Origin of the sequence: Deinococcus detaillensis (assembly GCF_007280555.1) — a bacterium.
Taxonomy (GTDB): Bacteria; Deinococcota; Deinococci; order Deinococcales; family Deinococcaceae; genus Deinococcus; species Deinococcus detaillensis.
This window is the reverse complement of record NZ_VKDB01000021.1, coordinates 1-57,671: the sequence shown is the minus strand read 5'-3', so window position 1 is coordinate 57,671 and position 57,671 is coordinate 1. Positions and strand designations below refer to the sequence as shown.

Genomic DNA, 57,671 nt, shown 5'->3' with positions numbered 1-57,671 from the left:
CACCGTCCAGACGAAGCTGAAGAGGCTGCACGTCAACATATTCGGATGGTTATTGCTCACCTTGAACAAGCTGATGTAGTTCTGTAAAGACGCCACTACATATGTATAGAGGAGAACGTAATGCCTGAGCACGGTTGGTTAGCGAACAAGGTCGCTGTGGTAACTGGAGCGGCCAATGGAATGGGGCGGGCGACGGCGCTGCTGTTTGCACGGGAAGGAGCCTGCGTCGTGATCGGAGATATTGACGAATCCGGTGGCCAAGCGGTAGCTGAGCAGATCAGGGACAGTGGGGGAGAGGCAACTTTCGTGCGCTGTGACGTAGCCCAAGAATCAGAGGTGGCTGAGCTGATGGCCACAGCGGAACGCCAGTACGGCGGCCTGAACACCCTCTTTAACAACGCCGGGATTGAGCAGCCCCTGACGCCTAGCCATGAAGTCACCGAAGCCATGTTTGAGCGGATCATCAACGTGAACTTGAAAGGCACCTTTTTCGGTTGCAAGTACGCGCTCCCGCTACTACGTCAAGCTGCTGGCGGCACTATCGTCAACAATTCCAGCGTGAGCGCCTTTGCCAATGTAGGCGGCAACCTGTCTTATGGGGCCAGCAAGGGAGCGATCATGTCGCTGACCCGTATCTTGGCAGTTGAATACGCCCGAGAAAACATTCGGGTCAATGCTATCTGTCCAGGGGTGATCGATACGCCCATGAACCAGCGCAACCTTGACCACGCTGAGAATCAGGAGGCAGTGGAAGCGCGTTGGCTGGCGTCCACACCCCTGGGCCGGATGGGTACGCCGGAAGAAATTGCTCATACAGTCTTGTATCTGGCCTCAGATATGAGTTCATTTACCACAGGTATTGGTCTGTTGATTGACGGTGGACGGGTCGCGACTTGAGTAGTTCGTCGGACACGCAATTGCGTTCCAGTGCCAAGTTGACCGGTAAGGTCTGCCTGGTTACAGGCGCGGCACGGGGAATTGGCCGGGCCGTGGCGCAGCGTTTTGCCGAAGAAGGCGCAGTGGTCTACGGCGTCGATCAGCACATTCAGGAACTTGAAGTGCAGATGCAAGCCCTCTCGGCGCGGGGACTGAGCGCCTTGGCTTGCCCGGCTGACCTTACGCGGCCAGAAGAAGTCAAGCAAGTGATTGACCAGATAACCGCTCAGAGCAGCGGCCTGGACGTGCTGGCGAATGTCGCGGGCATCATCGCCCTCAAGACGCTGGAAGAAACCACGCTAGAAGAGTGGGACCGCATTTTAGCCGTCAACCTACGTGCGCCGTTCCTGACCTGCCAAGCGGCGGCTTCCACCATGAAGCGGGCTGGAAGGGGATCCATCATCAACGTGTCAAGCCGCGCAGGTGTGATGGGTTTTGCTGATGAGGTGGCATACTGCGCCAGCAAATGGGGTCTTGAAGGCCTGTCCAGAGCCATTGCCGATGACTTTGGGCCGCACGGCGTCGCCGTCAACACGCTGACGCCCGGCACACCGACTCACACCGCGATGAGCGAACAGACCTACAGCGCAGAGACCCGGAAAGTCTGGCGTGATCCTAGCGTTATTACATCGGCCTTCGTGTACCTGGCTTTGCAAACCTCCTCAGGCCTTCACAACCACTACGTTAACGCCTGGGAGCTGTCCGAATGTCTTCGTTCGGAAGGCTGGGAAGTGTGAAGAACAGATCCACAAGCAAAAAAATATTGGGTGACACACGCATGATCGAGCATCCGGCCAAGTCTCAAACTTTTTAGAGCTGCAAAGAACGGCTCTGCCTGCCTTTAGCGCTTCCTTCAAGGAGTTGGTATGACCTCACAACCGTCTGTTTTACAAGCTGTCTTTGACCATATTGATGCTCATGCTGACGAGGCGGTAAAGACCCTCAGAACGCTTCTCCGACAGCCCTCAGTCAGCGCTCAGAACATTGGCCTTGAGACTTGTGCCCGCACATTGCAGGACTTGATGCGGGCCGCTGGTGTGGAAGACGCCCAGCCACTTCCCACTGACGGCGGCCCCGAGGTGATTTTAGGCACGGAAGCGGGAGCTTCGCCGGATGTCAAGACGCTGCTGTGCTACGGCCACTACGATGTGCAGCCGCCAGAGCCGCTGGAACTCTGGCACTCTGATCCGTGGGGAGCCGAGGTGCGTGACGGCGTGATCTACGCCCGTGGAGCCACCGACAACAAAAGTGGTTGTCTGGCCTTTGTCGAGGCGGCCAAAGCCTACCGGGCTGTCGCTGGAGCCACACCAGTACGGCTGAAGTATTTGTTTGAGGGCGAAGAGGAAATCGGCAGCCCGCATCTTGAGGATTTCGTCTGGAAGCACCGGGACCGGTTGCAATGTGACGCCTCGATTGGTTTGGACGGGGGCGTGAACCGTACGTCACTGCGCCCGGAGGTGCATCTGGGCATCAAAGCCATCTTGTATATCGAGCTGCGCTGCAAAACCCTCTCGCAAGACACCTGGTCTGGCCGCGCTCAGATGCTGCGATCCGCGCCTTGGCGACTCATCGAGTGTCTGACCAGCATCGCCGATCCGGCCACGGGCGTCATTAAGGTGAATGACTGGTACGACGGCTTGGTCTTGCCCGATGAGTGGGACGAGGAGTTTTTGCGCGATGAGCTGCAACACTTCGACCGCCAGGAATTCATGCGCCAGATGGGAGCCGAGAACCTTTCAACTGATGACGACTTCGAACTTCTCAAGCGGGCACATTACGGAGCCAGCGCCAATATCTGCGGTCTGACCTCCGGTTACGCGGGCGAAGGCTCGAAGACCATCGTTCCGGCACAGGCGACGGTCAAAATGGATTTCCGCTGCCCACCAGGGCTGGAACCAGCTGAGCAGTTTAGAAAGTTGCAAGCCCACCTTGAGCAGCACGGCTTTGACGACATTGAGCTGCTTCTGATTAACGCCCGTAAAAATCCATACAAAGTGTCGAGCCGTGAGGATATCGCACAGGCAACTTTCCGAGCTGCTCAGCGGGTCTTCGGCACAGCTCCCGTCGTTCACGGCGTGAGCATTCAGGGCCTAATTATGCTGGCTATTCCTCATCCTGCTGTGCTCTCCGGCTTCGGCGCGGCAGAAAATAACCTGCACGGCCCTAACGAAAATATGCCGATCGCCCGTTACATCCAGGGTATCAAATACGCGGCAGCCATTTACCACGAATACGCCTTGGCGACCACTCCAGGATACTCGACATGACGCTGTATATCCTGCGCCGCATTGTCCAAGTCATTCCGACCTTTTTCGGAGCTACTCTGCTGGCCTTCGTCATCATCCAACTCACTCCTGGCAATTTCACCGATCGTTTCGCGCTTGATCCTAACGCTGACGCTCAGCAACTCGAGCGGTTACGTGAGAATTTTGGACTCAATCAGCCGGTGGCCATTCAGTTCTTCAAATGGATTTGGGGCATTATCAGTCACGGGTATTTGGGCGAGTCGTTCACTTACCGTGCGCCGGTGACGACCATTATCTTGCCGTTGATTGTCAACAGCTTCAGTTTGGCGCTGATTTCATTGGTGCTGACTTACCTGTTGGCCATTCCAATCGGAATTTATCAAGCGGTTCGCCAACACAGTTTCGGTGACCAAGCGCTCTCGTTCTTATCGGTTGCAGGGCTGGCTATCCCTAATTTCTTTTTTATTTTGCTGCTTATTGTGGTGGTTTTGTTTTTTCAAAGTGACCTCCGGCAAGTGGCCGCGGGCGACGCTTGGTACAAACCACTGCTGAGCTTCTTCACCTACGACCTCAAGAATGGCTTGGCCCTTCCAGTAGGTGGGATGCGAACTAGTGAGATTTACGACGGCTTGGCATGGTGGCAGCAAATCGGCGACCGACTGTGGCATTTGGTGCTGCCGACCATCGTAATTACTACTGGTGGTCTGTCGAGTCTAGTGCGTGTGGTGCGCGGGCAGGTACTCGACTTTTTGCAGGCCGATTTCATTCGCACGGCCCGTGCAAAGGGCCTCGTCGAACGCACCGTCATCTATAAGCACTTGCTGCGAAATGCCATCAGTCCGGTGATCTCCGGCATTGGTACTGTACTCCCTGAGTTAGTGACTGGCGCGGGCCTGGTGGAGTTTGTGTACCGCTGGCCGGGAATCACGCCCGGCTTCGTGGCCGCCATTCAACAAAAAGACCTGTATGTGGTGATGGGTCTCTTGGTGTTGTCGGCCATCTTCCTTATGATCGGCAATCTCATTTCCGACGTGCTGCTGGCGCTGATCGATCCGCGCATCAGGTATTCATGACCAGTCCCAAACCGGGCTTGCCTGTAGGCCCATTTGCAGACGCGCCCGCTCCACAGACGCAGACTCAAACCCTGTCGAGCGGCCAACTTATTCGGCGTCAGTTTCGGAAAAACCGCTTGGCGGTCATCAGCATCTGGCTGCTCTTGACCTTGTATCTTCTGGCAGCTTTGGCTGACTTTGTCTCTCCTTACGGCGAGGCGGAAGCTTTCTTTCGCGGCCAGATTGACCGGTCATTTGCACCGCCTACCCAAATCCACTGGCGTGATCCGGGCAGTGGCAAGCTGACTCAACCTTTTGTCTACAACGTGTCGAGCGAACTCAACCTCGATACGCTTGAATTCGACTATAAAGAAGACACCTCACGCGCTTACCCAGTCGAGTTTCTGACTCGGGGCACGCCGTATACCCCTTTTCCCCTCAACGTTATCCCCGTCACTTGGCGCAATTCGCTGCACTTCAATCCACAGGTCAACTTTCATCTGTTCGGCGTTCAGAAGCCCGCCACCATCTTTTTGTGGGGCGCTGACCGATTGGGAAGAGACATCTTCGGACGCATCTTGTTTGGGGCGCGTGTGACCTTGACCATCGGTATCTTCGCTGCGCTGATCTCGTTGGTACTCGGCTTACTGCTTGGTGCAGTCGCGGGTTATTACGGCGGACTGATTGATGATCTGATTATGCGTACCGTTGAGATTCTGGCGACCATTCCGGCCTTGTTTTTGTTGCTGGCCCTCCGGTCACTCTTTCCGCTCGACGCCAAAAGTAGTGTGGTGTTTTTCGTGGTGATCGTGATTCTAGGTTTTATTCGCTGGGGCGGGGTGGCCCGGGCAGTGCGCGGGCAGGTACTGTCGCTGCGCGAAGAGGATTTCGTGATGGCCGCTCGCAGTTTGGGGGCCAGCGACTGGCGCATCATCTTGCGTCACGTGCTTCCCAGCACTGCCAGTTTCACCATCGTGTCGCTCAGCTTGCTTATTCCTGGCTTCATCCTGACTGAATCCGGGCTCTCGTTTCTGGGGCTTGGTATTTCGGATCCCAACTCCAGTTGGGGCCTGATGCTAGCTGTCGCGCAAGAAGGCGGTTTACAGACATTTACCTCTCGTCCCTGGATGCTTCTCCCTGGCCTCTTCATTTTCGTGACGGTGCTGGCTTTCAACTTTATCGGCGACGGGCTTCGCGACGCTTTCGACCCGAAATCGAGGTCGAGATGAGATAAGCATGTGCTCACTCACCGGCCTCGACTGAACGGCGAACAAATCCTTGAGGAGGAGAAATGAAGAACACGAAATGGATGGTAATGGTTTTGGCGATGTCTGCCGCTGCAGCTTCTCTGGCTGACGCTCAATCGTTGGTTCGCTCAGCCCGCTTCGGCGGCGGCGGCACTGCACCGATAGGAGGCACCTTTACTTACGGTCTGGTGGGACTGCCGCCGACGTTCAATCCGTTCACAGTTCAGTCTTTGACTGACGCGTATATCCAGTATCTGTGGTTTCCTCAATTGGTGCAGTTCAATTCGGCTTCTGGGCAGTACGAGTGTTACGCCTGCGCTAACTTTCAGCAAAAGGGCCTGGAACTCACCTTCAATCTCAGGAAGGGTATGACTTGGTCAGATGGAAAGCCGATCACGGCAGATGACGTTTTGTTCAGCGCTCAGCTTCATGCTGATGTACAGGTCAATTCCCGTCAGCGCACCAATTTTCAGCAGTCTGGAAAACCGATCAAGTGGAGCAAAGTAGACGGCGACACGGTAAAACTCACCCTCAATGCCAAAGACGCGGCAGTGCTTGAGCTGGCGAGCTGGCCAATTGTTCCCAGACATATCTGGCAGCCGATCTTCGAGAAGGGCGGCGCAGCAGCTGTCAATGCCGCTTACGGCGTTAATACTGACCCCAAAAGCATGGTCATGGCTGGCCCCTTTTTGCTTGATGCCTACCGGCCCGGTGAAGAAATTGTCCTGCGTAAAAATCCCAACTACTGGGTGGTGGACGAAAAAGGCAACAAGCTGCCCTACCTCGACCGCGTTATCGGCAAAAACTACGCCGATACCGAAGCCTGGCTGGCTGGGTACATCGCTGGGCAATTAGACTTTTTTCAGCCGCTCACGATTGATGATGTGCAGGGCGCTCGGCAGGCCATTAGCAGCAACCGTCTGGATGCCAACCTTAAGATCAACATTACCCAGACGGCGATCACTTCTACTATTCTCTGCAACTTCCAAAACGTTGATCCGTTCAAAGCCCAGTTGTGCCGGAATCTGAAATTCCGCAAAGCGCTGTCTTATCTGATTGACCGCGATACCATCATCAAAGTTGGACTGGGCGGTCTGGGCAAACCACTTTACGGCCCTATTTCCAGCGGCAACACCCGGTGGTATACCGACAGCGTCTATGTAGAGGGCAAAACCAAGTTCAGCTACGATCCAGCTAAAGCTGTGCAGTTGCTACGCGAACTGGGATTCACCAAGAAAAATGCCCAAGGCCTGCTAGTCGATGGTAAAGGCCGAACCATCAAAATGAACGCTCTAGTCGTCTCGACTGAAGCGCTCCAGAAGCTGGCCGCACCCATCATCATTGACGACATGAAAAAAGTTGGGATTGACGCTTCATTTACAGTGGCTGATAACGGCAGCGTGATCAATCCGGCTCTACGCAATTTCAACGCTGACGGTACCCGAAACTTCGACTTGTCGTTCACTGATTTCGGCGGCGTCTCCGATCCTCCTACACGCCGCAACCTGTACAACCTCAACGGCGTCGCTCACATCTGGAACCTCAACCGCACTGGGCAAAGCCAGCCCGCCAAAACTGAGTCGTTTGAACTCCTCCTCGATAAATTGGTTAGCAGTGGACTTTCAGCCGGTGATCTGGCGAGCCGCAAGGCTATCTATGACCAGTTTCAAACGGTGGCGGCCAGCAACCTACCGCTGGTTTACCTGTATACCCGGGGCCTGCACGTGTCCTATAAAAAGCGCGTGGTCAATACCCAGGATCAACTGACTGATCCAGTCGGCGCTTTTCAAAGTTCGGCCAATGGTGCGGTCGGTGAGGGCATCAATTTCCTCGACACGATAGGCGTGAGAAAATAGTGCGGCTGGACCTGATTGAGCCTTGGGAGCGACTGTGACGCGCCAGGCCAAGTCGTACCGTTTCGCTGACCGTGTGGTACACAAAGACGAATCGATCCGAACCCGCTTGCTGGGGATTGCCGCTGGACTTTCCGGCGTGATCGCGCTGGGCCGGGGCGACCCCGATCTGCCAACGCCGCCGCATATTGTGGCCGCAGGCCAAGCCGCTCTCGCCAACGGAGCGACTCATTACACTGCGCCTCAGGGCCTTCCAGAACTGCGGGCCGCCATCTGTCACAAACTTCAGCGCGACAATGAGCTGAGTTACCGTGACGACGAAATCATCGTGACCAGCGGCGCTCAGGAAGGCATCTATATCGCGATGCTGGCCCTGATCAATCCCGGTGAGGAAGTGCTGGTCACTTCGCCGGGTTACACCTCTTACGATCAAGCCATCGAACTTGCAGGCGGTATTCCCGTGCCGGTGCCAATTTATCAGCGGGATAACTTTGCCCTCACCGCTGAAGCCGTTCGGGCCAGGATCACCCCCAAGACTCGCATTCTCTGTTTGATGAATCCGTCCAATCCGACTGGTTCAGTCACGCCGCGCAGCGAGGTTGAAAAGCTGGCTCAGCTTGCCATTGAGCACGATCTGATCGTCATTTCCGACGAGATTTACGAGCAACTGGTTTTCGGTGGCCACCGCGTGACTTCCGTGGCGTCTTTGCCGGGCATACGTGAGCGCACCATAACGGTCAACGGCTTCTCGAAGACTTACGCCATGACCGGTTGGCGGGTCGGGTATCTGGCCGCGCCCCGCGCCTTGATCATTCCCATGACCGAGATTCACCACGGCCTGACCATCTGTGCGCCCGCCGTCAGTCAACATGCGGCGCTGGCCGCGCTGACCGGGCCGCAAGACTGCGTAGAGGAATACCGGCAGATTTTTGCCGAGCGGCGTCAGTACTTCCGGGGTGTCCTCGATGAGTTCGGCTTCAGTTACGGTGAGCCGCAGGGCGCATTTTATCTTTACACCAATATTTCGTCTTCCGGAATGGGCGCGGAGGAGTTTTGTGTCCACCTTCTCAAAGAAGCTCAGGTGATGATCTTTCCAGGCTCGCTCTTCGGCGATCACAACGACGATTTCGTTCGGATTTCTCTGCTTCAGCCGATGGATAAATTGCGCGAAGTGGCGCAACGGATGGCCAGCGCCCTGAACTGAGAACAAGAGCCGCGCCGGAGCAATACCAAATTCTGGCTCCGATGATCCTTCGCCTCTGTACATAGCTGCGGTTCCCGGCCTTAACCGGCGGGAGCCTCAGTTCCTCACACCCAGGAGATGGTAACCACCATGACTTCAGATGATCCGCAGGTGATGTCCATCAAGCATATGGCCTTCGCTGTTCGCGACGCCCAGCAAGCCCTTGACTCGTATGTCCGCTTTCTTGGCGTGGTTCCCACTGGCGTTCAGGAATATCCCAAATCGCGCAACCGGGTCGCTCTCTTTGAGCTGGGCGGCGTGGAATACCAACTGTGCCAGAGCATGGATCAGGGAGGCAGGTTCGACACTTGGATCAACGAGCGTGGTCACGAGGGTCTGCACCATATCTGTTATGAGGTTCGGGACTTGGATCAAGTGCTGGCTCACGCTCTGGCTGGCGGCGCGTCTCTCCGGATTTGCCAAGCTTGCGGCGTGTACGGCAAGCACCCGCATCCGGAAGGCTTCATCGCTTTTTTAGACAACGATACGGGCGGCATCGAGCTTGAGTTCATGCAGGTCTACACCTCGCAAGAACTTCAAACTTACCAGCAAGTTCAAGGAATCTGAAACCGCAAGGAGGCCAGTATGAGTGCACTCAAGGTTGGTACAGCATCAGCGCAGCCCGGTACAGTCGCGACCGGCACTATCGAAGTCTCCCGCTTAGCTGGGGGAAGTGCGCTAGAAATTCCGGTCATTGTGATCAACGGCCAGAAGGACGGCCCGTGCCTATGGATCGACGGAGCTATCCATGGCGATGAACCCGAAGGGCCGCTGATGTGTCACATTCTGCGCCGGGAAGTCGATCCGGCGCAGCTCAGCGGCTCTTTGGTGCTGGTGCCAGTGATCAACGTCCCTGCCTTCGAGGCTGCTGCCCGTGGCAACCCACTGGACACGTTCAGCTACGACATGAACCGCATTTACCCGGGCAAACCGGACGGCTACCTCTCCGAGCGGGTCACCTATGCTCACAGCCAGTGGATGACCCAGGTGGCGGATTACGAACTCTCGATTCACTCAGGAGGCGCACACTCTTACCTCTCGGAAACTATCTTTGCCACCGAGGACACAGCGTCGCAGGAACTGGCCAAAGCGATGGGAGAGGGCTGGAGCTTGGTGCTCAAATCCTTTTTGCCCAAAGGCAATCCGATGGCTTCGATGCTGGAGGCGGGCAAGACGGGCATCACCGTTGAACTGGGCGGGCGCAGCGCCACTTCGCCGCAAGCGTTTCAGCGGGTCGGGCGGGTTCTGGCCGACGCTGCCATCAACGTGATGCGGCATTATCAGATGCTGCCGGGCGAAGCGAGCTACGCGAGCCCCCGCTGGACCGGTGTTCAACAGGCGCTGCTGGCACCATCGAGCGGTCTTTTTGTGGCGGAGCCGGAAGCCGATTTTCAAAAACCTATGCAGAAAGGCGACAAGATTGCCACCATTTACGACCTTTACGGCGAGGTTCAAGACGTCTTGTATGCGCCGGTTGACGGCATGATTTTCGGGCTACGCGCCCTGCCGAATGTCACGGTCGGGGAGTGGTGCTGCTTTTACGCGGAAATTCAGGGAACGTTGAGTTGAGATCAGCATGACTGAGCTGACTGAACTTCTCAAAACCCTCATCAGTATCCCCTCGACCAATCCAACTGGCGATAGCCGGAGCATAGCCCAATTTGTCGCGCAGTGGCTTCAGGAGATCGGTGGGGCAGTTCAGGTGCTGGCTCCAAGTGAGAAGCCTGAAGCGCAAAGCGTGGTGGCGCGGGTGGGCGAGGGATCTCCTGTGATCATGCTGCACGCCCATACCGATACCGTGCCAGTCACACGGACGGAGGCCGCCGCCTGGACAAGCGATCCGTTCGTGGGCGTGGAACGCAACGGCAACATGTACGGCAAGGGCAGTGTGGACGACAAAGGCACACTGGCGGCCATGATGATTACTTTCAAAAAACTCTGTGCTCACCGGCCCAATGGCACGCTCATTCTGGTGGCGGCTTCTGAGGAAAAAGTCGGTGGGCAACTCGGTACCCGCTGGCTGGTACAGACGGGTCATCTCCCGCTCTGCGACCTGATTGTCGTTGGGGCACAGACCTTTAACCGAGTCGCTACCGTTCATAAGGGCGTGATGCGGGCCACAGTCACCACCCGTGGGCGCAGCGCTCACGCCACCAATCCAGACCGGGGGATCAATGCCATCAACGCCATGGCGCGGGTAATTCTGACGCTGGAAGACTATCACCGGCAGTTGGCACAACATTCACACCCTATGACCGGCAACCCGACTTGCAACATCGGGGTAATCACGGGGGGGAGCACAGCCAACGCCGTCGCCGACCAATGCACCATCGAACTCGACCGCCGAATGGTGCCGGGAGAAGAGCCGCTGCAGGTGCAGCGCGAATTGGAGCAGTTGGTTCTGAGTGCCCAAATCGCTCCCTCAACGGCTGAGATCGGTGGATTTCTTTACTCTAGCTGGTTTGAAGCTGAAATTCAGACTGAATTGGGTCAAGCGTTCTTAGAGTACGCCAGTCACTACACCAACACGCCAGTGCAGCCTGTCGGCTACTGGCCGGGCAGCGACGCCAAGCACCTGACCGAACTGGCAAGGGGCGACATGGTTATTTTCGGCGCGGGGAGTTACGAAGCGGCTCACGCCGCAGACGAGTACGTCAGCATCGCTGAGCTGACCACCTGTGAGGCAGTGCTGTCAGGCTTTCTCTCGCGGACGCTGCTGGCAGGGGGACTGCATGTTTGATGTGCTGATTCGCGGAGCGACGGTCATGACGCCCGCCGGGGAAGCGCAGCTTGACGTTGCACTTACCAAGGACAAAATCGTAGCCCTGCTTGCGCCCCACAGCGAGGCTCAGGCTGCCGAAATCATTGACGCTGGGGGCCAGCATCTACTGCCGGGGGCGATTGACATTCACTTTCACGTTCGCGCTCCAGCTTACCCTGAACGGGGCACTTGGGAAAGCGAAACCCGCGCTGCTGCTGCCGGAGGCGTGACCACTGTTTTTGAAATGCCAATCTCTAAGCCATGCTGCGCGACGCCGGAGATTTTCGTGTCCCGCCGTGAGCAGGGGCGGCGCGAGGCAGTCGTTAATTTCGCGCTCTACGGCGCTCCTGGCCTTCTCGACGCTGAGCTGGTACACGGCATGGCACGGGAAGGCGCAATTGCCTACAAGATCTTTACCACCGAAGCGGTCCCAGGCCGTGAGGACGAATTCGAGGGGCTGTGTGTACCGGGCGAGGCCGAGCAACTGCGCGTTTTGGAGTTGGTACGCCAAACGGGACTGGTCACGGTTGTCCACGCGGAAAGCCAGCCACTCATGGATCATTTCACGGCGCAGGTCAAAGCCACCGGCAGAAACGACGCGCTCACTCACGGTGAATCTCGCCCGCCGGTGGTTGAGGCGTTAGCGATTGCCAAGATAGCGACCCTGAATGATCTGGTCGGCACCAAACTGCATATCGCTCACCTCACCTCAGCGCACGCCCTGCGAACTTTGCAACGTTGGCAAGGTTCGCAGGACATCACTGGAGAAACCTGCCCACAGTATCTGAGTTTCACTGAGGATGCCCTGAGCCGTTTCGGGAGTTACGCTAAAATCAATCCGCCGCTTCGAAAAGAGGCTGATATCGAAGCGCTGTGGGATGGGCTGCGGAACGGCTCTATTCTGAGCGTGACTACTGATCACTCTCCTTTCACAGTTGCTGAAAAAGAGCGTGCTAGGAACAATATCTGGGCCGCTCCGCCCGGGGCACCCGGCGTCGAGTTTCTGGTGCCAATGCTGCTTGACGCAGCGGCACAAGGCAAACTGAGTCTCGGGCAGGCAGTGGACTTGATGAGTAGCAACGGTGCACGCCGCTTCGGGCTGGCGAACCGAAAAGGGGTCATCCAAGTGGGAGCAGACGCCGATCTAATTCTGGTTGATCTCAAGGCAATGACTGTGGTCGATCGTCAAACTGAGCGGAGTCAGGCCCGCGACACCGACTATTTTCTGGACGGGCAGCGATTTCAGGGCAAAGTCGAGCGCACCATCGTCAATGGCAAGACGGTCTACGCTGCTGGTCAAATCACCGGACAAGCGGGCGACGGACAGTTCGTACGCCCATGACTCATCCTCCGCCCATTTTCTTGACTGGTGCAGGGGGCTTTGTAGGCCGGGCCTTGATTCAGCACTGGCGCGAGGCGGGCGTGCCGGTCATCGGCGCTGATCTGAGTGGTGCGGACGAAGTGATTGATGTTCTGAACGCTGAGCAGCTTTGTCGGCGTGTCGCTGAGATTCAGCCCCGCGCTGTCGTCCATGCCGCCGCTCTCACCAGTGGTAGCGATCTCCGGCTGCTGGAAGTGAATCTTGGCGGCACCCTGAACGCTCTCAACGCGGCGCTGCAAGCCGAGGTCAAGCATTTTGTGCTGCTGAGTTCTACGGGCGTGTATTCGCCGCAAGTTGGGCCGATTTCCGAGACTGGACAGACCACTTCAGCGAACGCTTACTCACTGTCTAAAGTCTTGGCCGAACGGGCGGCGGCAATGGTCGGCGGCGAGATGTCCATCTGGAGTCTGCGCCTTGGCCCCGTCTACGGAGCGGGCGAAGAGGTGTCCGGTAGTCGGCAGCGCACCTCTCTCATCCACCAGATCGCAGCGGCTATTCGGGAACAGCGCAGTGTCAACCTTTCCCAGGGCCGTGACTCTGCAGAAAACTGGCTGCATACCCGTGACCTGGTTCGCTTGCTCAACGTCATTCTGGCTCAATCCGAGTCCGTTGGAGCGCACCTCTATAACGTGGCTGGGCCGCCCGTCTCTCAGCAAGCTCTCTTGGAAGCTTTTGAGCAGCTCTGTCCGGAGCAGCCCGTACAGAAATGGCTGACTTGGAACCCCACACCGTTGCCCCGGCACGGCGAGGTCGACTGCTGCAAAGTGGCGCAGGAGCTGGATTTCAGGCCCACCATACCGCTCCTTGAGGGACTTTTTGACGCCTTGGCAGCTCCGTGAGAGCCAACTTTTTAGGGGGAACACACCATGAACAAACTCAAGATTGTGCTGGTCGGTATGGGCACCCGTGGTCGGCACTGGGCGCGGGTCATCACCGAGCATCCGCAGGCCGAATTGTTAGCGGCCACTGATCCGAGCGCTCAGGCCGTAACCACTTTCAAGGAACAGCTCCCCCAACTCGACGTGCCAGTGCTGTCATTTGAGGATGCTCTGGCCCTTAAACCGGACGTGGTGGTGCTGTCCACACCGCCGGATATTCACCTTGAGCAGATTTCGGCGTGCGCCGAGCGCCGAATCTCTGTGCTGTGTGAAAAGCCGCTGGCTTTAGATGCTCAAACTGCTCGCGCCTGCGTTGATGTGGCGCAGGCGGCGGGCATTTTATTGGGGGTTGGGATGAACTTCCGGTATCTGGAAACCACCCGGGCGTCCCGGCAGTACATCCAGGAAGGCAAGCTGGGGCAAGTTGGATTTGGCCGGATCGTGTACTGGCGCTACCGCGACGGGCAGCGGCCTTTACTCAACAAGTACCCCCTGACGATGGATCAGCCCATGCTGCTTGAGCAGAGCATTCACCACCTCGATCTGGCCCGTTTCATTTACGGTTCAGAAGTCGCGAAAGTCTGGGCACGCACCACCAACCCGCCGTGGAGTATGTACCGCTCGGACGCGACGGTAGCCGCTTGGCTTGAGTTTGATAACGGCATTGCTCTCCAGTATTTCGGCACTTGGGCAGGCACCAATGCCAAGAATGAATTTCAGTGGCGCACCGACGGTGCAGAGGGGATGCTGCTGCAAAACGATATTTTCAAAGACCTCGACTACTGGCCCGCCGGGGCAGGTCATCCGCAGGCCGTCGTCCTTGAGTCTCAGGAGGATTTTATAGATGACACCCGTGGTCTGCTGGACGACTTCTTGAAAGCGGTGCGGGGTGAGGTGTCCACCTATCCCTCTGGCCGCGACCACCTAGCGACGCTGGCTTTAACCTTGGCCTGCGCCGAATCATCACGTCAGGGCCGCACTCTGGATTTGCGTGAGTACGCCGCAGAAATCGGGCTGGCCTGAGGTAACTACTATGACAGCGACCAACGATTTGCGAAGCAAGCTCTCTCAAGTGGCTACTGCCAACCTCGATCAGTCGATTGGCAACCCTACCAGCGTCCGTATGATCAATGCTCTTGCTCAGGCGCAGGGGCTGATTAATCTGGGTTCGGGCACGCCCGACTTGCCTACCCCTCAATATGTACTCGACGCGGTGCAAACCGGCTTGCAAGGCGGCGTCATTCAGTACACAGCTTATGACGGCATTGCACCGCTGCGTGAAGCCATTGCACACAAGCTCCGGCTGGAAAATGGACTGGACTATCAGCCCGACAACATCATCGTGACCAACGGCGCACAAGAATCCATCTTCGTGCTGTGCGGGGCGCTGCTCAACCCTGGGGACGAGGTCATTGTGACCGATCCGTATTACAGCGCCTACCGCAGCATTGTGGCTCTCTGCGGCGGGGTGACGGTTGCCGTGCCAGTCACGCCGGAATCCGGTTGGTCGTGGGACCTGAGGGCCTTGGAAGCCGCCATCACCCCACGCACCAAACTCATTATCGTGGTCAGCCCCGATAATCCGACTGGCGCAGTGGTCACCCGAACAACGATGGAAGGGATTGCCCAGCTCGCCGAGCGCCACGACCTGATCGTGGTATCAGACGAACTCTACGAAAAGTTCCTCTACGACGGAGAGCGTCATTTCTCGTTCGCTCAGTTGCCTGGGATGCTGGAGCGCACCATCACCGTCAACGGCTTTTCCAAGAGTTTCGGGATGACCGGCTGGCGGGTCGGTTACCTCGCCGTGCCGATGTGGCTCAAGCAGGTGGCGACTGAAATCAAACACATGCACTCGATTTCTACCGCCCTGCCCTCTCAGCTTGCGGCGCTGGCTGCCCTGACCGGGCCGCAGACAGCTTGGCTAGAGCAGCGGGAAATCTACGCCGAGCGGCGCGGGTTCCTGCTGGCCCGCCTGGATCAGATGCGCCTGCCGTTTGTCCGCACCCACGGCAGTTATTACGTCATGGCCGATATCCGCGCATCGGGCCTGGACTCCATGACATTCAGCAGCGCCCTGATTGAGCAGCAGGCGGTGCGGGTGGGGCCAGGCTCGGTATTTGGGAGCGGGGCGGAAGGCTTCGTGCGCCTGAGTCTGATGACACCCAGGCCGCAGATGGATACCGCCTTAGACAAACTGGCCATCTTCTGGAGCCAGTTCGTATGAGTACGGCTGACAAGTTTGTGGGCATTCAGATCAGCCCGATTAGCTTTATAGATGAGGGTGTGGAACCCCTGCTCGACACCTTGCAGGAGAAATTCGGAATCAACGTCTTGTTGATCGGCACCATCTCGTGGCTGGGCCTCAAGGTGGGCCGCCGAATCTCCTACGAACTGGACGGTTTTCCTGATCACGGCGTTCAGGAACCAGATCAGATGCTCGGCGGCTCGTACATCAAGCACCGCCCCGAGTATTACCGCAACACTCAGATCAGTCACTTTACCAACCGTGACCCCGGTCTGGAAGAAAAAGACATCCTCGATATGATCATTCCGGCGGCCAGAGCACGCGGAATGAAAGTGATGCCCGAGGTGATGGAGCCGCTCTTCAAATACGCTGGACACGGCTCTGCCAATACCGTACCGATTCCCAATTTGCCACAGTACCTGGAGGTCGATCAGTTTGGCCGGTTTGGGTCTGAACCATCAACCTCCAATCCGCATTACCGCACTTGGCTGCACTCGATTCTGGAAGATTACGCCCGCAACTACGACATCGACGGCATCATGTGGTGCAATGAGCGTCGCAGCCCGCTCGACAACCTGATCGCGGGCAACCCGGCGATTGACTTCAGTGCGGCGGCCCGAACAGAAGCTCATGAGCGGGGCATCGACGTACAGCGGGTACTCAGCGCTTTCGGCGAGGTGTACAACTACTTTCAGCGTGCTCGCCGGGGCGAGGGCGGCAAAGACGGGTACTTCGTTGAATTTCTGCGGGTTTTGCTGCAAAATCCAGAGATTTTGATCTGGGAGCGCTTCTGGCTTGAGCGCAATCAAGCGCTCGACCGGGAACTGTACGGCATTGTCAAATGGTGCAATCCGGCACTGAGTTTCGGGTTGAATGTCTGGAACCGCAATCACTTCAACCCCATCCGCAAAGCCCAGTGGCCCTGGCTGGAACAGACTGAGTTCTGCGACTGGGTCAAGCCCATCACCTACCAGCATCAAGCTGGGGCGGTGTATCAAAAAGAGATGAGCGACTTTCACCAGAGCATCCTGCGCGATTTTACGCCGCCGGAAATGACATCGATGATGTACAACCTGCTGGGCCTCGGCGAAGCGCCCTGGGATGATCTGCTGGGACAGGGAATGCAGCCGGAAAGCTACGTCGGTGGACAGGCCCGTGACACGGTGGCCGCCGTCGAAGGAAGGGTGCCGGTTTATATGGGCATTGGAGTAGATGCGCCGCGCACCCACCCAGATCAAGCCAAATGCACCCCTGACATCGTTTACCGGAGTGTGCTGGCCGCTTATCAGGCGGGCGCAAAGGGCGTGGTGTATTCGCCCAATTACGCTGGAATGAATCAGTCCAGTTTGGCGGGCGGAGCGCAGGCTCTGCGCGAACTCGGGCTGCTGACATGATCCGCCGCGCTTACCTTGCCCCCCCACCATTCTGCTATCTGCGCACCAAAGGAGCAACGTGCTGAAGGCCGTGATTCTTGATCCAACATCACCAGAAGATCTGGCGTTCAATCAGCAGTTCTGTCCCAGCGTGAAGCTGTTTGCCCCCACCACCGACGACGCTGCCGAACTCGCTCAACTGCTCCCCGGCGCTTCTGTCATCGTCAGCAAGCGCCGGGCCGTGACTGGCGAACTGATGGACTTGGCCGGAGAAAGCCTGAAGCTGATTCACTTGTGGTCAGGGCGGCGCGACAAGCTCGACCTAGCGGCAGCAAAAACGCGTGGCCTCACGGTGAGTCTCACCACTCAAATCGGTTGCGTTGCCGTCGCTGAAATGGCCCTCACCTTGATGTTGGGCCTATCCAAGAAAGTGATTCAGGCCCATGAGGCCGTCGTGGAGGGCCGCTACCGGGAACTGGGCAGCGAACCTGTTCTGACAGCGGAGCGGCGTCACGGCTTCCAGTGGATGCGCTTGCCTAAGCTCTTTGAATTGCAAGGCACCACTCTAGGCCTCATAGGAATGGGCGAGATCGCCAGCGAGACAGCCCGGTTCGCCCGCGCTTTCCGAATGAATGTTCAGTACTGGAATCGGCGGCGTCTTGCGCCAGAGATTGAGGCCGAAGAACACCTGACCTACTGTGAGTTACCAGATCTGCTCGCCAGTAGCGATTTCGTGAGCATCCACACCCCCCACACGCCGGATACCGACAAGTTGCTGAGCGCCGAGCGGCTGGCGATGATGAAACCCAGCGCTTACCTCATCAACACGGCGCGTGGCGGCATTATCGACGAGGTCGCTTTGACTGAAGCCCTGCGGTCTGGGGCGCTGGCTGGAGCAGGACTGGATGTCTACGTCTACGAACCGACGCCCTTTGACAATCCGCTGCTGCACCTGAGCGGTGTCAACCTGATGCTGATGCCCCACATCGGCGGTGGCTCCGGCGAAACCCGCGTCAAGCAGGCCCGCGATAGCATGGCGAATCTGGAGCGCCTTGCTACCGGTCAACCTTTGATCGAAGTCCTCGTGGAAGGCGGGCGAAGCTGAGATGGCGCTGAATGATCTTCAGCCGCTGGAGCCGCAGGGCATGTACCGCCCGGCCAGCTACGCCCACGCCATGCGGGCTGGGCGCACCCTCTACGTCGCGGGCCAAGTGGGCCGCGACGAGGCCGGACAACTAGTAGCCCCGAATGACGTCCAGGGCCAGGCCGAGCAGGTCTTCAGGAATCTGGAAATGGTCCTTCAAGCCGCTGGTCTCAGCTTTGAGCATATTGTCAAAATTACCACCTACCTGACCCACCCCGCCGACGCCTCGGTGGTGGCTGAGCGGCGAATCCGCGCTCTGGGTGACCACCGCCCGCCACACACCGGACTGATCGTGGCGGGGTTGGGTGCTCCCGAAGTGCGCGTCGAAGTGGAGGTGATCGCGTTTTTCCCAGAATGACTGACCAGATCAGATGCCATGTTATCTATGCCGTTCAGGTGTCAATAGGGGAGGGGAGATGCACATCAAGGTAGATATCGCACACGACCGCTACTATCCATATGACGAACTTACCGCCCACCTTCAGGCGCTGGCCAACGCCTTTCCGCAGCTCTGCCAATTGGCGTCGCTGGGCCAGACCTTTGGGGGGCGTGAGATCTGGTGCATGACCATCACCAATCAGGCCACTGGGCCGGACACCGACAAACCTGCTTACTACATTGACGCCCATATCCACGCCGAAGAACACGCCACCTCGGCGACTGCGCTGTACGCCGCGTGGTATCTGCTGCACCAGTTCGGTCAGGACGATAAAGTCAGCATGCTGCTTAATGAGCAGGCGTTTTATATTCTGCCGCGCCTCAACCCCGACGGAGCGGAGTATTCGCTGGCGTTTCCGTTCCGCTGGTGCGGCAATGGCCGTTTCGTGCCAGGCAGCGAGGACGAAAGGAGCGCTGGATTTTATCAAACCGATCTCAACGACGACGGCTATATCGTCCAGATGCGGGTGCGCGATCCGGCAGGCGAATGGAAAATCAGCGCCCTGGACGCGAGGGTAATGGTGCAGCGCGGCCCCGGTGAATTTGGCGGCGAGTATTACCGGCTGTATCCGGAAGGGTTGATTCCTGATTACGATGGTGTGGAACTGGAAATCGAACCGACCCGTGATGGTAACCTCAACCGGCAGTTTCCGGCGGGCTGGATGCCTGAAACTGTGCAGTACGGTGCTGGTCTGTATCCCGGCAGTGAACCGGAGTCGCGTGCTCTGATCGAGTTCATCCTAGGACATCCCAACATCTGCGGCATGAATTCGTTTCACACGCACGGCGGCCTGCATCTGCGGCCCTCCACCACCAAGTACGACCATGAACTCAGCGCCCGCGATTTGACCCTTTTCAAAGACCTCGGCGCGGTGGCGCTGACCATTACCGACTACCCGACGGTATCTTCGTTTCAAGATTTTACGCCCGACAAATCCAAGCCCCGGCGCGGCACACTCAAAGACTGGGCTTTTGAGGAACTGGGCATCCCCGCCTTCGCCACTGAGTTGTGGGACATTGAGAAAGCGGCTGGCATCGAGAAAGTGGCGTATTACAACCTTCGGCCCCGCGATGAGGCGGCGCTGGTGCGTACCGTGGAATGGGTTTGGCAGCATCACGGCGAACGCGGCTGGCGAGAATGGGAGGCCTTCGATCATCCGCAGCTCGGCTCCGTCGAACTCGGCGGATTGGCTGACATCTGGGTACTCCGCAACCCGCCGGGGCATCTGCTTGAGGAGATCTGCCACAAGAACACACTGTTTTGCTTGGAACATGCGGCGGCCAGCCCACGTATTCGCATTCGCAGCAGCCAAGTCGAGCAGCTCGGCACCGCCGCTGATGGAGCGCAACTTCTGAGAATTTCTGCTGTGATTGGCAATGACGGTTATTTGCCCAGCAACTTGACCGATACCGCCATTGCCAAAACCGTGGCCCAGCCGGTGCAGGTTGAACTTGAAGTCGAGCAGGCTGAGATCTTGATGGGCCAGCCCCTGATGAGCCTGGGCCATCTGGCGGGCCGCAATGGGCGCAAATACCCTTGGTCACCTTGGGGTGAGCGCTGGAACCGGACGGCCCGGCCCGTGGAGTGGTTGGTTAAGGCGCAGCCGGGGGCCGACTTGCGGGTCGTGACGCACAGCCAGAAAGGTGGAAAACAGAGCGCACCTCTCAGCATGCCTGCCATGCCGTCTCAAGCTGCTCTCAAGGAGTCTGAATGAAGCTTCCCGAACAACCTCGTCTGTCTATCGATCATCAGCGCTATTACAATTATCAGGAGTACAGCGGTTTGCTCCATGACCTCGTCAAACAGTATCCCCAACTGATCCGCCTAGAGAGCTTGGGCAAGAGCCATCAGGACCGCGATATCTGGCAGGTCACATTGACCGACTCGGCGACTGGCCCAGACAAGGACAAGCCCGCCTATTACATCGACGCTCAGATTCACGCTGAAGAACACGCCACCAGTTCGACAGCGCTCTACGCCATCAACTATCTGCTTGAACGCTTCGGCCAAGACGAGGAAGTGACGCGGCTCATGCAGCGGATGGCATTTTATATCGTGCCGCGCATCAATCCTGATGGCGCTGAGATTTCCCTGGGCACGCCGCACCGCTGGTGTGGAAATGGGCGCTACGAGCTGGGCCAAGATGAGGTAACCAAAGGGCTCTACCAGTGGGACGTGGACGACGACGGCACTATCTTGATGATGCGGCTTATGGACCCCAATGGGGAGTGGAAGATCAGCTCGGTAGACGAGCGCGTGATGGTTCAGCGTGAACCCCATGAGGAAGGCGGCAATTATTACCGTCTTTATCCGGAAGGCCTCATTCCCGATTTTGATGGCGTCGAGCCGGATATTGAGTCGCCCCGTGACGGCAACCTCAACCGTCAGTTTCCAGCCAACTGGTCACCGCACGAATACGGTGCGGGTGAGTACCCCGGCTCCGAGCCTGAAGCCAAAGCCATGATTGACTTCATCCTCGCCCACAAAAACATCTGTGGTATGAACTCGTATCACACCCACGGCGGCGTGATTTTGCGCCCCAGCGCTATCAAGTACGACGCGGAAATGTCTACGCCGGATATCACGCTTTTCAAAGACCTTGGTGCAGTCGGCACCGAGATCACAGGCTATCCAGTCATCTCCATTTTCGAGGACTTCACTCCCGACAAGACCAAAGCCCGGCACGGCTCGCTCACCGACTGGGCCTACGAGCAGATGGGCATTCCCATTTTCGGCACCGAGTTGTGGGACATTGAGCGCGAGGCAGGTCTGGAAAAAACACACTGGTACGGTATTCGTCCGCGCAGCGAAGACGAACAGATCCAGATTTTGCAGTGGGTGGAACAAAACGTCGGTGAATCTGGTTTCCGGCCCTGGACGCCGTTTGTTCATCCCCAACTCGGCGAAGTGGAGATCGGCGGCATGATCGACGTGTGGACATTCCGAAATCCCCCCGGCGCACTGTTGGAGGAAATGTGCTTCAAGAATGTGCTGTTTTGTCTGGCGCATGCGGGAGCGAGTCCCAGACTTGAACTCAGTGACGTGCAGGCCCGCGCTCTAGCAGATGGAGTGTACCGGGTTTCAGCGGTGGTGAGGAACGCGGGCTACCTGCCCACCAACCTCACGGACGTGGCGATCTCTGAGGGCTTTGCCCAGCCAGTCACGGTGGCTTTGGAAGCCGAATCAGGAGAGATTCAGGGGCAGACCACATATATCCTGGGTCACCTGGCGGGCCGTAATGGACGCAATTCTGCTTGGTCGCCTTGGGGGCCAACCTGGCAGCGCACTGGCAAACCTGCCGAATGGACAGTCACCGCGCCCAGTGGTAGTACGGTCTGGGTCACGGCCAGCAGTGAGAAGGGCGGTACCGTTCGTCAGCAGATCAAGCTCGGTTGAGAGCCGTTATATATAACCGCTATCGCCTTTCACAAATTCTTCAGGAGGTCATCTTATGCCCGAAGCACCGCACTGGAAGTTTCAGAAAATCATCAAGCCGATGTTTGACACCCCCATTCAGCCGCTGCTGCTCCAGGGCCGCCTGCTGACCTGCGAGAACGATCAGGTCATCGAAGACGGTATTCTCGAAATTGAGAACGGCAAGATCAAGGCGGTGGCGGCCAGTCATGAGTTTGGTGCCCGCGCCGAGCAGGCCCAGCCAACCGGCGCGACACTGATGCCCGGCCTGATCAACTCTCACGCCCACTTGGCTTGGGACGGCATTCACGATTTGGCTCAGCAATCGATCTACGACACGCCTGAGATCAGTGCCTACAAGAGTGCAGGCAACATGCTGTTGAGCTTGCGGGCAGGCATTACCACCGTACGCGATTTGGGGATGCACCAGACCAACCTCTACGCCAAGCAGGCCGTCGAGCAAGGTATTTTCCCTGGCCCCCGGATTCTGGCCTGCGGCGCAGCCATCGTTCAGACGGGTGGTCACACCTACTGGGCCTGCCGTGAAGCCAGCGGCCCCGACGAAATGCGCCGGGCGGTGCGCGAGCAGGTCAGAGGCGGCGCTGATCTGATCAAAATCATGGCCTCGCACGACCTCAACGAATTCACTGACGAAGAACTCTTCGCGGTGATCGACGAGGCCCACCGCAACGGCCTGCCCATCACGGCGCACGCGACTTTCGATTCGGTGATCAACCGCGTGGTTCAAGCGGGCGTTGACTGCGTCGAACACGGCGGCTCAATGAGTGATGAGACGATTGCGCTTCTTGTTGAGCGCGGCATTCCAATTGTCACTACCTTCGCGCCGCTGGTGATGCAGAGTCAGGCAGAACTCGCCCGGGCTTACGACGTGCCGGAATGGAAGATTGAGGAGCGTCAAAAAGCGGTGGCCAGCGGTGAGCGCTTCGCAGGTCTGGTCAAAGCGGCGCAGGCTGGGGTGATGATCGGCTTCGGCACAGACAGTGGCAGCCCAGTGGTGCAGCACAACGTGGTGGCCCCCGAGATGCAGTTCATGATTGACTTGGGCCTCAAGCGTGACGCTTACGACGCTCTGCGCTCAGCGACGAGTGTGGCGGCAACCATCAACCGGCTTGATCAGCAATTAGGCCGTCTCAAAGCGGGCTACTTGGCTGATGTCATCGTGGTAGACGGCCAACCCGACCAGCAGATCAGCGACATCGAACGTATTCAGATGACCTACCGAGCTGGACGCCCGATGCTTTGAAGTGGTGAAGATTCAGCCCGATTTTTCTATTCAAGATCAGAAGATTAAAGGAGACAGGCCATGACGAATTTTCAGGGCGTATATACCATCATGCCGACGGCTTTTGACGCGGCAGGTGCACTCGATCTTGCCAGCATGGACCGCTTGACCAAGATGCTGATCGGCACTGGTGTGGACGGCGTGGTGGTGCTGGGAGTGCTGGGTGAGGCGGGCAAACTGGATCAGGCCGAGCAGCAGGCTGTTCTCGAGACGACGGTGGCGGCAAGTGCAGGCCGCATACCAGTGTTCGCGGGAGCGGGTGCAGAGGGTACCCGTATAGCAGTCAAGAAGGCCACGCAGATGACCCAGTGGGGAGCCAGCGGACTCTTGGTGGCTCCGCCGCGCGGCGCAGGCCCAGCGGCCATCGCCGAGTATTACCGCGAGATCGGGGAGCAAAGCACTGTACCCATCATCTTGCATGATTATCCTGCTGCAACCGGCGTAACCATGAGTGCCGATCTGGTGGAGCGTTTGGCAAAGGAAGTAGAGGCGGTCAAGGTCATTAAGCTGGAGGAACCGCCCAGCGGGCCGAAAGTCAGCACCCTCAAACGCCGTGTGCCAGATCTCAGCGTGGTCGGCGGACTGGGCGGCATGTATTTTTATCAGGAGTTGCTGCGCGGGGCCGACGGCATTATGACCGGCTTTTCGTTTCCTGAGGTGCTGGTGGAAATCTTCGCCCACTTCACGGCGGGCCGACGTGCCGAGGCCGCACAGACTTTTTACCAAGCGGCCCCACTGCTGATGTACGAATTTCAGCCGGGCACCGGACTGGCGATCCGCAAAGAAATTTACCGGTTGCGTGGGGCCATTCAGGACGCCCATGTGCGGCATCCCGGCAGTCAGATTGACGCTCAGCTTCAAGAGGAAATTAGGGATGTGCTGCTGTTTTGTGGCCGCTGGCCCCAGGCAGCTTCATGAGCGTGTTCGACCGACCCTCCTTCCAGACTATGCGTGAACTGGCGGATCTGCTCAGCGTCCTTAATGTGCTGTCGTGGGACGCCCGCACTCAGATGCCGTCTGGGGGCAACGCGGTTCGCCCGCATCACTTGGCCACGGTTAACGCCGTTTACACCCAGCGCCTGACTGATCCGGCCTTGCGCCGCCAGATCGCGATTGATCAAAAAGGGCTTGATCCTTCCTCTGACGCTTTTTTAATGCTGAGCCAACTCGACGACGCAGCGGAGCGTCTGGCCCGCATTCCCTTGCCTCTTCACCATGAATTCGCTCAGACCAAGGCGGTGGCAACTGCCGTCTGGCAGGAGGCCCGCCCCGCTTCTGACTTCGCGTTGCTGCGGCCACATCTTGAGCGGCTGGTCAGCATCAAGCGCGAGATGGCGCAGGCACTCGGCTTTGAAGACCATCCTTACGACGCTCTGCTGCATCAGTACGAACCGGGCGTCACGCTGGCGCAGTTGCGGGCGATCTTTGGGGTACTGCTGCCCGCTCAAGCGGCGCTGCGGGAGCGCATTGAGCGCTGTCAAGCACCCAGGGACGACTTTCTTCACCGTCATTATCCTGCCGAGCGCCAACGTCAAGCCGCTCTGTCTTTCGCGCAGATGCTGGGCTATGACCTTAACCGGGGCCGCCTGGACATCTCTATGCATCCTTTTGAAATCAGCTTCACCCGCCACGATGTCCGCATCACCACTCGCTACGCCGAAGACTTTCTCCCCACTGCTTTCTTTGGCGTGATGCACGAGGCCGGACACGCCATTTACGAGCAGGGGGTGAGCGAAGATTACACTCGGTCAGCCTTCACTTCCGATTATTTGAATGCTTATGCAGTAGGCGGAGCCAGCTTCGGCGTCCACGAGAGCCAGAGTCGGTTGTGGGAAAACCGAGTGGCGCGGGGACGTCCTTTCTGGGAAGGGCAATTTGAGCGGCTGCAAGCTTTCTTTCCGCTGCAACTGCGAGATGTGGATGTGGACGAATTTTACCGGGCCGTCAATTTGGTGCGTCCAGGTCTCATTCGGGTGGAAGCTGATGAACTGACTTACGACGCCCATGTGGGATTGCGGGTGGAACTCGAAGCAGAGTTGTTGGCCGGAACACTCGAAGTCCGTGATTTGCCGGAAGCCTGGAACAGCGGGATGCAGGCTGCACTGGGCATCTGTTCCCCCGATGACCGGGACGGCGTCTTGCAAGACATCCACTGGGCCTCAGGTCAATTTGGCACCTTTGCCAATTACACGCTGGGCAATGTGATGGCCGCCCAATTATACGACGCGGCTCAAATGGCTCTTCCCGAACTGAGTACTCAGCTCCGGGCCGGTGAATGTGCACCTCTGAGAGCCTGGCTGACCGAGCATGTCTACCAATATGGCCGGAAATTCACTCCCAACGCTTTGATGCTGCAGGCGACGGGTCAGCCGATTGATCCCGCGCCGTATCTCAGACAACTCAACGAAAAGTTTACGGATGTCTACCGCCTAGAGGCGTAAGTCTTGAGCTGAACAGAGAGGTCATCAGCCGATTTCGCTCACGCGACTAACCCACGACCTCAATTGACTTAAGTCGGGTGATGGAAAGGCATGAGAACCTGAACGAAGTAACTCCAGTGGGGCGCTCTCTATGCCCAAAGGCCTGTGCATGGTGGTCTGGCCGAACAAAGTTGAGGACGGCGAGGCCATCTAAACGCTAAACCAAAAGGAGATCAACAGTGAACTTACAACTTACAGGTAAAACGGCGCTCGTCACGGCGGCCAGTGCGGGCTTGGGCTACGCGACGGCAGCAGCGCTCTCGGAGGAGGGCGCAAGAGTGGCCATCTGCTCGCGTGACCAAGCCCGCGCTCAGGCCGCAGCAGAGCGCATTCACGCTAAAACGGGCAACGAAGTCCTCGCTTTCGGGGCCGACGTTGCCAGCGAAGCTGACTTGACTCAGTTGTTTGCCGATGTGAACGCGGCTTTCGGCAAGCTGGACGTTCTGATCTGCAACGCGGGTGGGCCACCGGCGGGTAACTTCTCAGCGCTCAGTGAGGTGCAGTGGGCTACAGGCTTTCAACTCACCCTAATGAGCGTGGTGCGGAGCGTGCGGTTGGCCTTACCATTGATGAAATCGGCGGGTGGTGGGCGCGTCCTGACCATTCTCAGCAGCAGCGTCAAAAAGCCGATTGACAATTTGACACTTTCCAATACCTTCCGGCCCGCTGTGCAGGGGATGTGTAAGAGTTTGTCGCTGGAACTGGCGGGCGACAATATTCAGGTGAATGGGCTGGCTCCAGGCCGAATTGAAACGAGTCGCATCAACGAGCTGGATGACGCCATGGCGGCCAAGCAGGGCAAGAGCCGGGGCGAAGTCCGCGCCGTGTCCGAAGGTCAGATTCCAATGAAACGCCTTGGCCAGCCGGAAGAATTTGGGCGGGTGGCGGCCTTTTTGTGTTCGCCCGCCGCCAGCTACGTCAACGGCAGCGTGCTGCTGGTGGATGGAGGAGCCGTGACTAGCCTGTAGATTGCTGCCGCAGTTGTGTTGCCTTAACCGGGTCGGTGTAGGCTGATCCGCCGTGACCGACGCCAAACCTTACCGCCACAGGTTCTGGCAAGTTAAGCGCGGTAGGTTGAGCGTCCGTGACTGACCGCAAGCCCTACCGCCACCGTTTTCCGCTGAGCATCATCCAGTACGCTCTCTGGCTCTACCACCGCTTCTCCCTCAGCCAGCGTGACGTCCAGGAACTGCTCCAAGAGCGCGGCATTTAGGTGAGCCACGAGACGCTGCGCCAGTGGAATATAAAGTTCTCACCCCTCCTCATCGAGGAACTGCGACACCGGGAACCCCGTCGAGGTTCCCGGTGGTTTCTGAACGAGGTCTGCATCGAAATCGGTGGTAAGAAACTCTGGTTATGGCGGGCCGTCGATGACTCTGGCGCGGTCTTGGATCTTCTTCTACAAGATTGGCGAGATACCCAAGCGGCGAAGGTTTTTCTCGGAAGACTCTTGGCGAATTACAGCATGCCAGACGTGATCCACACGGATAAACTTTGGAGCTATGGAGCGGCCATTCGAGCACTTCCGGTGCTTCACGGCGTGGAGCACGTCCAGGTCATCTCGACGGCGCGATGCAAGAATCTCATTGAACAATCCCATCGACCTACCCGGAAACAGGAGCGAAGTCAGCTGGGTTTCAAAAAATTACGACGAGCACAGGAGTTTCTTGCTCTGCATGCCCGACTTTCGAACCTTCACCAGCACACCCGGACCACCGTCCCCGCCCGCCTCCGAAGATCAAATAAGAACCCTGCCCACCTGGCATGGCAGAACGCAGTTGAAGTGGCCGTCTGAGGTTCAGACGGCCACTGACCTTATCAGCCCCCTCCCCAATTAAATTCCCAGAACCGCTGCGATTGCGTCCTGGCACGAATGCTCTTCGGCACCTTGATCAGCCTAGCGACTGGGCGGAGTGAAGTGGCTTGGCCATTGGTCTTCTCTGGAAGTTTCATTTCAGTTTTTTTGCTTAAAGCGGTGATCCCAGCACCTGCTCGGCCAGGGCCAGATACTCTGGTGTGGGTTTCATCAGCGCCGATCTCAGTAGGTTGAGTCCCGCAGGACTGAGACCCGCGAGGGCTTCTTGGGCCATCAGTGAGGAAGCGCGTTTGAGTTTAAGCTTCAGACTGCTCAAAATAGCCTCTCTGGGGTCCGGTGGCTCAGAGAGTAGGTTCAGAGTCAGAGCGCGGCTTGACAAGCCCCTTCTTAACCTTCTCAGGGGCCGTAGCGTAGCCCCACTTCGCCGGGTTCCACACGGCGTCTACCAGCGAGGCAGCCAGGGAGCGCGGTTCCAGCCGCTGGTCAGGCGTTCATCTACGGACTGAATCGCGGGCCGCACCCGGTCAGGATGATCCGCTGCGAGTGACTCGGCGACAGGCCGGGTCACTCCTCTGGCCAGCAGCAGGTCCACCAGTTACGGTTCCGGCGCAGAGGCGAACGTGTACTGGAACGTCCCGGCCTTGCCCCGGCCCGTGAAGGCGGCGTCTTTCAAGTATCCCTCGTCGAGCAGGCGGTCTTGGGCTGCGTCGAGGGTGCGCTTGGCGTTGGTGAAACGTTCGGCTTCCAGGCCGCAGGCCAGGAGCCAGTGCATTGCTGAGACTTCCATCTCGCGGCTGAGAGTGCCCATGTCTGCGACTTACTGGCTGGAGGAGCGACGATGCAGAGGCGTGGCCACTGACACTAAAGCTGATGGCAGCCAACACAACTGTCAGGCGACCTGATCCAATCAAGCCGTTCGCCCGCTGCCCCGCTTGTCTGCCATGACTGGTTTCAAGATCCTCTAGGCTGATGGGATGACTGGTGCAACTTTTTCTTACGATGATGTGGTCCGCGCCCATGAACGGCTTGTCGGCGTCATCTCTCAGACGCCCGTGCTGACCTCCACCACCGCGAATGAGAGGCTGGGAGCGCAGCTGTACTTCAAATGCGAGAACTTCCAGCGGATGGGAGCCTTCAAGTTCCGGGGGGCGTACAACGCGCTCGCGCAGTTCACGCCAGAGCAGCGCCGCCTGGGTGTGGTGGCGTTCTCGTCGGGCAACCACGCCCAGGGAATCGCGCTGGCGGCAAAGTTGCTCGGCATCCCGGCGGTTATCGTGATGCCAGCCGACGCCCCCACCATCAAGCTTGAGGCCACCCGGGGGTACGGTGCAGAGGTGGTGCTGTACGACCGCGCCACCGAGGACCGGGAGGTCATCGGTCAGCGCCTCGCTCACGAGCGTGGCCTGACCCTGGTTCCGCCCTACGATCACCTGCAGGTGATGGCGGGCCAGGGCACGGCCGCCAAGGAATTGTTCGAGGAGGTCGGCCCTCTCGACGTCCTGCTTGTTCCACTCGGCGGCGGCGGGCTGCTGTCCGGCTGCGCCACGGTCGCTAGGGCCCTGCACCCTGTATGCCGGGTGATCGGGGTCGAGCCAGAGGCTGGAAACGACGGACAGAGAAGCTTTCGCAGTCATCAGATCGTGCATATTGATCTCCCGGTGACCATCGCCGACGGCGCACAGACCCAGCATCTGGGCCGCCATACGTTCCCCGTGATTCTGGAGCGGGTCGACGACATCGTGACCGCCAGTGACGGGGAACTCGTCGAGGCGATGGCGTTTTTTGCCAGCCGGATGAAGATGTTGGTGGAGCCGACCGGCTGCCTGGGTGCCGCTGCCGCCTTCGGCAATCAGCTCGACTTGCGGGGGCTGCGGGTGGGCGTGGTGATCTCGGGCGGAAACATTGACCTGAGCCGTTTCAGCAGCCTTCTGCAGGGAGCATTCTGATGTCGGAGATCCGCCTTGTTACAGCAGATGGCCTGCCAGCACCGGGCGGGCACTACAGCCACGCCGTCGTCGCCGGTGGACTGGCTTTCATTTCCGGTCTGCTGCCGGTGGATCCTGCTGGTAACACGCTTGCCAACGAACCGTTCGAGGTTCAGGTGGCGCAGGTCTTCCACAACTTGGACGAGGTGCTGACAGGCTGCGTGAGCAGCCGCCGTCAGCTGGCACAGGTTCGGGTCTACCTGACAGACGTTGGGCTCTGGGGACAGTTCAACGCCCTTTATGCCAATTGGATGGGTGACCACCGACCGGCCCGGTGTATCGTGCCCGTCCCAGCCCTTCATTTCGGTGTCGCCCTCGAACTCGAGGCGGTCGCGCAGGTATCCGTTCCCGCAGCTCAAAAGGAGTAAGCGTGACCGAACGCACGAAGCCTCAATCTGACGAAGATTGCAGCGGGTTCAGCGTGACCATTCGTCAGCCTTAGATTTCTCTGAGAGAAAGCATCGGCGACGGCCCGGCAGTGATCGGGCTGCTGCACCTAGTCGATGCGGTCTGGCAGGTGTATGTGCTGATATTCCTTGGAACGGTATTCTCCCCGCTTTCTGGTGGCCTCGCTCAAATTCCAGAAGATTTCATGATGCCCTCAGCGCACCACCCGTCCGGTCCGCACGGCACACACGCGCACCCGTTCGCCCTCGGCATGCAGTGTGTGACCCGTATCGAGGAGCAGTAATTCCTTTTGTCCCAGCGCCAACGTATAGGTCACGGCGTGGCCCCTGAACTCACGGGCCAGCACCACCGCCTCGGCCCCGGAGTTGCCCTCGGAGAAGGCCAGATGCTCGGGGCGCACACTGATCATCACCGGGCCATCAGGAGCAGTCTTGCCCTCCAGTTGGATGTTCCCCAGCACCGTGCGGGCCACTCCCGCCTGAACAGTGCCGGAGAGCAGGTTGCTCCGGCCCAGGAAGGAAGCGACAAAAGCGGTGCGCGGGCGGGCATAAACCTCCTGCGGGGTGCCGATCTGCTCGATCTGCCCAGCGCGCATCAGAGCGATGCGGTCACTGAAGGCTAGGGCCTCCTCCTGATCGTGCGTGACCAGAATGGCCGCCACGCCGCTGCGGCGCAGGATGGTGCGTACCTCCTGGCGGGTGGAGTGGCGCAGTTGCGCGTCCAAGTTGGAAAACGGCTCGTCCAGCAGCAATAAGCGCGGGCGTGGGGCCAGCGCGCGGGCCAGCGCGACACGCTGTTGCTGACCGCCGGACAACTGATGGGGCATCCGCGACTCGAAGACGGTCAGGCCCACCAATGACAGCGTCTCGCGGGCGCGCAGTAGACGCTGGGCGCGCGGTAGACGATTCAGTCCGAACAGCACATTGCCCAGCACGCTCAGGTGTGGGAACAGCGCGTAATCCTGAAAGACCAGCCCCACGCCCCGGCGTTCGGGCGGCTGCGGCGGCTGGGTCATATTGCGCCCGTCGATCCAGACCGCGCCGCCGTCCGGCTCCTCCAGCCCAGCGATCAGGCGCAGGGTCGTCGTTTTTCCGCAACCCGATGGCCCCAGCAAGGTCAGCAGTTCCCCTGGCGCAACCTGCAAACTCAGGTTATCCACCACCGGGGGCAGAGTGGTGGTAGGACGGCCTTGCGCATAGAAGTGCTTGACTAGGCCCCGCAATTCCAGCGCGGGTGGGGCGGAGGTTGAGAGGTCAATCTGACCCGCCTCCAGCTTGTGTTTGTTGGTGATTGTCATACAGACCTCCTCATTCCCGTTCCCGCCGCAGGATGAGCAGGGTCAGCACGGCCCCCACCGCCGCCAAGGCCAGAGCGTAGGGAGCAGCGCTGGCGTACTGGGCTTCCTCGGTGTAGGACCAGACGTTGCGGGCCAAGGTTTCAAAACCAATGGGCGACAGCAGCAGCGTCAGCGGTAGCTCCTTAAGAACACTCAGGAACACGAAGGCCGCGCTGACTAACAGCCCCGGCCCCAGCAGCGGCAACGTAACCCGCCGCAACGCCCCACTACGCGTGACGCCCAGCACGCGGGCGGCTTCCTCCAGCCGGGGCGTGGCCCGCACCAGCCCACTGCGAATCGGGCCGATGGCCTCCGCGACAAAGTGCAGCGTGTAGGCAATGATCAGCAGCGGCAGGGTCTGGTACAGCGGCGGCGCGGCCCGCAGCACGAAGAAGATCAGCGCCAGCGCGAAGGCCAGCGGCGGCGTGGCGTAACCCAGGTACGCGGCCCGCTCGATGACGCGTGGCCAGCGTCCAGTAAAGCGGCTGCCAATGATGGCCAGCGGCAGGGCCAGCGCCGTTGTCGTCACGGCAGCCAGCGCTGCCGCCCCCAGCGCGGATTGCAGGGCGGCCAGCAGACCAGACCAGGCGAACGGGTTGAACGGGTTGTTGTCCAGTTCCAGCCAGTACAGTACCGTCCCCAGTGGCACAATCAGCGATACAAAGGCCAGGACCCCCACGAACAGCCACGCCAGCGGGCGCAGATGGCCCAGTTTCACCACACTGGGTTTTCTAGCCGTGGCTGGCGACACCCGTGACAAGAAGACTCCGCGCATAAAGCGGGCCTCCAACCACAGGGCCGCCCCGGTCAGCAGCAGCAGGAGCAGCGCCAGCCACGCCGAATACACCCGGTCATAGGCCGCCGTGTACTGCTGATAGATGGCCGCGCTGAAGGTGGGGTAGCGCATCAGGCTGACCACGCTGAAATCGCCCAGGGTGTGCAAACCGATCAGTAGTCCACCCGACAGCCACGCCGGGCGCAAGTGCGGCACCGTCACCTGCCAGAAGGTTTGCCAGCGGGTACGGCCTAGCAGGCGAGCGGCGTCTTCTAGGGCGGGGTCCTGCGTTCGTAGCGCAGCATGGAGGTTCAGGAAGAGGTACGGAAAGGTGAACAGCGTCAGCACCAGCAGCGCGCCCCAGAAACCGCTCGGCCCTGGCACGCGCAGGCCCGTCAGGGTATTGATGGCTCCACCTGCCCCGCCCGCCGCGATGAAAGCGTAGGCTCCCACATATCCCGGAATCGCCAGCGGCAGCACGCCTAGCAGCGTGAGCACTCCGCGTGGGCGCAGGTCAGTGCGGGCCGCCAGAAAGGCCAGTGGCAGTGCCACCAGCGTGGTAGTCAGCAGCACTGAAGCGCCCAGCAACAACGTGTTGCCCGCCAGCATCAGATTGCGCGAGCGAAAGACGATCTCGCGCAACTCGCCCGGCTCGGCTCCCAGAGCACGCAAAACGAGATACGACAGCGGCACCAGCACGCCCAGCAGCGTGAGCAGGGCGGGCAGCAATAGAAAAAAGGGCAGTCTTCGGGTCATAAGGAGGTTTGGGAACTCAGGCCAGCCGAGTCACTTTAACAGACCGGATTAGTCAGGATTGTCCCCAAGTCAAACGCAAGGTGTGAATTTCGGCTAGAGCTGGTCTTGCTCTATCTCGTGCGTCCTCGCCATGCCCGCCACGACAGGATGAGCAGCAGCAGTGGAGAGGCGAACAGGATGCCGTTACTCAGGCCCTGCGAACTCTGAGATTTGGTGGAAATTCCAATCACTGGATAGGGCGGAGGGAGGAATGCCCTCAGCAGCGCGTTTACCCTCACGCTGGTAGCGATCAACAGAAGGACGGCGGCCACGCCGAAGGCCAGGCACCGCCAACCCTCGCAACACGCCCGCTCCCAGCAGCCACAGATTTCCCATTCCGCAGTGGAGTATGAAAAGCCCCGCACCGATAAGGAACGGGGCCGAATTGGGAGTCAGGGCTTACAGCAGTCCGGCGTCGCGCAGCAGCTTCTGTGCCTTCTCGATGTTCTTCGGCAGGGCGGTAGGATCAATCTTCGGGCCGCGCTTGCTCATCTCGCTGAAGGGGCGCATGGTGGTGGGTTGCAGAATGTCGCCGATCACGGGGTACTCAAAGTTGACGCTCAGGAAGAAGGTCTGCGCGTCCTTGCCCACCAGATTGCTCAGGAAACGGGTGGCGGCTGCCGCGTTCTTGCTGGTCTTGAGGATGCCTGCGCCCGTGGCGTTACCCAGGTTGCCGATATCGCCGTTCTTAAAGAAATAGGTGTCGATGGGGTAGTTCAGGCGATTGACGCGCTGGATGTAGTAGTGGTTGGTCAGACCCACGTCGATTTCACCGGCACGCATGGCTTCCAGCATGCCCACGTTGCTGGTCTTGTAATCCTTGGGTTGCAGCGCTTTCATGCCTTCCAGCCACGTCTTGGTGGTGGCCTCGCCGTGCTGGGCGATCATGGCCGCCAGGAAGTCCTGGAAGCTAGGGTAAGAAACGGTCCAGCCGATGCGACCTTTCAGGGACGTCATTTTCGGCAGGTCCAGCACGCTGCCTGGGAGCTGCTCGGGCTTGATCTTCTCGGTGTTGTAGGCCAGTGTGCGGAAGCGGATGGTGGTGGGCAGCCAGGCGCGGTCGGCGGGCAGATAGTCCGGTGCCACGTTGCGGGTCAGCGAGGTTCCCAGTTTGACAAACTTACCTTCGCTCGCCAGTTCGCCCAGCGCACCCACCGAGTTGCCCCAGAACACGTCTGCGGGGCTGCGGTCACCCTCCTCACGCAGGGCCGCCACCAGTTGCGCGTCGTTGCCGTAACGCACGTTGACCTTGATCCCTGTCTTTTTCTCGAACTGCTGGACAATCGGTTCCACAAAGGTCTTGCCACGCCCGGAGTAGAGAGTGATGGATTGGGTCGATTGGGCCAGTGTGGTGCCTGTCACCAGGAGGGCGATAGTGGAAAGCATTGCGTTTCGCATGTCCTCAATCCTAAGTAAACAGGTCGGATTAGTAAGGTATAAATGTCCCGGGTGGGAGTGGATCAGGGAAACTGTCGTGAGATGTAACGGGGTAAAAGCACACCGTTGGACGTGACCCTCCCCTTTCTCTCCTCCATTCAGCCAAGTCGGGATCATCTGACGCCTGGATTCCGTTGGCAAAGTCGGTAGCAATTTGCAGGGTTGTGTTGTCTTAATTTGCGTCACGGTAGGCTGAGGGCAGGAGTGGCCTGAAGTTCAGGCCACTCCTGCTACAACCGCAGACCACGTCTGAAATGCATGGTTCTGATTTTGTCTTCTGGTTGATGCGGAGACGCTGGTGCGGGAATGATGGTGGAGGTTGGTCACTCGGGCGTGCAAAGTCAGGAATTCTTGAGCGCGTTTCCGTTGCCTGAACCTTTGCTGACTTCGCTCTTGTCGCCGTGTGGGACGGTGGGATTGTTCGATGATGTTGTTACGTCGGGCCGTGGAGATGACGTGTTGGTGGTCGACGTTGACCAGGCTCGGGATCTCTCGGATCGCGGCTCCGTAGCTGCGGAGCTGATCGGTATGGATGACCTCTGGGATATCGTATTCTCCTAGCAGCCGGGTCAGGAAGGTCTTCGCCGCTTCGGTGTCTACCGCTGGAGGAGAATATCGAGCACGAAACTGTGCTCATCGACCGCCCGCCATGACCAATGCCGGACGCCATCGACGCTCGTACAAACCTTATCCACGTGCCACATGCCCTGAGTTACCGGGATGTCGAGGAACTGTTGTTCGAGCGCGGTATTGATGTCTCCCGCGAGTCTATCCGCACCTGGTGCATCAATTTCAGTAGTGAGTTTGCTCAGAACTTACGCCACCGGGAACCCTGGCGGGGTTCCCGGTGGCATCTCGATGAAATGCACGTGGTCGTGGGTGGGGTGACCCACTGGCTTTGGAGAGCGGTTGACGAACACGGGGCCGTGCTTGACGTGCTGCTTCAGCGCCACCGAGACACAGACGCAGCACGGTCTTTCTTCCAGCGACTATTAGGCGAATACGACGTTCCAGACACAGTCTGCACGGATAAGCTGGCACGTTACGGGGCGGCCATCCGCGAACTTCCGATCCTGGAGGATGTCGATCACCAGCAGGTGATCTCAACCGCCCGGTGCAACAACCTGATTGAACAGTGGGCAGGCGTCCATCCGGGCGTATCGTCATGAACGGACACCCGTATGGGGCCATTCCTCCCGTTCTGCCCAAGACAGTCTCATCGGCCTACACAACGTCAGGAACGGGGCCAACTGGGATTTCAGCAGGTCAAACGGACCCAAGGATTTCTCGACATGCACGCGAGAATCAGCGGGCAAGCGTCGTCATCGGCGCTGTTCTGCCCAAGACACCAATCTTCACGGCTCTACCCGCTCGACCATTCCCGCTCACGACCGACGATCCTTTCTAGGAACCGCACTGCGAAGCTGGAAGGCCGTCGTGCAGCAGGTGGCTTGAAGTTCAGGCCACCTGCTGCCGCTGCTCCTCGGGTCTACCTTGTCAGCAACAACTTGCCAGAATCCTGCCGAGATATCCTTGCAGGTGGAAACGGGCAGCCCAGCTGAAGCGGCCAGCGAGAGGATACAGGACTTCTTCAGATCGGTGGAGAGAGGCGTTCTGTCGCCTCGGCCAGCAGGTCGGCCACTGCATCCTGAAGGGGCATGGTCCGGCCAGCCGCCCAGGCCAGAATCCAGTCAGGATCTCCCAGCCGCTGCCTGGACTGGGAGGTCCAGCGCTCGAAGCGTTCCCCGATGGCCACCGACCAGCCGTAGCCGGAGCAATTGCGGGTTGCCTCGGCGCAGGCCCAGAGACCCACTGCCTGCCTCAAGTCGTCCTGGTCCGCATCCGGTCCAGCCAGCGTGGCCGCAAAGGTGGTCAGGATCAGGCTTTGCATCAGGCGATGATCAAACTTTCCCATGAGCCTGAGCGCCTGAATCAGGTGCCGCCGCGCCAGGGATGCTTGCCCCCGTTCCAGGGCAACCAGGCCCAGCACTTCAAGCAGCGGCGCTTCCCAGAACAGACCAGGATGGTCGTGGCAGAGCGCAAGCCCTTCGTCCGCCAGTATCTGTGTCTGGTCCTGCTCACCCAGGCAGAGGCTGACCGTGGTCATCTGGAGCAGCACGGCGCAGACCAGCCAAGGAGAGGAGAGATCGCGTGCCAGCCGCAGCGCCGGTTCCAGCACCCGCCTTGCCTGCGCATAGCAGCCCTGATCCACCTCAACCTTGCCCTGGTTCATCAGCACCCTGGCCTCCCACTCGGAGTCGCCGGTCTCCCTGCTCAGCGCCGTGGCCTCGGCCAACCAGCTGCGGCTCAGGTCGAAACGCCCCGACTGCCAGGCCAGCGTCGCTGCGGTGTTCAGGCCCGCCAAGCGCAGCGGTGGGGCCACCCGCGCTGACTGCTTCAGAATCAGAGAGAACCACTTCAGCCCCTCGTGCTGGTAGCCCCGCGTTTCCCAGAACCAGTAGATGGCCAGCGCCAGATTCAGTGCCGCTTCCACCTGCCTGCCGTCCAGCTGAGCACGCAGCGCGGTCCGCAGGTTGCCCACCTCGGCCTCGAACCAGTCCAGATCAGTATCCTGGTGGGTCTGCGCCGCCGCGAGGTAATACGCTTGATGCGCGTCTCTGGCTGCCGCCGCCTCGTGGCGGGTGTCCAACTGCTCCAGGGCATAGGCCCGCAGGGTCTCGAGGATGCCCAAGCGCTGGCCTCCCTGCTGGATCAGGTGGCCGTCGAGTAGGCTTTCCAGATCGCTGGGGGCTGCCCCAGCAATGGCTTCGGCGGCCTCGACGCTCCATCCACCCACGAAGATCCCGAGCTGCCGGAAGACCCGCTGCAACCGTGGGTCCAGCCGCTGGTAGCTCCAGGCGATGGCCGCCTGGAGGGTGTGCTGGCGGGCTGGCCCATCGACTGGCCCCGACCCAAGCGAGCCGAGCAACGTTGTGCGCAGACGGATGACCAGGGCCTCCGGCGGCCCATAACGCAGGCGCATGGCGGCCAGCTCGATGGCGAGCGGCAGACCGTCCAGCCGGGAGACGATCTCGGTCACGGCAGGCAAGGTCTGGGTACTCAGCACAAACGCCGGATCGAAGGCCCGCACGCGTTCTGCGAACAACTGCGCTGCCGGGCCATGTTCCAGCGGTTTCAGCGGCCATTCTTGCTCGCCAGACAGCCGCAGTGCCGTCCGGCTGGTAATGAGCAGCCGCAGACCGGGGCAGGCTTCCAACACACCCGCCAGCGGGAGGGCCGCGCCGAGCACGTGCTCGAAGTTGTCGAGAACCAGCAGCTGTTGCCGCCCACCAAGGAAGCGGATCAGCCGCTCTGCCGGGGTCGCCGCGCCACTATCGGGCAGGCCCAGACGGCGGTTGATGGTGGGCAGCACCTGCTCGTGATCGTCGAGTGAGGCGAGCGGCACGAAATATAGATTGCCCCCGAATTCTCCGCGCAGTTCTGCGGCCACCTGCACAGCCAGGCGGGTCTTGCCCACACCTGGCGGCCCGGTCAGCGTGATCATCTGCACAGAAGGCGACAGCAGATGCTGCTGGACACCCGTGAGCAGGTCTTCGCGCCCAATTAAGGGCTGGAGCGGCATAGGCAACCTGTCCCGAGGTGGGCTGGTGGAGGTAGGCACGCGAGTAGTGATGGGCGTGGTTCTGGCCAGGTGCAGGAACTGCTGAAGCTGCTCTTCAGTGATTTCCAGATGCCGTGCCAGTGCCTCGGCTACGGCGGGCGAGGGGCGGCGGTGGCCCTCTTCGATCTTCTGGATGGTGACAAGGGCGCAGCCCACCAGCCGGGCCAGTTTCTTCTGGGACAGCCACAACGACTTGCGCTTGGCGCGAACCCAAGCAGCGAAACCCGGATTGCCGGGAGTATCCGTCGCCTGCATTCCATTCATGGCCTGCCTGCCTCCCTGTGGAATTCGTGGCCCCTGTACGACTCATGGTACGACATCGGTACTGAAAAACGCTTGTGCCGTCTGGGACGAAGGTTTTCAATGGTGTTATCCACTGGATAGGAGGAAGTATGAACAGAATGTTGATGGTTCTGCCGCTGCTCATAGGCTCTGCGTTCGCTCGCCCGTACTCTGAAGATGGAGGCTTTTTGGAGCTGGCTGCCGCCCGGCCCCCACTCGTCACCTGCGAAGCTGGAAAGACCATGCCTTGTGTGGTGATGGCGACCCAGATCAGCGACATGGCGGGCGTCTGGAGGCAGTACCTGAGCAGTCCGGACTTCACGACGGCGGGCGGGATGGGGTACGTCCACTTCAGTGCCGACGGCACCTTCGCCCTGGCTGATACCCAGGAGCACGCCGCTGCCGCCAGCTTCAGCCCTTTTCCGCACGGCACGTACAGCTTCGAGGGCAACCGCATGACCATTAACGTGGAAAACCCACCACCCAGCATGCCCGAGTGCGCCCGCAGTGTGCAGGAGGTGCTCGTGGTGAAAATGGGCGATCAGAAGGTCGCCATGACCTTTATGCCCATTGAGGACGCCTGCAAACCGCGTTTGAGCGACACCGGGCAGGTGCAACTGTACATCGGCCCACCGCAGTAGTGAACCAGTCAAGCAGTGAAGTGGCAGCGGATCTGACCTGCCCCTGAGGAGCCTCTATGTTCTCGCTCAACGTCGTTTTGCGCCGCACTTCGTTCGCGCTTCTCACTCTGGGCTTGCTGGGAATCCCCGGCACCATGAGCGCCCAGAAGACAGCCGTGTCTGAGATGATTAGCTATAGCTTGCCTGGCAACTCGGTGTTCCCCGAAGGGGTGGCGCACCAGGCTGGAAGCCAGAACTTTTACGTCAGTAGTACGACCGACGGCACCATCTTCAAGGGAACATTGGGCAAGGCCAACGCTGAGGTCATGCTGCCCCCTGTTCCTGAGCGCCCCTCGGTCCTGGGCATGAAAGTTGACGAGGGCGGGTGGCTGTACATGGCCGGCGGAACCAGCGGCAAGATCTTCGTTTACGATACGGCGACCAAGGCACCGATTAAAGCGTTTGACACGCCTGAAGCGCCGGAGCGCTTCATCAATGACGTCGCGCTCTCGGCAGACGCCGCCTACTTCACCGATTCTGCCCGCCCCATCTTGTTCCGGGTCAGCCGCACTGCCAACAGCGTGGGCGAGATTGAGGCCTGGCTGGACCTGAGCACGACCGCCGTGAAATATCTGCCGTTTGGTCCGGGCAGTGCCCCCAATCTCAACGGTATTGTCGTCACACCGGGCGGTCAGTACCTGATCGTGGTGCAGTCGAACACCGGCAAGCTGTACCGCATCACTATCGCCGACAAGACGGTGAAGGAGATTGATCTGGGCGGGATCGAGGTCCACGGCGACGGTCTCCTGTTCAACGGGCCAACGCTGTACGCCGTTGCCGATTCCAGCATCGTACCGATTACCCTCTCGGCGGACTTCAGCAGCGGCAAGCTGGGCGTGGCCTTGACCGATGACCGCCTGCGTTTCCCGACGACCATCGCGCAGGTCGGTGATCGTCTGCTGGTCGTCAACTCACAGTTCGACAAGCAAGGCTCCGGCCTGACGCCCGAGGTGCCATTTACCGTATTGAGTGTAACCATTCCCAAATAATCTCGCCCAGGTAAACGGTTGGTGCTGTGCTTAGGGGAACAAAACACGATTCCTGAAATTTTGTACGCCAAGTGAAAGATGCCGTCCCAGACAGACCACGGGCACGCGGGAGTCCAGCAGCGTATGTGGGTATCCGGAGGCCGACCTAACTCAGCAGAGCCGCCATGAGGCAGCTGCAAAAAGGTGCACACTGGTGGGGTCAAGTGCCTAAGTTGGTTCTTCCCTCACGCTTTGGCTCGGGTGTCGTCCGCCAATTGTGCTGGGACGCACCAGAAGAGGACGGTATGAGCATGTCAGGCAGCAATGGTCACAATGCCGCGCTTCAGCCCGGCGAGCCCTCATGTTGATCCAGCTCAGTCCGGTCGGGCCCGCACTTGGCCCGCGCATCCGTTCTCCTGAGCAAGTCGTCTCGCGTCACCGCTTCGCACAGGAATTACAGGACGGCTATTTCGCAGGCAAGCCGCGCTACACAGACAGGCCGCTGTACTTCGCGTGGACTGGTGCAGCGATCCTTCGCACAGCGCAACACAAAATCGGTCAACCCGGATAGGGGATGCAGCCAGAACACCTGGAACCCGTCAAACGCTGGCTCGATACCTGGAAACGCCGCGCCGGCCTCCCTGGGTAACACACCAGAGACTGGGTTGCCCACCATCTGCCAGCGTCCAGGCGAAGCGTTCATTTCAACACAGTGACCGTGGTGTGTCCCCAGAGGAGGAACCGGATGACTGACCGCCGCAACACGCACCCGTCCCGTCCTCACGTCGCCCGCCACAGCGCCGCTTGGGCCGTCCCGGCTCTGCTCCTCGGATGAACCCAAGCCCGTCACTCAGGTATGGAGGATGTGGAGGAGCAAGTCCATGCGTGAAGGGCTTAATTTGGCGAAGGGCAGGATTTTGATCAACCCGCATGAACAGTCAATGACTTCCGGGTCTACACTGAACCATGGATAGCCCGCTGGGGTCGCCGCTGCCAGTCATGCTCGCCCCGCTTTATGGCCGCGAGCACGACCTGAGCCAGCTGCTGACCCTGCTGCGCGGCGGTGTGCGACTCCTCACGCTGCGCGGCCCCGGTGGCATCGGCAAGACCACGCTGGCCCTACACCTTGCCCAGGCGCTGAGGGAAAACCGTTCGTCTCCCCATGGCGACCCTCAATTTGACCACGTGCAGGTCATCGACCTGAGTGCCGTCCGCGAACCGGAGCGGGTCATGGGCCTCATCGCGGCGTCGCTGGACGGTGGATCCAGTGGAGCACCAGAACGGCGTATTCATGCCTTCGCGGCCGGTCGCCGCACCCTGCTGATCCTCGATAACTTCGAGCAACTCCTGGCCGCTGCTCTGGGACTGGGTGACCTGCTGGCCGCCACTGAGACCCTGCGGCTGGTTGTGACCAGCCGCACTGCTCTGCGCCTGCACGACGAGGCCGAGTACCCGGTCGAGCCGCTGACGCTGGCCCACCGTGTCCGGGATGCCGCCTCGAGTGCTGCGGTGCAACTGTTTGTGGCCCGCGTGCAGGCTGTGCAGCCCTCGTTCGAATTGACTTCGACTACCGCATCTCAGGTTGTGCGGCTGTGCGAGGTGCTTGAAGGTGTGCCGTTGGCTCTGGAGCTCGCAGCCATGCGGACACGCACCTACGCCCTGGGTGACCTGCTGGCCCGCCTGGAGCGTCCCCTGGAGGTTCTGAAGGCCGACTTCCGGGACCGACCCGAACGCTTGCGTTCGCTGCGGGCGGCCGTGCAGTGGAGCTACGACCTGCTGGGGGACGTGGACCGGACGGTGTTCGAATGCTGTGCAGTCTTCGACGGTCCCTTCACGCCGCAGGCGCTGGTTGACGTGTGGGGGTCACCTGATGTGCTCGACCGGGCCGAGGCGCTGCTGGAGCAGAGCCTGCTCCAGCGCCTGGACACGCCGGAGACCTTCTGGAAGATGCTTCAACCGCTCAAGGAACTGGCCGTGGAACGCTTGGAGGGCCACCCGCAGGTCGCAGTCTGGCGTGAGCGGCAGGCGCAGCACTTTCTGAACATGGTCGAGAAGGAATGGCGCAGCCGTGAGCTCGAGATTGTGAACAGCTGGGACGAGTACCTGCCGCATTACCCGAACATCCGGGCCGGCCTGGTCTGGACAGTGGAGGAACGAAGGTCCGACCTGGCCTACCGCTACCTCGCTGCGCTTCGTAGCATTTGGGCATCTTTCGGACTGTTCGTACAGGAAGCGCCGCTGGTCGAGCGGGTGCTAGCTTTGCCCGAGCCCGAAGACCGGGTCACGCTGCTCCGGGCACTGGAAGTCAGCGCGGACAGCCTGAACTTCACAGGTCAATTCCAGGCGTGTGAGGCGCGGCTGCACAGGATCTCGGAGCTGTGCCGTGAGTTGAACGATGGACAGAGTGCCGCGTGGGCCACCTTTGGCTTGGCCGTGGTGGCGCGCGACACCGGTCAGGGGGAACGGGCCTGGGAGATGGTGCAGCAGGTCATTCGCGAGCTGCGGGAACAGACGAGCGCCACTCCGCTGCCCCGCACGCAGCGGTTCCTGTGGGCCAACGCCCACAGGGCCGCGGCCCTGGATCTGCTGGGACTGGGTCGCCACGAAGAAGCCCTAGAGTACGCTCAGCTGGCCTGCGAGTATCACCGGGACATGGGTAACCGGTACTTCGAGCTGAATTCCATGATTACGGTGGGCTGCCTACTGGTGTATGTGAACAGACTTTCTGAAGCGAGGCCCCTGCTGCTGTCCTGTCTGCACGACGCAGTGAACAAGAGTCTCAGGGGAGTCGTCATCCATGCCCTGCGTCTAGGGCTGACCCTGGTGGCGGCTGAGCAGCAGGAATGGACGACGCTGGTGCAGTTCGCGGCGTTCGTGAATGAGCCCAGTTGGGAAAGCGCGCAGAGTATGTCGGAGCGTCGTCTGCGCCAGGATATGGCCCGTGCCCGCGAGGCGCTGGGCGAGATCGCCTACCAGCAGGCCTGGACGGCTGGCACCTCCCTGCAACTGGCGGACATGGTGGAACTGGCTGAGCGGCTGGCCCAGATGCCGATCTCACCGACCATCCAGCCGACCAGCCGCTCAGCGTTGACGCCCCGCGAACAGGAGGTGTTGGCCCTAGTGGCACAGGGCCATCCGGACCGGAAGGTTGCCCGCCTGTTGAGCATCAGCCCCACCACCGTCAGCAAGCACGTCAGCAACCTGCTCGGCAAACTGGGCCTGCACAACCGTGTGGAACTGACCCGCTGGGCCATTCAACAGGAAACGAACCGAACTACATAGTCCTGATAAGTGCGCTGACTACTGAGGATTGTCGATGCGGGATAGGGTCCCTGGCCCTTACTTTGAAGCATCAGCAACAGCTGATCTTCAAGAGCGAGGCGGCAGCGGCCGTCACCGACGCATTTTCACTGCAGGCACTCTCATTCATCCACCGTTCCATGCAGGAGTGGCAGGAGCATTCCTAGAGCAGCGGCTAAAGATCACCTCAAAGTCGTTCGTGTTGTTCGGCCCATCGTGCACGCGTGTGAGTCTGGAGGCCTTGTATGTCCACTGCGTCCTCATCCCGAGCTGTCATCGTTCAAGCTGGCGCAGGCAACGATCTTGACCTCGAGGCTGTAGGGATCATCTCCGCCATGCTCACGGGTAAGCAGACGGTTGGAGCCCTCACGGTCGTTTGGGTACCAGTACCTCCAGATTTCGGCACACCTCCAGGTGTCCACTCAAAGGAAGACGAGCTAGTTCATGTGATCGATGGCCACGTCAGCTGCTTCATCGACGGACACTGGACGGATGTTGGGCACGGTGGCCCGGAGATGGCCGAGTTTCTGGCCATCTGTCGTGATCAAGGTATTACGCTGCTTGAAGATGTGCAGTTGACGCCTCACCTGTTGCCTCTGTAGCCGGTCAGGTCGCCAGTGTCAACAGTGATCTTCTGGTGTGATCGACGCCAGTGACGCGGGGAGTGTCCGGGTGGCGGTTCCTGCCCACCACGTGGGTAGTGGCTGCGCCGCTCGGTCTTGCTCGTCCAGAAGTCAGGCTGGACCCAGAACAAAACTTCCCGCGCAGCCGGCGAGAGCGCTCAATAACCTGACGTGTAGGTGATGTAGGCCTGCGGTCCGCAGGCACACTGATGATCGATTGGAGTACTGGAAGGCTGGCACATCTATTGGATGTAGAGGAGCACGTTTATGCTCGGAGGGCGAGAAGATCCATCCAATGTCATTCTTCATGTCCCAGCTCGTACAAGGCGCTCTTTCTGGTTCGGTGGGGGAGTCTTCACGATCTTGGTGACCGGTGAGGAATCGGGCGGCAGCTATACCACCATGGAACTGTTTGTTCCACCTGGCGTAGGTCCAGACCTTCACCAGCACGAAGCCGAAGAGGAGCAGTTTTATGTGCTAAGTGGGCAACTCACCTATCAGGTAGGCCAACACACCTTCAATGTGAAGGCTGGCGACTTCATTCATATTCCCAGGCAGACGCCACATGGCTTCATCAACGGACCGCAACCTGCACGCCTCCTCGCTACGTTTTCGCCAGCTGGACCGGAATGCTCTTTCATGGAAGCAGGGGTATGGCTCAGTCCAGACGAGGCCGACCCATGGACATCGCCTGGAGAGCAGCTATGAAACCTCATTCCCTCCCATCAGCGGTGTGACTGGATTATGCTTGCTCTACACCAACAAACCGATGAACAACTGTGGTACTCGAGGGCTGGCGCATCCACTGGGATGTAAAGGAGCATGTTTATGCTCAAAGGTCGAGAAGATCCATCCAACGTCATTCTTCATATTCCGGCGCGTACCCGGCGCTCTTTCCGGTTCGCTGGAGACCTCTTTACGGTTTTGGTGACCGGCGAGGAATCAGGCGGCAGCTACACCACCATGGAAGTGCTTGTTTCACCCGGCGGAGGTCCAGGTCTGCACCAGCACGAAGCTGAGGAAGAACAGTTTTATGTGCTGAGTGGCCAGCTTACCTACCAGGTAGGCCCACGTACCTTCGAGGTGAAGGCTGGCGACTTCGTTCATATTCCCAGGCAGACGCCCCATAGCATCACCAACGGACCGCAACCCGCACGCCTCCTTGCGACGTTTTCGCCAGCTGGACCAGAACGCTCTTTCATGGAAGCAGGAGTATGGCTCAGTCCAGACGAATCCGATCCATGGACATCGCCTGGGGAGCAGATATGAAATTTCGGTTCCCACGCAATGAGGTGTCATTTGAGCTCTATTCCAGATGAACATCTACGTCACGCTGGGATTGTGCCCAATCAGGAGACAAGACACGGCTGGATACTGTTGGCGAATTCAGATGATGGCTTTCCAGAACAGCATTTTTCGCAACCAGGCCACCAGCATCTACTGCAGATAACGCGCCTCAGCCGCCACTCTCGTGAATCCGTTTATATTGACGGCCTTATGACGCTCAAGAGCCACGTCCAAGCGTTGACGTTCACGCCCCGGTTCGGGGACAGGAGCACTCATGTCGACACCGACGTCCCCCAGTGCCGCTTTCGCTGAGATGGATCAGCTGATCCGGGGCTTCCAGCTCTCCAGGATGATCCAGGTCGCTGTGGCCCTGGGGCTGCCAGACCAGCTGACGGACGGCCCAGAATTTGCCGCTCCCCTCGCACTGAAGGTCGGTGCGGACCCACAAATGCTGCTTCGCCTGTGCCGGGCGCTGGCAGCATTCGGGATTTTCGAGATCGACGCTGATGACCGCATCGGTCAGTCTGTCCGCTCGGACACCCTGAGGAAAAACGCGGTGCCGACGCTGTATCACGCGGCCCGCTACTGGGCTGCCCCGCACGTGACAGGTGGATGGGCCAACCTGGAGCATGCCGTCCGAACAGGCGACTGCGCCTTCGAGGCCGTTTACCACATGCCAGTGTTCGACTACCTGAAGCTCCATCCCGACGAGGCGGAGCTGTTTAATGTGCTGATGCAGAACGGAACGGGTGATCGGCCAGCTGCGGTCGCGGCTGCCTGTGATCTTACGGGTGCAAGTCTGGTCGTCGATGTCGGTGGGGGGACCGGAGCGCTGCTGGCCGCGCTCCTCGAACGGAACCCTGGGATGCGCGGCCTGCTGTTTGATCAGGAGGCCGTGGTGGCCGGAGCTGGGCGGGTCCTCGGCGAGTTGGCCAAACGGGTAGAAGTTCAGGCCGGGAGCTTCTTCGAAAGTGTCCCGCCGGGCGGGGACGTGTACCTCCTGTCGCAGATCCTGCACGACTGGGACGATGAGCATTGCCTGTCGATCCTGGCGAACATCCGGGCCGCAATGGGCCCGCAGAAGCGGTTGCTGGTCATTGATCAGGTCATGGGTGAGTCAGGCCCGCCAAGTCCGATGACCTACCTGACGGACATCACCATGATGGTCAACCTGCACGGTTGGGAACGCACCCGAGGGGAGTTCATCGCCCTGTTTAACAACTCCGGGTTTGGGGAGCCCCAACTGCATCAGACCAACTCATCCTTCTGGGTCCTGGAAACACGGAGCATCTGATCACGCGAAGCGCTGCATAGCCACGAACGCTCAGAGTCCCCGTGAAGCGTTTGCACTTCAAGGCATGCGCGGTGCTCAACAGGTTGCGGCACACCTCTTCCGCCAATTCATCCTGGACGACAGATGTTCGCCAACGGATTTTCTCGGGCGCTTGAGCAGGAAACTACACAAACCTGCCTTGCCGGTTCGAGGAGCTCTGTCAACCTGAGGTATAACTCAACTGGACGTCAGGCTGGAAGCTCGAAAACCCGATGTCGACGGCGCTTTCTGGGCCTGTTCTCGTCAATCTTTGAGGGCCAGAGAACCTAAACTGACATTGACGGCCTCTGAGATCAGTGTGTCCATGTATGTTTCTACAGAAAAACGCCCACCCATTGCGAGGTGAGCGTGCTGCCCTACATGTTTGGGTGAGACTGGCCGACACGCTGGGCGCGGCGGTGGTGACTGCGCCAGTGAGCGGTGAAACTGTGCAGATCAGGGCAGTTCGAGAAGGTCTTGGACCTGAAGCTGCATCTGCAGCTTTACAGGTTGCGCCATCTGGTAGTCATCACGGCAGTGGAGCACCCAGTTTTGTCCATCCCAGTATCTGAACGTGGTGGTCAAATGCCAGTGGTTGTTCAGTGGAGCGACGCCGACCACGAACCAGCGGCGGTACGTGTTTGGAGTCTGCGGATGGACGACGGTATCGAGTGGCTCGGTGATCACCGGCTCCAGAGCGGTGGGAGTGGAACGGCCTTCGCCCGCGAGCACCAGCCGGATGGGGGCTTGCTGCACGGTGGCCGTGTTGATGCGGGAAGGAAGGGCGCTCCGAACACCCTGAGCGTGGCTGGCGCTCAAGAGGCTGAGGGCGGTTAGGGCAGTCAGGGAAATCAGGTTGCGGATGGTGGGTCTCCTTAGGTGCGAGAAGTCGGAGGTGGTAGTGCCGCAGTCCGTCTGGGGCGTGCTCGTTTGATGGGGGAAGTATGCGTGGGAGCCCCTGAACGACCCATGAACGACACCTGAAGCGACTTGCAGGACGGGAAAGAGGCTGTCTACCACGGTCATCGTCCATCTGTGTCGGAGGACGCTTGAAGCCCAATCGAATGGTCAGTGCCCGCGCGAATGTCATCACCAGCCGACCAGTCCACTGCACATGCTTGCGAAGTCTGTCCGTGCCAGATTTTGACCATTCGACTGAATTTCACGCTCGAGTGGTCAATTTGAAGGGCAATCCGGCGTTTGATGCAGCGAAATGGGGCTGCAAACCGACGAAATCACGGGATTCGGCAACTTCATCTTGGGTATAAAGACCCTCAAACGCCCATCTGTGAACTCATTTGAGTTCACAGGACGCCCAACTCTTGGTGGCGAAATCTGACCAACTTGCGTCCGCCGATGCGGCACTCGACGCGGGCGGCGGCTAGCCCCTCACGGGTCATCTCGCGCGCGGACTCGGCAAAGGCTCCGATCATCTGCAGCAGCATCTGCCCGGCTGGGCTGGTGGTGTCGGTGCCGATCTGCTCGGGCCGACCTCCAGCGTCTTCAGACGGTCCAGCAGATCCTTGAGGCTGCGGCTGAGTATGTCCAGTTTCCAGACCACCAGCATGTCTCCTGAGCGCAGGGTGTCAATCAGGGCGGCTCCGGACGGTCCCAGCGTCGGGGTCTTGACCGAGTTGCTTGCTGACGCGGGCGTAGCCGATAAGCATGTGGAGTACCTCTACGCATAAAGGTGTCGCCTTTGAAAAAGATGTGGCAGCAGGTTTGAACAATGTAATGGAGGATACTAGAGCATACTGGTAGGGATGTTGCAGAAACGGGTGTTTTCTCAAGCGAGTTGAGCAACTTTTGGATCACTGGTCCGTTTGTGTAGGTCAACCCAGCAGTCCGGAGGACCTATGGATCACCACTCTGCGTCAATCCCTGACCTCAACCTCCTGAGCCAAGCCCTGACGGCCAACGTCAATCCTTTTATCATCACCGACGCCCAGCAGCTGGACATGCCCATCGTGTACGTCAACCCGGCTTTCGAGCAGCTGAGCGGCTACCGAGCAGCCGAGATCATCGGGCGTAACTGCCGCTTCATGCAGGGCCAAGACCGTGATCAGGACGCCCGGCGTGAGATCCGGGACGCCCTGGCGCAAGGTCAGAGCACCACCACGGTACTGCGCAACTACCGCAAAGACGGCACGCTGTTCTATAACGAGCTGACCCTCAGTCCTCTCCGGGACGTGGCGGGCATCCTCACGCACTTCGTGGGCTTTCAGAACGACGTCACCTCGCTTGAGGAAGCGCTGCGGGGCGAAGCGCAGGCCCGTGAGCAACTGAGCGCCACTCTGAACCGCATGACCGACGGCTTCCTGTCCTTTGATAAGGATTGGAAGTTGATTTACATCAATAAAGCCGCCGCGAGGATCGCCGGTCGACAACCCGAGGACTTTGCCGGTCTTGACCCTTTTGCCGCCTTTTCCGAACATAGAGACGCTGCGCTCAGCTTGGCTGTCTTGCAAGCGGTGGAGACGGGCACCACCCAGAGCGCAGTCAGTTATCTGCCAGCGTTCGGACGGTGGATCGAGCTGACGGCCTATCCGGGTGACGACGGGATGTCGATGTTTCTGCGCGACGTCACCGAGAGCCGAGAAGCGCAGCGTGAGCTTCAGGTCAGCGAAGAGCGCTTTGCCAAAGTCTTCCAGACCAGTCCCATCTCCATCTTCATCATCCGGAGCAAGGACGGGACTTTTGTTGACGTCAATGAGGAGTTTTTGCGTCAGATCGGCTACCGAAGGGAAGACATCATCGGCAATCAATCGCAGAACCTCATTTCCCTGGTTGATCCAGCAGACCGTGACGAAACCTGGGACACCTTGGACCCGCCCCAGCCAATACAGAGCCGGGAAATCCTTTTTTATAACAAGGCTGGAGAGGCCGTACACGGCGTCCTGACCATCGTGCCGACAGAGGTGGCCGGAGAAACCTGCACCATCTGTTTCATGCGCGACGTCACCGAGGAGAAGCGGGCCCAGCACCGTCTTGAAGCCAGCGAGGCGCGTTTGCGCAACACCGTAACAGAGTTGCAGCGCACCCTCGACTTATCCCTCGATATGATCGTCACCGTTGGGGCAGACGACCACCTCATATTCGTCAGGGTGAGCGCCGCTTCCAGTCGTATCCTGGGATATGCGCCTGAGGAGATGCTTGGCCGCTCCGCCTTCGATTTCGTTCATCCCGACGACGCTGCCATGACCAGCGTTGAGGGCCAGCACATCAGTTCAGGTCAGGCCACGACGACCTTCCAAAACCGCTACCTCCATAAAGATGGCAGCGTGGTCTGGCTGGAATGGTCGGCGGTGGTGGTGCCGGACGAGAGATTGCTGTACGGTGTGGCCCGCGACATCACCCAGCGCCAGTCTGCCGAGGAAGATCAGGCGTTCCTGGTGGCCATCGTGCACGCCAGTCACAATGCCATCATCGGGTTGTCTCTTGACGGCATCGTCCGCTCCTGGAATCCCGGTGCCGAGGAACTCTACGGCTACACAGCAGCCGAGGTAATCGGTCAGCCGATCACCTTCTTGATCCCCGCCGAGTTTCAGATCCTGGAAATGAAGCTGATCGAACGGGCCAGGCGTGGCGAGCGGGATCCACCGTTTGAAGCCTGGCGGATCACCAAGAGTGGGAAGCAGATCCAGGTCGTGGTGACCATCTCGCCCGTCCTGAACGCGGCTGCTCAGGTGGTCGGCTTCTCGAAGATCACCCGCGATATCACTTCCCTGCGCGAGGCCGAGCACGAGGTTCAGACCCTCAATGAAAATCTCAGGGATCAACTGCGTCACGTCACCGGCTTGCAGGAGATCGACCGCTCCATTGCCGCCAGCGCGGGTCTCGACGTCACGCTCGGCCTCATCCTGGACAACATCATGCAGCGGCTGAACGCCGACGCGGTGACGGTTCTGCTGCTCGATCAGCACACCCTCACGCTTGAATATGCGGCGGCCAGGGGCTTTACCACTGCACTCCACGACCTGACGTTGCAGCTCGGCGAAGGTCTGGGCGGTCAGGTCGCGGTGGACCGGCAGCCGATGCTCATCCCCGATCTCCGCACCGTCACCCTCTCGCCGACCTGGTGGGCCATGCTTCAAAAGGAGCGGATCATGGCCTACTACGGCGCGCCGATCATCGCCAAAGGCAAGGTCTTGGGCGTCATCGAGGTGCTGCACCGCAAACCCTTCGATCCGTCGGCTACCTGGCTGGAAACCTTCGGAATCCTCGACAATCAAGCGGCCATTGCTGTGGACAGCAGCTGGCTCTTCACGGAACTGGAGCGCAAGAACTTGGAGCTGCGGCTGGCCTACGACGAGACCATCGAAGGCTGGGCGCGGGCGCTGGACCTGCGCGATCACGAGACCGAGGGGCATTCCAGGCGGGTGACCGAGATGACCGTGGCGCTGTGTCAGCATTTGAGCGTTCCACCCGAGAAACTCGTGGACGTGCGCCGGGGCGCTTTGCTTCACGACATCGGCAAGATGGGCGTTCCCGACGCGGTGCTGCTCAAGCCCGGCAAGCTCACCGAAGACGAGTGGGTCATGATGAGAAAGCATCCTGGGTACGCGGTGGACCTGCTCTCGCCGATTGAATATCTGCGCCCGGCACTGGACATCCCGCAGTATCACCACGAGAAGTGGGACGGCAGCGGCTACCCGCTGGGCTTGAAAGGGGAGGCCATCCCCAGGGCGGCCAGGGCATTCGCGGTGGTGGACGTCTACGACGCCCTGACCAGCAACCGCCCCTACCGAAAGGCTTGGACCAGGAAGCGAGCCCTCGAGCACATCCAAAACGGTGCAGGCACCCACTTCGATCCGGCAGTGGTGATGATCTTCATGCAGATGCTGCATCAGAGTGCACCGTGAGCCCCCGCCGGCCTTCGGGCAAGGCCTCCTCTGGTAAGGCCCAAGAGCTGATTCAGATTAGGGCGCAGCTGCGGGCAGCAGAGGAACGCGCGGATGACGCGGAGTACCTGGCCAACCTCACTGCCGAACTCGGTATCGTCGGAGACTCGCGCGTCATCGGTGAGCATGTGGCCGGACGCCTTCAGCAGCTTACCCAGGCCGACCAGATCTGTATCAGCTTCGGAACGGTTCTCCGGGGCGTCCAGGTGGTGGTTTTGCAAGGCGACGGTCCGCTCCAGTTCGAGGTGTTGCGCCACCAGCGCTTTGAGCGTGCCGAGGGCGGCGTCTTCTGGGAACGCATCGAATCGGGAAAGCCACTGTTCGTCGATGACTATCCATGCAGCCTGATGGCGTTGCCGTTCATGGTGCAGGCGGGCCTGAGCGCCGTGGCGCATCTACCGTTTGGGCGGCTGGCCGGAGAGGTCGGGATTCTGAGCGCGTTCCGCTTTGGTGTGGCGAGACCCTGGACGTCCAGGGAACGGACGCTTCTGGACGCTACAGCCGGAACGCTGGGCCACGCCCTCCAGCGGTCCCAGAACTTTCTGGAACTCGACCAGGCCGTGGGTTTCTTGAAGGCCCTCATCGAGGTGACCCGGCTTACCGCAGCGCCGATAAGTCTGTACGAGACGGCCCGGCGGGCCGCCGAGAGCATGGCTGGTCCGGCGCAGCTTGACCTCGCTGTCCTGGCCCAGGTGGAGGGTGAGTTCGTGAGCCATCAGGTGCAGTTCAGAAGCGCTGCGGTGTCTGGGAAACTCGTTCACCTCTTGGAACAGGGACTCCCCAGGTCGCAGAGCCTGGTCTGGCGAAGTCTTCAGCAAAACGAGGTGCTGTTTATCGGCCGCGATCACGACAGGCCCCTATCCACCGAGGTATTGGTGAACGAAGGTGTCCGGGCGCTGGCGTTCGTTCCGCTGACAGTGGGCGATCCGGCCAGGGGTCTGGCGCTGATCATTGCCCGGGTCGGGAATGCCATGCCATGGTCGGAAAATGACCGGAACCTCTTCCTGACGGTGGCACACAGTGTCCAGTTGTCGCATGAGCGTCAGCAATCCATGCAGAGCCTGCGTGAAGACGCCCTGACCGATCCGCTCACCCGACTCGGCAACCGGCGCGCTTTGGAGGCTGCCCTGCTCCTGGGCCTAGCGGAGGCCCGCAAAACCAATTCGGGGTTGAGCCTGATCTCGCTTGACCTCGACGGGCTCAAGGCAGTGAACGACCATGAGGGGCATGACCGGGGTGACGCGCTGCTGACCGGGTTCGCCACGTCACTGCGGCTCGCCTTCCGTGGCGAGGACGCCCTGTTCCGAGTCGGCGGTGACGAGTTCATGGTGCTCGTGAAACATCCAGCTCCGGCAGGCACGGCGGTCAGTGGCTCGCTGGCCCGCGTCGAGGCCGCGTTAGAGCGACTCAGAAGTAGTGGGTTCGGCCAGGCCGATGTCAGTGCTGGGATCGCCACGTTCCCAGACGACCGTAACGAGGCCAAGGGTCTTCTGCGTCTCAGCGATCAACGGATGTACCTCCAGAAGCAGGAGCACCAAGCCTCCCTCAGGGCGTAGCGCGTGTTCTTCTGGACGCCCTGAGGAAGTGCGAATATGGTCGAGGTTGTGGGAGGGTTTGCTGGCACTGCGTCTGGATACGGCTTGTCATACAGACCGCTTGGCCACGTACAAGGGCGTCGTATTTGGTGCGCCGAAGTCTGTCGCGCAGCCGCAGACAGGGCAATTCGGAAACGTTCGTCTGGCTTTCCATCTACCGTTACAGCGCATCATTTTCCTGAGTCCACGACCATCCGCTTTATGATTGCGTGGCCTATTCACTTAAGACGACTGGACTCTAAATCCTGAGCGGACTCACATTATCGATCGGGCTCTCGTTTCACCAATGCGGGCGACCAAGAGTCACACTATCTTGTCGCACTGACGAGATCTTCCTCTTTAAGGGTGGAGGAAAGCGGTGCTCAGGTTATCCTTCAGTCACTTCAGGCTGCTCCCGCACTGGCCTTTGAGTCAGTGCGGAACACCACGGTACGGCTCAGGGATGCCCTGATTCCTGACTGCCAGTCGGCTCAATCTGAAAGTTCACGGCTCGTCCCATCAAGCCCAGAAACGCACGGACAACGTCCGGATCAAAGTGGTGACCCGACTGCCGTTCGATCTCCAAGATGGCGGCCTCGTGACTCCAAGCCGCCTTGTATGGCCGTTGGCTGATCAAAGCGTCGTACACGTCGCACACCGCGAAAATCCGCGCATTCAGGGGAATGGCTGTTCCAGCAAGACCATCCGGGTAACCGCTGCCGTCCCAACGCTCATGGTGAGAGCGGATGACACCCAACGTTTCCGCAGAGAGTCCGGCGATCCGGGCGGCCAGGTCGTGTCCCTGGACAACGTGGCTCTGCATGGTCGTCCATTCTTCCGGCGTGAGCTTGCCGGGTTTCCTCAGGATCTGATCTGGGACGCAGAGTTTCCCGAGGTCGTGCAGGTAGGCTCCTTGTCGCAGGTGGTGGAGGTCGGTGGTGTTCAGGTCGAGCTGCTCGCCGAGCTGCGCCGCCATGATGGCGGCGCGGTGGGTGTGGCCACTGGTCTCGAAATCCCTGGCTTCGAGGACGATGCCGAGCGTCAGCATGCCCGCCTCCAGGGTCGAGCGGACTTCACCGACCGCGCGGCGGAGTTCGAGAGCGTGCTCCAGGCGCAGCGCGGTGAGTTCCATGATCTTGCGCATCTGCGGCGTGATGGTCTGCCAGCGGTTCACGGCACGCAGGACGATGACAGCAGCGACCTGTCCATGACTGAAGACAGGCGTGACGACGGCACTCTTGACGCCTTGTACCACCATAATCGCCATGTTGTCCGAGGTGCTCGGGTAGTCGGTGCTCCACGCCGTCGTCCGTGTGCGCTGGGCCGTGTCGATCAGGCCAGCCTCGGTGAGGGGCACCCGGACATTTAGGGCCGGTTGTGGAGCCGGAACGCCCTCGCTGAGGGCCTGCTGGGAGAAGAAGGCTTCGTTGCCATCGATAATGGCGTAGGCGGCCTGATCGAAGTTGAGCACGCTCAGCAGTCGGTTCAGGGCGTGCTGAATCAGGTCGCCAGGGTCATGAATGGCCTCGAGTTCCTGAGAGAACGTCACGAAGGAGTCGGCTTCGCGCTGGCCTGGGGTGACTTCCTTGAGCCGCTCTTTCCGGAGTTGCATGTGTTCGTCAGCGATAGCGAACGCACGCTCATAAACCGTCTCGGCTTCCCAAAGGGCTATGCCGATGGTGAACGCCAGGATGTTCGGCATCGGACCCGGCAACGCACTGTTCGTCTCATCCAGCAGCTTCTGGAGCGCTGCCTGGTCATGGCCAGGCGTGAGGATCACGAACTCGTCTCCGCCCCATCGGCAGATCAAGGCCCCCGCAGGCAACGCTTCCCTTAATGCGTGTGCGACGGTACGGATGTGAGCGTCTCCGCCGCTGTGTCCGCGCAGGGTGTTGACGCTTTTCAGCAGATTCAGGTCGAGGATGGCCAGGACGTGGGGAAAGGTCAAGGTGCGCTGCGCCTGTGCGAAAGCGCTGCGCGTGAGGCAGCCAGTCAGCGCGTCGAAGTCGGTATGAGTGTTACTTCCGGTGCTTCTGGGAAGTGGCCGGACATGCACGGTCAGACCGCCCTGATCCGGGTAGATGATCAGGCCGATCCATCCCTGGTGGCGATCACCGAACACTTCCAGTTCGGTACGCTGTTGAGTGGACAGAACATGCCTGAAAGCGGCCATGACTTCAGGCTGGGCTTTCGTCGGGAGGGCGTCCTGGTAGATCCGCCCGAGCAATTCGTGAGATTCTTTTCCCCAGGCGTTCAGGGCGAAGGCGTTCACGAAGGTCAAGCGCTCATGGGCGTCGAGGGTGAAGATGACGTCTTCCACCCGGTCGAACGGGTGCACGCTGGCGTGCGGGAAGAGGGGAAGCATACGACAGGGTAGTCCTCAAGCCATGACAGAAGATTCACAGCCTCAAGGAACGAAGGGTCTGCCTCGAGGATGGGGCGGGGGTGACGTGCTCCCAGTGCGACTTTCTGACGGCCTCGCTTTACGACTATGGAGAGAGAGGAGACAAATGTTTCGCCTCTTCAAGTACGCCATGTTTGAAGCTTTGTCAATGAAGTGGGATGCCGGGTTTTGAGAAAAGAATCCGAGTCACAAGCAGGAACGAGGCTGACTAAGCCTTTTCAACTGAATTGATCTTGCGAGATTATCGACGACAAAGACCAACTGCATGCTCAAATCGAATCTGGATGAGTCCGTTTAAATGTAAGAAAAATACAAAGCAATATCCAATAGGGTGCCTTATGATTCCCACCCGTGGTACAGATCCCACCGGCTCCACGGAGGTCGCCCTTTCCACTGCTGAACAGTCACGGCTGGCCGCTCTCCACCGCTTTGCCGTCCTCGACACGCCCCCGGAGCCGCAGTTCGACCATCTGGTGGAGCTGGCCGTCCGCGTCTTTGACATGCCCATGGCGCTGGTCAGTTTCGTTGACGAGGACCGGCAGTGGTTCAAGGCCAATTACGGCTTTCCAACGTTTGAGGGGCCGCGTAGCGAGTCGTTCTGTTCAGTCGCCATTGCCCAGGATGGCGTGATGGTCGTCCCCGACGCCACCCAGCACGAGCAATTTCGCACGTATCCCAACGTGCTGGGCGAGCCACATATCCGGTCTTACGCGGGTGCGCCCCTGATCACGCCTGATGGGCACAAGCTCGGCACCTTCTGCGTCATCGGAACGGAACCTCGGGAGTTCGGCGAGAAAGAACAGGAGATCCTCGCGTCCTTCGCACAGATGGCGATGGCCGAGCTGAAGTTGCGCCAGGCCCTGCATGAGCTGAGCCACGTGGCGATGAACGACGCGCTCACGGGTCTCCCGAACCGGGTGCAGTTCCGCCAGCAACTCACTGAAGCCTGCCGGCGCGCCGACGTCTCCGGGGAGAAAGTGGTGGTGGGCCTTCTGGACCTCGACCGCTTCAAGCTGATCAACGATACCTTCGGGCATGCTGAAGGGGACCGTCTCCTCAAAGACATCGCGCGCCGACTCAAAGAAGCCACGGCGACCAGCGACGTGGTGGCCCGGATGAGCGGAGACGAGTTCGTGCTGCTGCTCGCCGATGTTCGCTCGGTCGCGGACATCGCCCTGGTGACCAAGCGCCTGGAAGACAGTTTCGCGGTTCCGTTCCTGCTTGGAGATCAGGAGGTGTTCGTCCACTGGAGTCTGGGCTTGAGTGTGTATCCGGACGACGCAAAGGAACTGGACGCCCTGCTGGGCCATGCGGACGCGGCCATGTACCGGGTCAAGCGGGCTGGGGGAGGCCACGCGGCCTTTCAGCGGCAAGAAGATCAGCGGACCACCCTTCAGGTGGAGCGCCTGACCGCGCTGCACCGGGCACTCGAACAAGATGAGTTGCAGCTGTACTTCCAGCCGATCGTGCAGGCCGGGAGTCAGGCTGTGGTGGCGCACGAGGCGCTTCTGCGCTGGATCAGGCCTTCCGGAATCGTCAGCCCGCGGGATTTCATCCCGCTGGCTGAGACCTCTGGGCTGATCGTGCCGATCGGCCGCTGGGTACTTCGGCAGGCGGTCAATGCTGCAAAAACAGGGCGGCTCCAGAAGGTCTCGGTGAATGTCAGTGCTTTGGAAATCCGGCAGCTGGATTTCACGGAGCACCTGCGGTGGATTCTGATGGAGAGCGGCGTCGAGCCCCAGCGAGTCCTGCTGGAACTCACGGAGAGCAGCATGCTGGAACCACGCTTCGCCGCCGTCTTAAAGGAGATCAACGCGCTGGGGGTGCAAACAGCCCTCGACGACTTCGGGAACGGCTACAGCAGCCTGGCGGCGTTGACGAATCTGCCGGTGCAGGTGGTGAAGATCGATCGGAGCTTTACTGCGCCGATCGGCGAGGACACGCCTGCTGGGAAGAGGGCGCTGGAGGTGGTGCGCGGGATCGTGACGCTCGTCAGCGCCCTTGGACTTCCGACAGTCGCGGAGGGCATCGAGACACCTGAGCAGGCGGACCTCCTGCTGAAGGTGGGATGGTAATGCTCCAGGAAATCCTTCAAGCGGCGTTGCGAGCCTTTGCCGTCTCAACCAGCTTAGCCCAGGGACAGACATAACCCAAGGTGGAATGCAGCC

48 protein-coding genes and 3 pseudogenes (1 of these 51 running past the window's edge) are annotated in these 57,671 nt (G+C 59.7%); 39 read left to right on the top strand and 12 right to left on the bottom strand.

Going from position 1 to position 57,671, the window contains the following annotated elements; all coding sequences use genetic code 11:
* The 25 genes and pseudogenes from FNU79_RS14945 to FNU79_RS14825 form a co-directional block, all read left to right on the top strand.
* Positions 1–87, top strand: the final stretch of a protein-coding gene (locus FNU79_RS14945; protein WP_185974740.1) for a GntR family transcriptional regulator. It extends 585 nt beyond the left edge of the window; 87 of the gene's 672 nt are visible here — the last part of the coding sequence; its start codon lies beyond the left edge, outside the window; it ends in the stop codon at positions 85–87.
* 33 nt (positions 88–120) lie between these two features.
* Positions 121–897 (top strand): SDR family NAD(P)-dependent oxidoreductase, encoded by a 777-nt coding sequence (locus FNU79_RS14940; RefSeq protein WP_143721612.1) that lies wholly within the window; start codon positions 121–123, stop codon positions 895–897.
* Between the two features lie 38 nt (positions 898–935).
* A complete protein-coding gene (locus FNU79_RS14935) occupies positions 936–1,673 on the top strand; it encodes an SDR family NAD(P)-dependent oxidoreductase (RefSeq protein WP_185974739.1) in 738 nt (245 codons plus the stop codon).
* A 285-nt stretch (positions 1,674–1,958) separates the two neighbouring features.
* Complete coding sequence (locus tag FNU79_RS14930) at positions 1,959–3,203, top strand: M20/M25/M40 family metallo-hydrolase (protein WP_185974738.1); 1,245 nt, start codon at positions 1,959–1,961, stop codon at positions 3,201–3,203.
* Entirely contained in the window at positions 3,200–4,255 is a 1,056-nt protein-coding gene (locus tag FNU79_RS14925) for an ABC transporter permease (protein WP_143721609.1), read from the top strand. Before FNU79_RS14930 ends, FNU79_RS14925 begins: the two co-directional genes overlap by 4 nt.
* On the top strand, positions 4,252–5,463 hold the full coding sequence (locus FNU79_RS14920) for an ABC transporter permease (RefSeq protein WP_143721608.1): 1,212 nt from the start codon (positions 4,252–4,254) through the stop codon (positions 5,461–5,463). Before FNU79_RS14925 ends, FNU79_RS14920 begins: the two co-directional genes overlap by 4 nt.
* Positions 5,464–5,525: 62 nt before the next feature.
* On the top strand, positions 5,526–7,337 hold the full coding sequence (locus tag FNU79_RS14915; RefSeq protein WP_143721607.1) for an ABC transporter substrate-binding protein: 1,812 nt from the start codon (positions 5,526–5,528) through the stop codon (positions 7,335–7,337).
* Positions 7,338–7,371: 34 nt separating this feature from the next.
* Positions 7,372–8,538: a pyridoxal phosphate-dependent aminotransferase gene (locus FNU79_RS14910; RefSeq protein WP_143721606.1), complete on the top strand. Its 1,167-nt coding sequence runs from the start codon at positions 7,372–7,374 to the stop codon at positions 8,536–8,538.
* Positions 8,539–8,667: 129 nt separating this feature from the next.
* Complete coding sequence (locus tag FNU79_RS14905) at positions 8,668–9,144, top strand: VOC family protein (protein WP_225430101.1); 477 nt, start codon at positions 8,668–8,670, stop codon at positions 9,142–9,144.
* A gap of 18 nt (positions 9,145–9,162) precedes the next feature.
* Complete coding sequence (locus tag FNU79_RS14900) at positions 9,163–10,146, top strand: succinylglutamate desuccinylase/aspartoacylase family protein (RefSeq protein ID WP_143721604.1); 984 nt, start codon at positions 9,163–9,165, stop codon at positions 10,144–10,146.
* Positions 10,147–10,153: 7 nt separating this feature from the next.
* Complete coding sequence (locus tag FNU79_RS14895) at positions 10,154–11,317, top strand: M20 family metallopeptidase (RefSeq protein ID WP_143721603.1); 1,164 nt, start codon at positions 10,154–10,156, stop codon at positions 11,315–11,317.
* Positions 11,310–12,680: a dihydroorotase gene (locus FNU79_RS14890; RefSeq protein WP_143721602.1), complete on the top strand. Its 1,371-nt coding sequence runs from the start codon at positions 11,310–11,312 to the stop codon at positions 12,678–12,680. The genes FNU79_RS14895 and FNU79_RS14890 overlap by 8 nt, the downstream gene beginning before the upstream one ends.
* A complete protein-coding gene (locus FNU79_RS14885) occupies positions 12,677–13,558 on the top strand; it encodes an NAD-dependent epimerase/dehydratase family protein (protein WP_143721601.1) in 882 nt (293 codons plus the stop codon). Before FNU79_RS14890 ends, FNU79_RS14885 begins: the two co-directional genes overlap by 4 nt.
* Positions 13,559–13,585: 27 nt before the next feature.
* Positions 13,586–14,620 carry a Gfo/Idh/MocA family protein gene (locus tag FNU79_RS14880; RefSeq protein WP_143721600.1) on the top strand — a complete coding sequence of 345 codons (1,035 nt, stop codon included), beginning with the start codon at positions 13,586–13,588 and terminating at the stop codon, positions 14,618–14,620.
* 10 nt (positions 14,621–14,630) lie between these two features.
* Positions 14,631–15,824, top strand: coding sequence for a pyridoxal phosphate-dependent aminotransferase (locus FNU79_RS14875; protein WP_143721599.1), 1,194 nt, complete (start codon positions 14,631–14,633; stop codon positions 15,822–15,824).
* A complete protein-coding gene (locus FNU79_RS14870; protein ID WP_143721598.1) occupies positions 15,821–17,239 on the top strand; it encodes a hypothetical protein in 1,419 nt (472 codons plus the stop codon). The genes FNU79_RS14875 and FNU79_RS14870 overlap by 4 nt, the downstream gene beginning before the upstream one ends.
* Positions 17,240–17,297: 58 nt before the next feature.
* Entirely contained in the window at positions 17,298–18,323 is a 1,026-nt protein-coding gene (locus FNU79_RS14865; RefSeq protein WP_185974737.1) for a 2-hydroxyacid dehydrogenase, read from the top strand.
* Between the two features lies 1 nt (position 18,324).
* Positions 18,325–18,720, top strand: coding sequence for a RidA family protein (locus FNU79_RS14860; protein WP_143721596.1), 396 nt, complete (start codon positions 18,325–18,327; stop codon positions 18,718–18,720).
* Between the two features lie 58 nt (positions 18,721–18,778).
* Complete coding sequence (locus tag FNU79_RS14855; RefSeq protein ID WP_143721595.1) at positions 18,779–20,515, top strand: M14 family metallopeptidase; 1,737 nt, start codon at positions 18,779–18,781, stop codon at positions 20,513–20,515.
* Positions 20,512–22,197 carry a M14 family metallopeptidase gene (locus FNU79_RS14850; RefSeq protein ID WP_143721594.1) on the top strand — a complete coding sequence of 562 codons (1,686 nt, stop codon included), beginning with the start codon at positions 20,512–20,514 and terminating at the stop codon, positions 22,195–22,197. Before FNU79_RS14855 ends, FNU79_RS14850 begins: the two co-directional genes overlap by 4 nt.
* Before the next feature lie 55 nt (positions 22,198–22,252).
* Positions 22,253–23,479 carry a metal-dependent hydrolase family protein gene (locus FNU79_RS14845; RefSeq protein WP_143721593.1) on the top strand — a complete coding sequence of 409 codons (1,227 nt, stop codon included), beginning with the start codon at positions 22,253–22,255 and terminating at the stop codon, positions 23,477–23,479.
* Between the two features lie 60 nt (positions 23,480–23,539).
* Positions 23,540–24,436 carry a dihydrodipicolinate synthase family protein gene (locus tag FNU79_RS14840; RefSeq protein WP_143721592.1) on the top strand — a complete coding sequence of 299 codons (897 nt, stop codon included), beginning with the start codon at positions 23,540–23,542 and terminating at the stop codon, positions 24,434–24,436.
* A 2-nt stretch (positions 24,437–24,438) separates the two neighbouring features.
* On the top strand, positions 24,439–25,959 hold the full coding sequence (locus FNU79_RS14835) for a carboxypeptidase M32 (RefSeq protein WP_404825799.1): 1,521 nt from the start codon (positions 24,439–24,441) through the stop codon (positions 25,957–25,959).
* Between the two features lie 218 nt (positions 25,960–26,177).
* Entirely contained in the window at positions 26,178–26,966 is a 789-nt protein-coding gene (locus tag FNU79_RS14830) for an SDR family oxidoreductase (protein WP_143721590.1), read from the top strand.
* Positions 26,967–27,082: 116 nt separating this feature from the next.
* A pseudogene (locus FNU79_RS14825) lies at positions 27,083–27,793 on the top strand (IS6 family transposase).
* Positions 27,794–27,965: 172 nt separating this feature from the next.
* On the opposite strand, the gene FNU79_RS19180 reads toward FNU79_RS14825, so the two are convergent.
* From FNU79_RS19180 to FNU79_RS14820, 3 genes are all read right to left on the bottom strand, one after another.
* Entirely contained in the window at positions 27,966–28,130 is a 165-nt protein-coding gene (locus FNU79_RS19180) for a hypothetical protein (protein ID WP_185974736.1), read from the bottom strand.
* Positions 28,131–28,256: 126 nt separating this feature from the next.
* Positions 28,257–28,382, bottom strand: coding sequence for a hypothetical protein (locus FNU79_RS19670; RefSeq protein WP_263862374.1), 126 nt, complete (start codon positions 28,380–28,382; stop codon positions 28,257–28,259).
* Between the two features lie 27 nt (positions 28,383–28,409).
* The gene (locus FNU79_RS14820; protein WP_143721589.1) at positions 28,410–28,622 is read right to left on the bottom strand and encodes a hypothetical protein; all 213 of its coding nucleotides are present in this window, start codon (positions 28,620–28,622) and stop codon (positions 28,410–28,412) included.
* A 166-nt stretch (positions 28,623–28,788) separates the two neighbouring features.
* Here FNU79_RS14820 and FNU79_RS14815 point away from each other — a divergent pair, with 166 nt between their 5' ends.
* Both FNU79_RS14815 and FNU79_RS14810 read left to right on the top strand, forming a co-directional pair.
* Positions 28,789–29,760 carry a threo-3-hydroxy-L-aspartate ammonia-lyase gene (locus FNU79_RS14815; RefSeq protein WP_143721588.1) on the top strand — a complete coding sequence of 324 codons (972 nt, stop codon included), beginning with the start codon at positions 28,789–28,791 and terminating at the stop codon, positions 29,758–29,760.
* Entirely contained in the window at positions 29,760–30,167 is a 408-nt protein-coding gene (locus FNU79_RS14810; RefSeq protein ID WP_143721587.1) for a RidA family protein, read from the top strand. The genes FNU79_RS14815 and FNU79_RS14810 overlap by 1 nt, the downstream gene beginning before the upstream one ends.
* Before the next feature lie 233 nt (positions 30,168–30,400).
* Here FNU79_RS14810 and FNU79_RS14805 read toward each other — a convergent pair whose 3' ends face one another.
* From FNU79_RS14805 to FNU79_RS14790, 4 genes and pseudogenes are all read right to left on the bottom strand, one after another.
* The gene (locus FNU79_RS14805) at positions 30,401–31,504 is read right to left on the bottom strand and encodes an ABC transporter ATP-binding protein (protein WP_143721586.1); all 1,104 of its coding nucleotides are present in this window, start codon (positions 31,502–31,504) and stop codon (positions 30,401–30,403) included.
* Positions 31,505–31,514: 10 nt separating this feature from the next.
* The gene (locus tag FNU79_RS14800; RefSeq protein WP_143721585.1) at positions 31,515–33,074 is read right to left on the bottom strand and encodes an ABC transporter permease; all 1,560 of its coding nucleotides are present in this window, start codon (positions 33,072–33,074) and stop codon (positions 31,515–31,517) included.
* 438 nt (positions 33,075–33,512) lie between these two features.
* A complete protein-coding gene (locus FNU79_RS14795; protein ID WP_143721584.1) occupies positions 33,513–34,511 on the bottom strand; it encodes an iron ABC transporter substrate-binding protein in 999 nt (332 codons plus the stop codon).
* Positions 34,512–34,766: 255 nt separating this feature from the next.
* Positions 34,767–35,251: pseudogene (locus tag FNU79_RS14790) on the bottom strand (DDE-type integrase/transposase/recombinase); the annotation flags it as partial.
* Positions 35,252–35,257: 6 nt separating this feature from the next.
* Here FNU79_RS14790 and FNU79_RS19510 point away from each other — a divergent pair.
* Positions 35,258–36,005, top strand: a pseudogene (locus tag FNU79_RS19510) (IS6 family transposase); the annotation flags it as partial.
* Positions 36,006–36,141: 136 nt separating this feature from the next.
* On the opposite strand, the gene FNU79_RS14780 reads toward FNU79_RS19510, so the two are convergent.
* Positions 36,142–38,436, bottom strand: coding sequence for a helix-turn-helix domain-containing protein (locus FNU79_RS14780; protein ID WP_143721582.1), 2,295 nt, complete (start codon positions 38,434–38,436; stop codon positions 36,142–36,144).
* 128 nt (positions 38,437–38,564) lie between these two features.
* Here FNU79_RS14780 and FNU79_RS14775 point away from each other — a divergent pair, with 128 nt between their 5' ends.
* The 7 genes from FNU79_RS14775 (at position 38,565) to FNU79_RS14745 (ending at position 46,606) form a co-directional block, all read left to right on the top strand.
* Positions 38,565–39,095 (top strand): hypothetical protein, encoded by a 531-nt coding sequence (locus FNU79_RS14775; protein ID WP_143721581.1) that lies wholly within the window; start codon positions 38,565–38,567, stop codon positions 39,093–39,095.
* A 56-nt stretch (positions 39,096–39,151) separates the two neighbouring features.
* Positions 39,152–40,123, top strand: coding sequence for an SMP-30/gluconolactonase/LRE family protein (locus FNU79_RS14770; RefSeq protein WP_143721580.1), 972 nt, complete (start codon positions 39,152–39,154; stop codon positions 40,121–40,123).
* 945 nt (positions 40,124–41,068) lie between these two features.
* On the top strand, positions 41,069–43,384 hold the full coding sequence (locus tag FNU79_RS14765) for a LuxR C-terminal-related transcriptional regulator (RefSeq protein WP_143721579.1): 2,316 nt from the start codon (positions 41,069–41,071) through the stop codon (positions 43,382–43,384).
* Positions 43,385–43,647: 263 nt separating this feature from the next.
* A complete protein-coding gene (locus tag FNU79_RS14760) occupies positions 43,648–44,004 on the top strand; it encodes a cupin domain-containing protein (protein ID WP_143721578.1) in 357 nt (118 codons plus the stop codon).
* A 387-nt stretch (positions 44,005–44,391) separates the two neighbouring features.
* Entirely contained in the window at positions 44,392–44,733 is a 342-nt protein-coding gene (locus FNU79_RS14755) for a cupin domain-containing protein (RefSeq protein WP_185974735.1), read from the top strand.
* A gap of 114 nt (positions 44,734–44,847) precedes the next feature.
* Positions 44,848–45,294, top strand: coding sequence for a cupin domain-containing protein (locus tag FNU79_RS14750; protein WP_143721576.1), 447 nt, complete (start codon positions 44,848–44,850; stop codon positions 45,292–45,294).
* Between the two features lie 292 nt (positions 45,295–45,586).
* Positions 45,587–46,606: a methyltransferase gene (locus tag FNU79_RS14745; RefSeq protein WP_143721575.1), complete on the top strand. Its 1,020-nt coding sequence runs from the start codon at positions 45,587–45,589 to the stop codon at positions 46,604–46,606.
* Between the two features lie 474 nt (positions 46,607–47,080).
* Here FNU79_RS14745 and FNU79_RS14740 read toward each other — a convergent pair whose 3' ends face one another.
* From FNU79_RS14740 to FNU79_RS19815, 3 genes are all read right to left on the bottom strand, one after another.
* Positions 47,081–47,443 (bottom strand): hypothetical protein, encoded by a 363-nt coding sequence (locus tag FNU79_RS14740; protein WP_143721574.1) that lies wholly within the window; start codon positions 47,441–47,443, stop codon positions 47,081–47,083.
* 485 nt (positions 47,444–47,928) lie between these two features.
* Positions 47,929–48,069 (bottom strand): hypothetical protein, encoded by a 141-nt coding sequence (locus tag FNU79_RS19505; RefSeq protein ID WP_225430100.1) that lies wholly within the window; start codon positions 48,067–48,069, stop codon positions 47,929–47,931.
* Complete coding sequence (locus tag FNU79_RS19815; protein ID WP_404825796.1) at positions 48,054–48,191, bottom strand: hypothetical protein; 138 nt, start codon at positions 48,189–48,191, stop codon at positions 48,054–48,056. The genes FNU79_RS19505 and FNU79_RS19815 overlap by 16 nt, the downstream gene beginning before the upstream one ends.
* On the opposite strand from FNU79_RS19815, the gene FNU79_RS19495 reads away from it, so the two are divergent.
* From FNU79_RS19495 to FNU79_RS14725, 3 genes are all read left to right on the top strand, one after another.
* Positions 48,166–48,312, top strand: coding sequence for a hypothetical protein (locus tag FNU79_RS19495; RefSeq protein ID WP_225430099.1), 147 nt, complete (start codon positions 48,166–48,168; stop codon positions 48,310–48,312). The two genes, FNU79_RS19815 and FNU79_RS19495, sit on opposite strands and share 26 nt — an antisense overlap.
* A gap of 168 nt (positions 48,313–48,480) precedes the next feature.
* Positions 48,481–51,486: a PAS domain S-box protein gene (locus FNU79_RS14730; RefSeq protein ID WP_143721573.1), complete on the top strand. Its 3,006-nt coding sequence runs from the start codon at positions 48,481–48,483 to the stop codon at positions 51,484–51,486.
* Positions 51,483–53,081 (top strand): GGDEF domain-containing protein, encoded by a 1,599-nt coding sequence (locus FNU79_RS14725; protein WP_143721572.1) that lies wholly within the window; start codon positions 51,483–51,485, stop codon positions 53,079–53,081. The genes FNU79_RS14730 and FNU79_RS14725 overlap by 4 nt, the downstream gene beginning before the upstream one ends.
* A 475-nt stretch (positions 53,082–53,556) precedes the next feature.
* Here FNU79_RS14725 and FNU79_RS14720 read toward each other — a convergent pair whose 3' ends face one another.
* Positions 53,557–55,464, bottom strand: a complete 1,908-nt coding sequence (locus tag FNU79_RS14720; protein WP_143721571.1) for an HD domain-containing phosphohydrolase — start codon at positions 55,462–55,464, stop codon at positions 53,557–53,559.
* 377 nt (positions 55,465–55,841) lie between these two features.
* Between FNU79_RS14720 and FNU79_RS14715 the strand changes: the two genes are divergently transcribed.
* On the top strand, positions 55,842–57,578 hold the full coding sequence (locus FNU79_RS14715) for a putative bifunctional diguanylate cyclase/phosphodiesterase (protein ID WP_185974734.1): 1,737 nt from the start codon (positions 55,842–55,844) through the stop codon (positions 57,576–57,578).
* Positions 57,579–57,671: the final 93 nt, after the last annotated feature.

Excerpts from the sequence above, each read along its gene's own strand:
- FNU79_RS14840 (WP_143721592.1), top strand. The coding sequence starts at position 23,540 with ATGACGAATTTTCAGGGCGTATATACCATCATGCCGACGGCTTTTGAC.
- FNU79_RS14850 (WP_143721594.1), top strand. The coding sequence starts at position 20,512 with ATGAAGCTTCCCGAACAACCTCGTCTGTCTATCGATCATCAGCGCTAT.
- FNU79_RS19495 (WP_225430099.1), top strand. The coding sequence starts at position 48,166 with ATGTCCAGTTTCCAGACCACCAGCATGTCTCCTGAGCGCAGGGTGTCA.
- FNU79_RS14795 (WP_143721584.1), bottom strand. The coding sequence starts at position 34,511 with ATGCGAAACGCAATGCTTTCCACTATCGCCCTCCTGGTGACAGGCACC.
- FNU79_RS14880 (WP_143721600.1), top strand. The coding sequence starts at position 13,586 with ATGAACAAACTCAAGATTGTGCTGGTCGGTATGGGCACCCGTGGTCGG.
- FNU79_RS14780 (WP_143721582.1), bottom strand. The coding sequence starts at position 38,436 with ATGAATGGAATGCAGGCGACGGATACTCCCGGCAATCCGGGTTTCGCT.
- FNU79_RS14820 (WP_143721589.1), bottom strand. The coding sequence starts at position 28,622 with ATGGGCACTCTCAGCCGCGAGATGGAAGTCTCAGCAATGCACTGGCTC.
- FNU79_RS14715 (WP_185974734.1), top strand. The coding sequence starts at position 55,842 with ATGATTCCCACCCGTGGTACAGATCCCACCGGCTCCACGGAGGTCGCC.
- FNU79_RS14885 (WP_143721601.1), top strand. The coding sequence starts at position 12,677 with ATGACTCATCCTCCGCCCATTTTCTTGACTGGTGCAGGGGGCTTTGTA.
- FNU79_RS14765 (WP_143721579.1), top strand. The coding sequence starts at position 41,069 with ATGGATAGCCCGCTGGGGTCGCCGCTGCCAGTCATGCTCGCCCCGCTT.
- FNU79_RS14905 (WP_225430101.1), top strand. The coding sequence starts at position 8,668 with ATGACTTCAGATGATCCGCAGGTGATGTCCATCAAGCATATGGCCTTC.
- FNU79_RS14870 (WP_143721598.1), top strand. The coding sequence starts at position 15,821 with ATGAGTACGGCTGACAAGTTTGTGGGCATTCAGATCAGCCCGATTAGC.
- FNU79_RS14815 (WP_143721588.1), top strand. The coding sequence starts at position 28,789 with ATGACTGGTGCAACTTTTTCTTACGATGATGTGGTCCGCGCCCATGAA.
- FNU79_RS14730 (WP_143721573.1), top strand. The coding sequence starts at position 48,481 with ATGGATCACCACTCTGCGTCAATCCCTGACCTCAACCTCCTGAGCCAA.
- FNU79_RS14930 (WP_185974738.1), top strand. The coding sequence starts at position 1,959 with ATGCGGGCCGCTGGTGTGGAAGACGCCCAGCCACTTCCCACTGACGGC.
- FNU79_RS14800 (WP_143721585.1), bottom strand. The coding sequence starts at position 33,074 with ATGACCCGAAGACTGCCCTTTTTTCTATTGCTGCCCGCCCTGCTCACG.
- FNU79_RS14940 (WP_143721612.1), top strand. The coding sequence starts at position 121 with ATGCCTGAGCACGGTTGGTTAGCGAACAAGGTCGCTGTGGTAACTGGA.
- FNU79_RS14805 (WP_143721586.1), bottom strand. The coding sequence starts at position 31,504 with ATGACAATCACCAACAAACACAAGCTGGAGGCGGGTCAGATTGACCTC.
- FNU79_RS19505 (WP_225430100.1), bottom strand. The coding sequence starts at position 48,069 with ATGCTGCTGCAGATGATCGGAGCCTTTGCCGAGTCCGCGCGCGAGATG.
- FNU79_RS14915 (WP_143721607.1), top strand. The coding sequence starts at position 5,526 with ATGAAGAACACGAAATGGATGGTAATGGTTTTGGCGATGTCTGCCGCT.
- FNU79_RS14810 (WP_143721587.1), top strand. The coding sequence starts at position 29,760 with ATGTCGGAGATCCGCCTTGTTACAGCAGATGGCCTGCCAGCACCGGGC.
- FNU79_RS14925 (WP_143721609.1), top strand. The coding sequence starts at position 3,200 with ATGACGCTGTATATCCTGCGCCGCATTGTCCAAGTCATTCCGACCTTT.
- FNU79_RS14920 (WP_143721608.1), top strand. The coding sequence starts at position 4,252 with ATGACCAGTCCCAAACCGGGCTTGCCTGTAGGCCCATTTGCAGACGCG.
- FNU79_RS14895 (WP_143721603.1), top strand. The coding sequence starts at position 10,154 with ATGACTGAGCTGACTGAACTTCTCAAAACCCTCATCAGTATCCCCTCG.
- FNU79_RS14750 (WP_143721576.1), top strand. The coding sequence starts at position 44,848 with ATGTTTATGCTCAAAGGTCGAGAAGATCCATCCAACGTCATTCTTCAT.
- FNU79_RS14875 (WP_143721599.1), top strand. The coding sequence starts at position 14,631 with ATGACAGCGACCAACGATTTGCGAAGCAAGCTCTCTCAAGTGGCTACT.
- FNU79_RS14775 (WP_143721581.1), top strand. The coding sequence starts at position 38,565 with ATGAACAGAATGTTGATGGTTCTGCCGCTGCTCATAGGCTCTGCGTTC.
- FNU79_RS19815 (WP_404825796.1), bottom strand. The coding sequence starts at position 48,191 with ATGCTGGTGGTCTGGAAACTGGACATACTCAGCCGCAGCCTCAAGGAT.
- FNU79_RS14860 (WP_143721596.1), top strand. The coding sequence starts at position 18,325 with ATGGCGCTGAATGATCTTCAGCCGCTGGAGCCGCAGGGCATGTACCGC.
- FNU79_RS14720 (WP_143721571.1), bottom strand. The coding sequence starts at position 55,464 with ATGCTTCCCCTCTTCCCGCACGCCAGCGTGCACCCGTTCGACCGGGTG.
- FNU79_RS14745 (WP_143721575.1), top strand. The coding sequence starts at position 45,587 with ATGTCGACACCGACGTCCCCCAGTGCCGCTTTCGCTGAGATGGATCAG.
- FNU79_RS14855 (WP_143721595.1), top strand. The coding sequence starts at position 18,779 with ATGCACATCAAGGTAGATATCGCACACGACCGCTACTATCCATATGAC.
- FNU79_RS14760 (WP_143721578.1), top strand. The coding sequence starts at position 43,648 with ATGTCCACTGCGTCCTCATCCCGAGCTGTCATCGTTCAAGCTGGCGCA.
- FNU79_RS14900 (WP_143721604.1), top strand. The coding sequence starts at position 9,163 with ATGAGTGCACTCAAGGTTGGTACAGCATCAGCGCAGCCCGGTACAGTC.
- FNU79_RS14890 (WP_143721602.1), top strand. The coding sequence starts at position 11,310 with ATGTTTGATGTGCTGATTCGCGGAGCGACGGTCATGACGCCCGCCGGG.
- FNU79_RS14845 (WP_143721593.1), top strand. The coding sequence starts at position 22,253 with ATGCCCGAAGCACCGCACTGGAAGTTTCAGAAAATCATCAAGCCGATG.
- FNU79_RS14770 (WP_143721580.1), top strand. The coding sequence starts at position 39,152 with ATGTTCTCGCTCAACGTCGTTTTGCGCCGCACTTCGTTCGCGCTTCTC.